This is a genomic window from Nocardia brasiliensis IFM 10847 (genome assembly GCF_000710915.1).
Lineage (GTDB): Bacteria > Actinomycetota > Actinomycetes > Mycobacteriales > Mycobacteriaceae > Nocardia > Nocardia brasiliensis_A.
In genome coordinates, this window is the sequence record NZ_BAUA01000040.1 from 1 (window position 1) to 45871 (window position 45871).

A 45871-nucleotide genomic window follows, 5' to 3' on the forward strand; every position below is an offset into this window, starting at 1 on the left:
TCTCGTGCGGGTGGTCGGTGACGGCCTCGCCGGCCGGCTGCACAATCGCGGCTTCGCCGTTCCCGCCGCGTCCGACCGGCGCTGGCAGGAGATAGCCGAGGCGCGGCGCACGATCGAGCCGGTCGTGCTCCGAATGTCCATCGCGCGTGGCGATCTCGACTGGGAGGCCCGGGTGCGCGCCGCCCATCACCGCTTGGCCCGCACGCCGCCGTACGCGCCGGACGATCCCGAGCACTACAGCGCGGAATGGGCCGAAGCCCATCGCATCTTTCACCGGACGCTGCTGGAAGGTTGTGCCAACGCGGTGCTGCTGGAGACCTTCGATCGGATGTGGACGGCGAGCGAGTTGACCCGCCGCTGGTCGGCGCAGCGCAACCCGGACCGGGACGGTGTGGAAGAACACCGCCGCCTGGAGGAGGCGGCGTTGGCCCGCGATGGCGATGCCGCGGCCGAGATTCTGATCCGGCACCTCACGCTGACCGCGACCGGTCTGAACAACCCGGTGTCAGGTAGCGCATTGGGATAGTGACTGTTTGAGTCCTTGGCAGACGAAATCCCCCGCAGCGCAGGGGATTTCTGTGAGCTTTCGGCTATCGATCCTGGCCCAGGCCCAGGTTGGGGAGCAGCGTGAAGACGCCGGGGGAACCCGGCTCGACCGGCTGCGGCGCCGGTGACGACTTACCGGATCCGATGACGGTCGTGGTGAAGATCGGTGCCGGGTCCGGATAACACGACACCGGAACGTTCACCGCGAAGGGGCCCGCCTGTGCGTTGACCACCATGGTCAGGCCGGGGTCGGCGTAACTGGTTCCGGCCAGCGTGGTGGTGATCGAGCCGGAGTTGCCTGCCGTGACATTCACGGTGAGCGCGGGCAAGGTGAACGTCGAGCCGCCGGGCAGCCGGTCGGTCACCTTGATCGCCGCCTTACCGCCGCTGGTGTCGATCGTCGCCTTGACGGTGCCGCCGGTCAGCGACGAGGACACGTAGGTGGAGTTGGTCGGGAAGGGGGCGACCAGTTTCAGGTCACGGACGTAATTGATTTTGTATCCGCCCTGCTCGGCGGGAATCTGCCCCTGCCCGGCGACCAGGTTGATGGCGACCGCTGAGCCGGGCGACGCGGTGGCCGGAGCCGTGCCGGTGACCTGCATGGGCATCGTCGATTCCTGCGGCGCGCCGATCGGCGGTTTGGCCTGGCACTTGAAATTGACCGTCACCGGGTCGGCCGCAGCGGGCCCGGCCAAGAGTGCCGCGGGCGCCAGCGCCAGCGATACGAGCGCCGAAATAGTGGATACGCGAACAAAATTCGCGGAATATCTGTTCATCGCCGTTCCTCACGAATCTTTCCGGGTACACGGCCGACCGAGACGCGCCGGCCGCGAGGTAACAGACCTTCATCCGAAATGTGGATGCTTCTGATTGGTACAACGATTATGTGCAGCATGCACAGCCCAGATGAAGCTGTCGGACTGGGGATTTGAGTGGGGAATCGCCGGCGCCGGGGGCGCGCACTGCCGCGACCTGCTCGTAATACACAGTGGCAGTTGATCTTCCAGTCGAATCCTGCGATGCCCGCTTGGGGATCGGACCCGACCGCGTTCAGCTCCGGAGTGTGCGAACGGCGGCGCGGAAGCCCTCGGTGCACAAACCCCTTGTGCAGGATGCTTGATTCGGCTTGAACGGCGCCGAGCGAAGAACTAGCGTGTGGTCGCGGTCGGCGCGGATGCGCCGCAAGACTAGGTAGCGGGGCGGGATGTTGGTTCTTCGGCAATTGGTGTTTCTTCTGGCGATGCTGGCGGGCTTGGTGGCGATACCGGTGGCGGTGATCTCGATCGGTATAGGTGTCCACCTGTCGTCGCAGGATCCGAACGCGACGCCGATGTGCGACGAACGGCCCATGACCCCGAATTCGATCTGCTACACGTACCGCAACGGCAGGCAGGCCGGCGGCACCAGCTACGACCAGGCTGTGCGGGCGCAACGCAACAGCCACGAGAGTGGTAAGGGCGCGTTGGGGGTGGGTGCGCTCGCTGTGCTCGTCGGCCTCGTCGCGTTGGCGGTATACCGCAACGGTCCGCCGGACCCGGCTCCCGCCCCGGCCGCCCCCGGGTTTGCTCCTGCGAAATCCGCTGTGCCGCAGCCGCAGAACGTGGAGGACCGGCTCCGTCGAGCCGCCGAGGGCGGCAATTCCGTCGCGATGAATGATCTCGCTCGACTGCTCCGAGGGCGGGTCGCCCGGCGGAGCGGGCCGCTGCGCTGGCTGCGCAGCATCCGCAGCCAGAACGAGCTGGACGAAGCCGAACTCTGGCTGCGCCGCGCCGCAGTCGCGGGGCACCCCGAGGCCATGGGCAGTCTCGCCGCCGTGCTGCAACGGGGTGATCAACTCGACGAGGCCGAAATCTGGTTTCGCCGGGCGATTCAGGCCGGTGAGACGAGCAGGATGCGCAGCCTGGCCGAGCTGCTGGAAAAGCGCGGTAACAGTGCCGAAGCTCAGGAATGGTACCGAAAAGCCGCGCAGACTCCTGAAAAGCCAAGGCCGACAACGGTGAACGCCCATGCTCGAACGGTCGGCAAGCCTGCGTCGAGTCCAGCGGGCGACTATGCGGTGCTGCTCACGATGGTGATGGGCAGCCGCGCAACCGCCGAACGCCTGATCGCCTTCGAACAACAGAAGTCCGGTCTGGTCGACAGGGCGTCTCTGATAACCAGGGCAATCGACCGCCTGCGCGAGGACCACCGCCGAGGCTGAGTGGACGGGCCGCGGCACCCCCTTTTCTTCCTTTGCCAATGGAAACCAGGGCTTGTTCGTGACCTCGGACGATGGTGTCGTGGACGCGGTCAGGTCCTGTGCGGCGCACCGTCTGGTTCGCGTCGAGAGAGCGAGTGTCGGTGGAACACGGTGAGCGGGTGGCGCAGCGCCGAGCAGAGTTGACGGGGGAGTTGCTGGCGTACTTCGGGTCGATGGCGGCCCGGGAGTTGGGCGCGGACGAGGACATCTTCGCACTCGGACTGGTCAACTCGCTGCGGTCGCTGGAGATCGTGGTCCACGTCGAACAGTCGTACGGGATCACTGTCGATGTCGAGGATCTCGAGCTCGACAATTTTCGCACGGCCGCACGTGCCGCGGCGTTCGTCGAACGCAAACTGTCCGGGAGCGGTCTCTAGTGATCGACGTCGCGCACCTGGTCGCGGCGGCCGAGACGGATGCGGCCCGCTGGGACCGCGACGGCCTGCCCGACGAGATCATCGCGCTCGCGGCCGGCAGCGGTGTGCTCGGCGCGGACCGGCCCGTACGCTTCAACGGCGGCGGTCTCGACGCGCACGAACTCGGCCTGCTCGCCGCCACTCTCGGCCGCGCCTGCACGAGTTTGCGCTCATTGCTCACGGTGCACGGTATGGTCAGCGCCGCGGTGGACCGGTGGGGGACCGTCGCGCAGCGCGAACTCTGGTTGCCCCGGCTCGCCACCGGTACGACGGTGGCCGCGTTGGCTGCTACCGAAGCCGGTGCGGGCACCGATCTATCCAACGTCGCAACGACTTTCGAAGAAGATGGCAGCGACAGGCTGGTGTCCGGAACGAAGATGTGGGTGACTTTCGGTCAGATCGCCGACGTCTTCCTGGTACTCGGCACCTCGGCGGGCGGTCTGTGCGCGGCCCTCGTCGACCGAGACCGCCCGGGCGTCTCCGTCCAGCCGGTCGAGGGCGGACTCGGCCTGCGTGGCGCGCGGCAGGCGCACATTCGGTTCGACAGGGTGGGTATCCCCGCCGAGCAACTGCTCGCGCCGCCGGGATTCGGTCTCTCCCATGTCATCGGCACCGCCCTGGACCATGGACGATTCACTGTCGGGTGGGGCTGTGTCGGATTGGCGCGGGCCTGTCTGGATGACGCGGCCGCACATGCCAATACCCGCAAACAGGGTGACACCGCGCTCGCCGAGCACCAGTTGATCCGCGCGACGCTGGGCCGATGCTCGGCGGAAGTCGAAGGGGCACAGGCGATGTGCGCCCGGGCGGCGGCGGCGCGGGCTGCCGGTTCGGCCGAAGCGCTCGTGGCCACCATCGCCGCCAAGTATGTGGCCGCCGGTGCCGCGGCATCGGTGAGCGAACGCGCCGTGCAGGTGCTCGGGGCGGCCGGGTGTGCCCCGGACAGTCGCGCCGGACGGTTCTATCGCGACGCCAAAGTCATGCAGATCATCGAGGGAGCACAGGAGGTCGCCGAAGTGGCGATGGGTGAGCACGTCTTGCGGGGCGCGCGATGAGGAACGGACCCGTACTACTCGGCCCGGTGGCGACCTGGTTTCCCGCCGCGACGGCGGCGGTATCCGGGCTGGCCGAGCTGGCTGCGCTGCCGGCCCCGCGCCGGGACCACGCCCTGGCATTGGGTATCGATACGGTGCGGACGGCAGCGGCAAGCACGGAGGTCGATCTCGCCGCCGAAGCGGCGCAGGCCGTGCTGGCCGAGGCCGGTCGCAGCGCCGACGAGATCGATGCGCTGCTGCTCGTGACGGGTCGTGCGCCGGAGTATCTGCTGGCGTCGGAGGCGACCCGATTGCAACACCGCCTCGGTGCGCGACGCGCATTCACCACGGGCGTCGGCGATCTCGGCTGCGTCTCGGTGTCGGCCGCGCTGTCCATGGCCGCGGCGCTGGTACGCGCGGACCCGCACTGTCGCTCTGTGTTGGTTGTCACCGCAGCGAAAACCCCTACACCCCAGCGCTATCGGCCACCGATGACCCTACTCGGGGACGGGGCGGCCGCCGTCCTGGTCACCACCGCGGGCCCCGGGCGCTGGGAGTTCGTCGATCAGATCGTCCGCAGCGACGGCAAATACGCGGACCTGTTCCGGATCGATTACCGCGACATCCCGGCGGATGCCTGGACCGAGCAGTGCACGGACGAACCCACCTATTCGTTCCGGCTCGCGGTGGAGAGCAAGAAGCGGCTCGAAGCGATCATCGCGGAACTGCTGGACCGCAACGGAATTCCTGCGGACGCGGTGGGACCGATCATCATGCAGAACCTGTCGGCGGGCGCCTTCGCCTTCTGGGAGGAGGCGCTGGACCGCCAGGTCGACAAGGCGTGCCGCAGCAACCTCGCGGCCTACGGCCACCTCGGTTCGATGGACATGCTGGTGAACTTGGAAACCGCCGCCGCGACACGGGCGATCGGCGAGTACGCGTTGCTGGTGAACAGCAGTCCGGTCGCGGCCTGGAGCGCCGGTCTGGTGCGGAGGGTGTGATGGATTCGACGGTGAAATGCCTGGTCTGGGATCTCGACGACACGGTGTGGCCGGGCGTGGTGCTCGAGTCCGACGGCGGCGCACCCAAACCGGAAGCACTGCAAGCGATCCGGGTGCTGGACGAACGCGGGATCCTGCATGCCGTCGCGAGTCGCGGCGAAACCGACGTCACCACGGCGCATCTGCGTCTGCACGGAATCGAGGAGATGTTCACCGCGGTCGAGATCGGCTGGGGCCCGAAATCGGCCGCGATCCGCCGGATCGCGGAGACGCTGAACATCGGCCGGGACACGATCGCGTTCGTCGACAACGACCCGGTCGAGCTGGCCGAAGTGGCGGCCGCCTATCCCGAGGTACGTTGCTATTCGGCAGACCTTATCGGCGACCTGCCCGGCCTGCCCGAGTTCACCCCGGGCGCAACGACTTCCGAAGCACGGGAGCGTCGTTCGTATTACCGCGCAGAGCGAGCCCGCGAAGAGTCCCGGTCCGAGTTCGAGGGCTCGGACGCGGCGTTTCTCGCCTCTCTGGACTTGGTGATGACGGTGCGGGAGGCCACGCAGGACGACCTGATCCGGGCCAACGAGCTGACTGTGCGCACGCATCAACTCAATACGACGGGCACCACGTTCGACATCGATGAGCTGCGCGCACTGTGCGCCTCGCCCCGGCACGAGGTACTGGTCGCCACCCTGACCGACCGATTCGGTGGCTACGGCACGATCGGGCTCGCGGTCACCGAGCACCGGGACGGCGACGCGGTGCTGCTGCTGTTGCTGATGTCGTGCCGGGTGATGTCGCGCGGCGTCGGGACGGCGCTGATCGGCGAACTGGTCCGGCGGGCCCGGTCGGCGGGGCGGCGGCCGGCGGCCGAGTTCGTCGCGACGCCGCGCAACCGGATCATGCTGGTGTCACTGCGTTTCGCCGGCTTCGAGGTGGTCGAGCACGGCGACCGCATGCTGTTGGCCTACCAATCGCCGTCGGACACCATCAGCGGCACAAGCCATGTCGAGGTGCGGCGATGAGTACCGTGGACAGCCGGGCGACCGACCTGCTGAGCGCAATCCTGTCCCAGGCCGAACGGGTGCCCGATCGCACCGCGCTCGTGGTGGGGTCGCGCGCGCTCACCTATCGTGAACTCGACACCGCCACAGCGTCGCTAGCGCGCCGGCTGGTGGCCGCCGGCGTGCGGCCGGGCCAGACCGTGATCGTGTACCAGCGGCAGAACCTGGACACCGTCGTCGGCATGATCGCCGCGCTGCGTGCCGCGGCCGCGTGGTGTGTGATCGAACCCGATCGCGGTGAGCAGTCGTTGCAGGCGGTGCTGGCCGCGACGGACTGCGCAGCGGTGCTCATCGACGGGCAAGACCCGCTCACCCCCGCGGGCGTCGCCGCCACGCTCGCGGCTGCGCCGCAGGCCGGGCTCGCGGTCCTCGATATCGCCGAGGCCGCAGCGACGCCCGAGCTGGAGCTGCCCGCTCAGCCGCCGATGCGGGCTCCCGCCTACGTGATCACGACCTCCGGTTCCACCGGTCTGCCGAAGGTTGTCGTCGTCTCACGCGCGAATCTCGCCACCCTGATCGGATCGCGCGACTATCCGCACACCGAGGGCGAACTCGTGACCTTCTCGGCGATGCGCCTGATCTGGGACGGGTCGCTGATGGGTTTGGCTTGGGCACTCGCCGTCGGCGGCACGAGCGTGCTGCCCGACGCCCGAATGCTGCCGGACGTCGAAGCGGTCGCCGAACTGGCGGTGCGGCAGCAGGTTTCGCACCTGGTCTCGACACCCTCGTTCTACCGGTTGCTGCTGCCCCGCCTGGCGGAGCGGATAGCGACGCTACGGATCGTGACGCTCGGCGGGGAGGCGGTGCCGGTCCGTCTCGCGCAAGAGCACTATGCGACCCTGCCCGACACTCGGCTGCACAACGAGTACGGCCCCACCGAGGCCACGGTTACCTGTATCTGCCACGTGGTTTCGGACGGCAAGCGCCATATCGTGCCGATCGGCACACCCACCGCGGGCACGGCGGCCTACCTCGTGGACGGCACGCTGCGACCGGTCCGTTCCGGTGCGCGGGGCGAGCTGTATCTCGGCGGCGGACAGGTCACCGACGGTTACGCGGCCCGTCCGGGCCTGACCGCGACCCGTTTCGTGGCCGATCCGTTCGCCGCAGAGCCCGGCGCCCGCATGTACCGCACCGGTGATCTCGCACGGGTGGATGCCAACGGCGACATCGAGTTCCACGGCCGCGCCGACAGCCAGGTGAAGGTGCGCGGCGTCCGGATCGAACGGGCCGCGGTCGAGACCGTGCTGGAGAATCATCCCGCTGTGCGCGAGGCCGTGGTGCTGGCCGAGAGCGACGCCGACGACGCGGTGTTCCTCGCCGCGTTCTGGGTGCCGGCCGACAGCGCGGCGATCCCGCCGAGCACCGGCGCGTTGACCGCCCACTGCGCCCAGTATCTGGCGCCCGAGTCGGTCCCGGAGCGGTTCGTCGCGATCGAGGTGCTGCCTATCGCGCCGGGCAGCAGCAAGCTCGACGAAGCAGCCCTGCGTGCGCTGCTACGCGCGCCGGCGCGACGACCGGCGCCGTCGCGTGCGACCTGGACCGAGCTCGAGCGGGCGGTGGGCGCGATCTGGTCCGAGGTGCTGGTGCACGACGAATTCGACCGCGACGAACGGTTTTTGGATGTGGGCGGCAACTCACACCGGGTGGTGGCGCTGCACGTGCGGCTGGAAGCCCGCTGGCCCGGTGCCATTTCGGTGGGGATGCTGTTCGATCTCGACACCGTGGCCGCGCAGGCGGGTGTGCTCGCAGCGGATCCGGTTCCGTCTACCGAGCCCGTGGACAGCGCGCCGATGACATTCGAGGTGTAGAGGAAATCGTGACCGCATTCTCCCTTCGTGACGACGACATCGCGATCGTCGGCATCGGCGCCCGGTTCCCGGACGCGCCGGATCTGGCGCGGTTCCGCGCCAACCTCGCGGCCGGGCGCGACTCGATCGGTCCCATGCCGGAGGCCAGGGCCGAGGCCACGGCGCTGGACCGCGGCGTCGACTACCTGCCGATGGGCCATCTCACCGACATCCACAGCTTCGACTACGCCTTCTTCGGTCTGTCCAAACGCGAAGCCGCCCTGATGGATCCGCAGCAGCGGATCGCATTGGAATTGGCACACCTGGCGATCGAGGACGCGGGCTACGCGCCCGATACCCTGCGCGAGGCGACATCCGCGGTGGTGTTCAGCGCGCCGATGCCGAGCTACCACGCGATGGCGGTGGACCCGGGCGCGCTGAGCATGCTCGGCAACCTGCCTTTCGCCACACCCGCCCGGATCGCGCACCTGCTCGGTTTGACCGGCCCGTGCTACGCCATCGAGAGCGGCTGCAATTCCTCACTCGTCGCCGTCCATCACGCCTGCCGCGAGTTGCGCTGCGGCGAAGCGGAATACGCGCTCGCGGGTGGAGTCAGCGTGCGCGCGGGCGGCACCCCCCGGTGGACCGCGCAGACGATGACCGAGATCGCCTCGCCCAGCGGTCAGGTGCGCGCGTTCGACGCCGACGCCGACGGTACGGTGCCGGGCGAGGGCGGTGCGGCCCTGCTGCTGACCACGTTGGCGCGGGCCCGCGCCGATCGCGCGCCGGTCTACGCCGTCATCCGGGGTAGCGCGGTGCTGCACAACGGCCACTCCGCGGTCACCATCAGCACGCCGAGCGCGGCCGCGCAGGCCCGGGTCATCCAGCGGGCCTGGCGCAATGCGGCGGCCGATCCCGCCGACGCCGGATACATCGAAGCGCACGGCTCCGCGACCCGCCTCGGCGATGCGGTGGAACTCGAAGGTCTGCGCGCCGCGTTCGCCGGACGGCCCGAATCGCTGCCGATCGGCTCGGTGAAAACCAATATCGGCCACCTCGACCACGCGGCCGGGGTCACGGGCTTGGTCAAGGCGGTGCTGTCCGTTGCGGACGGCGTGTTGTTCCCGTCCCTGCATTTCCACCGTCCTACCGGGGATCTCGACTTGGCGGCCGCCGGTATCGAGGTGCTCACCCGCGGGCGGGTGTGGGCCGGCGAGAAACCACGTCTGGCGGGGGTCAGTTCGTACAGTCTCGGCGGCGCCAACGCCCATTGCGTTGTCCAGCAGGCACCCGAACGGCCGGCGCTCGAAGCGGCACTACCGCGTCCTCGCCTCGTCGGGGTGTCCGCACGGACGCCGGAAACGCTCACCGAGCTGTGCCGCGAACTGGCAGCACACCTTCGGGCAAAGACGGTCGAATTGCCGGATGTAGCCTTCACCCTGGGCCACGGCCGTCGACACTTCGCGCAGCGCCTCGCTGTGATCGCCGGCAGCACAGCCGAAGTCGCCGAACAACTCGGTTCGCTCGGTCCCGCCGTCGCGGCGGATCGGGAGCCGTTGGCCGCGCCACGCGTCGCGCTCCTGCTCTCGCCCGGTGCGCGACCGGTAGGTCAGGAGACCGCGCCGCTGCCCGGACAGATCCCCGCCGTCGGGGCGGTCGCCGAGGTGCTCGGCGGTCAACTCGCCATGCACAACCGGCTGCGGGCGAGCGGTATTCGATTCGCGGCCGTACTGAGCGGGGGAGCGTCCAAGTTCTTGTCCCGCGCACTGCTCGGATCGACGGCACCGGTCGACCCAGTCGAATTGGCCGCGGCAGCGGACGACCCGGCGGTGGACCGCGCGCGACTGCTCGTCGCCGCAGAGACGCTGCTGCGCGAGGGACCGGTCGTCTTCGTCGATCCGAGCACCGACGGCATGCTCGGACGTTTCCTCGCCGAGGATCTGGCGGGCCGCTCCGACGCACGGATCGTCTTCGGCACTGCGGAATCGGACCTGCTCGGGTTGCTCGGTCGCCTCTACGAACACGGCCTCGACCTCGATTGGGCCGGGGTGAACGGCGACGACGGCCACCGCGTGCGCTTGCCCGGACATCCATTGCACGGCACCAGGTGCTGGGTCGAGCTGCCGTCGTCGGCGCGGTTCACCGCGCCGGAGGTGGCGGTCGTCGCGCCTACCGCTCCTACGGATCCGACGCTCTGGTTGCGCGAGGTACTGCGCGAACTGCTGCATACCGAGTCCGAAATCGGTTTGGACGACGACTATTTCGATCTCGGCGGCAACTCGATCATCGCCGTGCAATTGGTCGAACGTGTCGCCGAGAGCTACGGCTTCCGCCCCAAGCTGCTCGAAGTCTACGAAAAGCCCAGGGTGGCCGATTTCGCCGAGATGCTGCGTGGTCGCGCCGATCTCGCAGCAGCTGAGACCGGCGCGCCCGCCCGCGACGTACCGCCGATCACGCGCACCGACGAGCTGGTCATGTCGCCGGGGCAGGAACGCATGTGGTTCCACCACCAGCTCGTGCCGGACACCACCCTGTACAACTACCCGGTGGTCAACGTCCTGCGCGGCGCGTTCGACTTCGCCGCGATCAAGGGCACTTTCGAGGACTTCGCCGCGCGGCACGAACCGCTGCGCTACAACCTCGTGGAGGTCGACGGCTTGCCCGTGGTGCGGGTGCGCCCTTCGCTCGGCGAGTTCTTCCGGCTCGCCGACGTCTCCGCCGCGCCAGACCCGGTGGCGGCAGGACGCGCGCTGATCCGGGAGGCCGCGACCGCACCGTTCGACCTGGCGCGGGACCCTCTGGTCCGGGTGCTGGTGGTGACGCTGGCCCCGGAAACGCATGTGCTGCAGGTGACCTGCCATCACTGCGTCACCGATGGGGCCACGCCGGGCATTCTGGCCCGGGAGATCCCGCTGCTCTACGCAGCCCGTCAGGAGGGGCGGGCGGCCGAGCTGGAGCCGCTGCCGGTGCGCTATCGCGACTATGCGCGCTGGCACCGCGACCTCCTCGACTCCGGCGCTCTCGACCATGAACTGGCGTACTGGACGACCCTGCTGCGCGACGCTCCGAAACTGCAGCTGCCCACCGATTTCCCGCGCCCGAAGCGCAAGACCTTCGTCGGCGACCTGGAGCCGTTCACGGTCACGGCCCCACTGCTCGCGCAGGCCCGGGTGGTCGCCAAACGCGAATCGGTCTCGCTGTTCGTGGTCTTGCTGTCGGCGTTCTACCTGCTGCTGGCGCGGCGCAGCGGGCAGCGCGACCTCGTGGTCGGCACACCGACGACCGGACGCGCTCGGCGTGAGCTGGAAGGGCTGATCGGCTTTTTCAACAGCACCGTCGCGCTGCGGGCCAACCTGTCCGGACCCGCGACGCTGGCCGACCTGCTCGCCCGGGTGCGCGCGATCGTGCTCGGCGCCTTGGAGAATCAGGAGATCCCCTTCGAGCGGGTGGTCAACGCGCTCGACGATCAGCGGGATCTTTCGCGTACACCGCTTTTCGACGTGCTCTATGTGCATCAGGAACTCAGCGGCACCGCCAACCCGCTCGGCACCGGCGAGACGGAGTTCTTCGACCTGGATCACTCGATCCACAATGCGTTCGGCGGATTGCCCTCCGGGACAGCGAAATTCGATCTCAGCCTGATCACCTACGACCGCAGTGACGACCAGGACATGCTGGCCTGTTTCGAGTACAGCACCGAGTTGTTCACCCAGCGCACGGCGGCGGGTTTCGCGACCACCTACCTGGAGATCCTCACCGAGCTCGTCGAATCGGCGCCGGATCGGTCGATCGACGAACTCGCCGCCGCGCCGGTGCCTTCGGATGGTGCTGTCACCGACCATATTTCGCCACTGGATGTTCCGACTGATCGACCGAGAAGTCAGAGCCCCGTGCGATACACCACGGACACGGTGTACCAACCACTCGACGCCGAACACGGCGACGACGTGCTGCTCGCCGCGTGGGTGGCGCTGCTGAGCTGGTACGCGGGCGCCGACCAGGTGCCGGTGGGGCTGGCGGCGGGTGTGGTCCGGATCGAGCTGGCCGACGAGCCGGACGGGGCCGAGTTGATCGAGCGGTCCGCGGCGGCACTGGCAGAACCGCCAGGCCGGCCGGGTGACCCGGCGATCCGCTATCGGACTGCCCCCACGGCGGTGACGGAGCTGGCGCTGGACCGCGGCGCCGACGGCACCGCCCTGGAATTGACCTACGCGAAGGAACTTTTCGATGAATCGACGGTGCGGGAGATGGCCGCGGATCTCGTCCGGCTGGTGCGCGGACTGCTCGCGACTCCGGCGGAACCAGTGCCTGATATCGCCCTGCGCTGCGTCGCGGAAGCCGAGGTGACCCGATGAACGGAGTGGTCGCGGTGATCGGCGCGGGAACCATGGGAGCCGGTATCGCGCAGTGTCTGGCTCAGGTGGGCCGGGAGGTCGTGGTAGTCGAGCCCGACCCCGCCGCCGTCGAGCGCGCGCGGCGCGGCCTCGGCGAATCGGTGCGTTTGGCGCTGCTGCTCGGGCACGGTGACCGCGGGATCGCGCGCGAAGCCGTCCGCCGGGTGCGGTGGGTCGCGCGCATCGAGGAGTTGGGCGAGGTGGAGTTCGTCATCGAATGCGTCACCGAGCGCATCGAACTCAAGGAGCGGCTGTTCGGCGAGCTCGATCGCCGGTGCCCCGCGGAGGCCGTCCTCGCCTCCTGCACCTCCGCGATCCCGATCGCACGGCTGGCCGCCGCCACCGACCGCCCGGACCGGGTGCTCGGCCTGCACTTCATGAATCCCGCGCCGCTGACCGAGGCGGTGGAAGTCGTGCGCGGCGCGCAGACGTCGGCCTCGACGCTGGACCGGGCGCGGAGTCTGCTTGCCGAACTCGGTAAAACCGCCATCGTGGTCGGCGACCGCGCCGGCTTCGTGTTGAACCGTTTGCTCATGCTGAGCATCGCCGAGGCCGCCGACACGCTCGGCACCGGGACCGACGCCGAGACCGTGGACGCGCTCTTCGAGCAGTGCCTCGGGCATCGGATGGGTCCGCTGCGCACCGCCGACCTGATCGGCCTCGACAACGTGGCCGACACCATCGCCGTACTGCGGCAAGAGACCGGCGCGCAACACTATCGGGTGCCGCCCGCCCTCGCGGCGCTGGTCGCCGCCGGACACTTCGGTCGCAAGACCGGGCAGGGATTTCATGACTATCGCTGAGCAGCCCCGCGCCGAGACGACCGGACCGCGGGCGCCGAGTGACGCGCAGCGTGCCGCCTTCGCGGCGCGAGCACACCGGAACAGTTCCGAAACGGACTGCGTAGACCTGTATCTGGAACTGAGCGGGACCGTGACCGCTGCAGCCCTGTGCTGGGCCGCCGAGACCGCCGCGGCGGCATGCCCGGTGCTGCACAGCGTATTCCGGGATGACACGGGGACGGCCCAGGTGTTCGAGGCATCGCCCGTCCCGGCCCTCGTGCAGACCTGTGACGGAGCGGACGCCGCGCGGTTCGTCGCCGAATGGATCGGCGAAGAGCGTTCGCGCGCAATGGATATCAGCGGCGAGCGGTTGTATCGGCAGGTGATCTTCCCGCTCGGTGCGAACCGGGTCGGCTGGTATCAGCGTGGTCACCGGCTGGTCGTCGACGAGCCGGGCTTGCTCGCCCTGGCGGCCAGGGTGCGCGATCTGCTCGACGGTGCCGACTCGGTCGACGATTCCGGTGCACCGTTCGGGTCGGTCGAACAACGTTTGGAGCACGAACGCCGCTACCGCGAAGCGGGTGCGTGGGCCGCCGACCGCGAATACTGGACGGACAGCTTCGCCGTCGCGCTCCGGCCCGAACCGCTTCCGGTACCGGTGGATTCGCGCGACCCGGCGACTCCCGACGCGTTGTGGGCCGAGGTGGCGGCGTCGGCGGAGTTGACCAGGATCGCCCGATCGTGTGGCGGCGGCGCGCCCGCCGTCCTGCTGGCGGCGCTGGCCGTCTACGGCACCCGGCTGGCCATGACGCGCGAATTCGTGATCGCACTCACGGCCGGGGAAACCACGGTGCCACTGCGGATCACGGTGGCACCGCAGGACAGTTTCGGTGCGCTCGCCAAGCAGGTCGGACGCGAACTGCGTACAGCGCGCCGCCACCGCTACATTCCCGATATCGATGATCCGTGGACCGAAGCCCCGCTGTTCGGACAGTGGCCGCTCGAAGTACGGATGCTCCCGGGCGCGGCCTTGGATCGTCTCGGCACGGCGACCGTCACCGCGGTCGAAGGGGAGGGGGCGGTTCTCAGCCTGTGCCTCGACGACCGAGCCGCCGGCGGCTGGCGGCTCGCACTGCCCGGAGCGCACCGTACGCACCGGGACCGGATCATCCGACTGCTCGACGTACTCGCCCGCACGCCGAACACGCCGGTGGGCCTCGTGGGTCTCGCGGCTCCGAACGAGGCCGGTCCGCTCGTGGGGCAGCGCGCAGACACCGCCGCCGCGCCGCCCACCACGCTGGCCGCGTTGTTCGCCGCGCAGGCCGCCCGCGCACCGGAGGCGATCGCGCTCACCGGCCCGGAGCTCACCCTCTCCTACGCCGACCTGCACGCTGCATCGAACCGATTGGCCCGCAGGCTGGTTCGATCGGGAGTCGGCCCGGAGGGATTGGTGGCGCTCGCGTTCGAGCCCGCGGTGGAACAGATCGTCGCGCTGCACGCCGTGACGGCGACCGGCGGCGCATACCTGCCGCTGGACCCCGGCCAGCCACGCGAGCGGCACGCCCACCTGCTCGACCTCGCCCAGCCGGTCTGCGTGCTGACCACCCGGCGTGCCGGATTCGTTGCGCCGCCGCCCATTCCGGTGCTCTACCTCGATGAGATCGACCTCGCCGACGAATCACCCGCCCCGCTGACCGACGCCGAGCGCATCGCACCACTGCGGCCGGAGAATCTGGCGTACGTGCTGTTCACCTCCGGCTCGACCGGGCAGCCGAAGGGCGTCGGCGTCACCAACGCCGCCGTGTGCACGCACCTGGCCTGGATGCAGCACCTGCACGGGCTGGACAGCACCGACGCCGTGCTGCGCAAGACCGCGCTGTCGTTCGATGTCGCGGCGTGGGAGGTGCTGTGGCCCTTCGTCACCGGTGCTCGGCTGGTACTCGACGCGGCGGCGGCGCAGGGCGAGCCGAGCGCGCTGGCGCAGGCGATCGCCGAGAACGCCGTCACCACGGTGCAATTCACGCCCGCCACCCTCGCCGCTCATCGACTCGCGGTGAGTGCGCCGTTCGGCTCGAGCGTGCGCCGCGTCCTGCTCGCCGGTGAGGCGCTGACGCACACGCTGGCGGCCGAGCTGCCGGCCGTCGCGCCGGGCGCGCGCTACGACAACCTCTACGGTCCGACCGAGGCGACCGTCGCGGTCACCCGGCACGCCATCGGCGTGAACGCCGTCGGTCCGATCCCGATCGGCACCCCCTCGTGGGATTCTCTTGCCTACGTGCTGGACACGTGTTTGCAGCCGGTGCCGCCGGGCATACCCGGCGAGCTGTATCTCGGCGGCGCGGCACTGGCCCGCGGCTACGTGCGCCGGCCCGGCCAGACCGCGGCGCGTTTCGTCGCCGATCCGTTCGGTGGCGCCGGCGAGCGGCTCTATCGCACCGGCGATATCGTGCGCTCGACCGCGGCCGGCGAGCTGGAGTTCCTCGGCCGCAGCGACTTCCAGGTGAAGGTGCGCGGCATCCGGATCGAGCTCGGCGAAGTGGAAGCGGTGCTCGCCGCGCAGGATTCGGTGGCGCAGGCCGTGGCCGTGGTCCACGACGAGACCGCCTCGGGCAGTGGCCGATTGGTCGCCTACGTGACTCCGGCCGCCGGACATCGGATCGATCCCGACGCGGTGGACCAGCGGCTGCGCGAGAGCTTGCCGCAATACCTCGTGCCCGCCGCCATCGTGGTGCTCACCGAGCTGCCGCGGAATCGATCCGGCAAGCTGGACCGAAAGGCCCTGCCCGCTCCGGTCTTCGAGCCGGTGGCCTTCCGTGCCCCGGGCACCGATACCGAACACGCGCTCGCGGCAGTGTTCGCCGAGGTGCTCGGCCGCGACGGCATCGGTGTCGACGAATCCTTCTTCGCGCTCGGCGGCGACAGCATCATGTCGATCCTGCTCGTCTCCAGGGCGCGGGCGCGCGGCATCGCGGTGACCGCCCAGCAGGTGTACGAACATCGCACGGTGGCGGGCCTCGCCGCCGTCGCCGAGACCGCGGCCGACGCGGACCTGCGGCCCCTGCCGGAGCTGCCCGGCGGCGGTGTCGGCACGTTGCCGCTCACGCCGGTGATCCGTTTCCTGATCGAACGTGGTGGCGACTTCGACCGCTTCTGCCAGGCGATGACGCTGGAGCTGCCCGTCGGAATCGACAGGGCTGCAGTAGTTTCCACGGTAACGGCCGTGGTGGATCAGCACGACATGTTGCGCTCGCGGTTGTATCGGGACGATACGGGGGAATGGCAGCTGACGGTCGCGCCGCCCGGCAGCGTGGACGTCGATTCGCTGGTGCACCAGGTGGTGCACGAGGATTTGGCGCACGCGGACCTGGTGGCGCTGGCGACCGCCGAACTGAACGCCGCTGTCGATCGGATCGACCCGGCCACCGGCGACGTGGTGCGGTTCGTCTGGCTCAGGCCGCAGTCCCCGGCCACGCCGGGCCTGCTCGTCGTGGCCGCGCACCACATCGCCGTCGACGGCGTGTCCTGGCGCGTGCTGTTGCCCGATTTCGTCGCCGCGTGGGCTGCCGTCGCGGCGGGCGGCACGCCGCGGCTGCCCGAGGTCGGCACGTCGATGCGGGCCTGGTCGCATGCCCTCGTCGAGACCGCGCACGCCGCCGCGACGGTCGACGAGCTGCCGATCTGGCGCGAGATCGTCGAGGGCCCCGATCCCGCGTTCGGCGACCGCCCGTTCGACCCGCATCGCGATTTCGCGAATCAGGTGGCGCACACCACCGTCGAACTCGATGAGCGGGACACCGCGGCGCTCGTCACCGCCATCCCCGGTCGGTACCGCGCCCGGGTGGCAGACGCGCTGCTGACCGCGCTCGCGCTCGCGGTGACTCGCTGGCGGTCCCGGCGCGGGGAACCGGAACGGTCGGTGCTGCTGCGGCTGGAAGGTCACGGCCGCGAGCAGGACGCGGTGCCCGGCGCCGAATTGTCCCGCACCGTGGGCTGGTTCACCTCGATCGTGCCGGCCCGGCTCGACCTGTCCGGGGTGGATCTCGATGACGCGTTCGCGGGCGGCCCGGCCCTCGGCGTCGCGCTGAAGGCCGTGAAGGAACAGCTGCGGGCGGCCCCGCACAACGGCTTCGGTTACGGCCTGCTCCGTTTCCTCAACGCGGACACCGCCGCCCAACTGCCGCACCGGGAGCCGGGCGAGATCTCGTTCAACTACTTCGGCCACATCACCGGCGTGGACGTCCCGGCGGAGCTGGCAGGCATCGGCTGGTTGCCCGCGCCCGAATACGGCCGGTTGGTGATCCGGCCCGATGCCCGCCGTGGCGCGCTGGGCGCAGTCGAAGTGGATTCCATCGTCCTCGGCGAGCGGCTGGTGACCAGCTTCGGCTACGCGCGCACGTTGTTCACCGAGGACGCGGGCGAAGAACTGGTTGCGCTATGGCGTGCGGCCCTCGCCGCCCTGGCCCGGCACGCGCGCGACGTGCGCACGCAGGGCGGGCACACGCCGTCCGATTTCCCGCTGGTGCGGCCCGCGCAAAGCGATATCGAAACCTGGGAGCGCCGGTATCCAGCGTTGACCGATGTGTGGCCGGTCTCGCCACTACAGGCCGGAATGCTCTTCCACGCCATGTTCGATCCCGGCATGGTCGACGTGTACACGGTGCAGTTGGTGCTCAGCGTGCACGGCACGGTCGACGGGCCGCGGCTACGTGCGGCCGCGGCGGCTGTCCTCGCGCGACATGCGAACCTGCGCACCGCTTTCGGCTTCGACGCGGCGGGCTCGCCGGTGCAACTCGTCGTCGCAGAGGTGGCGTTGCCGTGGCGGGAGGTGCAGCTCGCGGACGCGCCGGACGAGGAAGCCGAGCGGGTGCTGGACGCCGAACGCGCGACACCGTTCGATCCGGCGCGGCCGCCGCTGTTGCGTTCGCTGCTGCTGCGCCGCGGCGCCGACCGGGCACAGTGGGTCGTCACCTACCATCATCTGCTGCTCGACGGTTGGTCCATTCCGCTGCTGGTCCGCGAGATAGTCGCCGAGTACGCCGGATTCGCGCTCGAACCACCGCGGGCATACCGCAACTACGTGGAATGGCTCGCCGAGCAGAATCTTTCGACCTCGAGGCAAGCGTGGGCGGCAGCGCTCGCCGGAGTGGCCGAGCCGACGTTGCTGGCCGGGGACACGGACCTGTCTGCGCCTTCGGTGCTGCCGCTCGAGCACGAGTTCACGCTGGACGAGTCACAGTCCCGAGCCGTCGTCCGGTTGGCGACCGAGCTGGAGGTGACGGTCAATACGGTGCTGCAAGCCGCATGGGCGATACTCCTGGCGCGGATGACCGACCGTTGCGATATCGTCTTCGGCACCACCGTATCGGGCCGCCCCGCTGATCTGGTGGGTGTGGAATCGATGGTCGGTCTGTTCATCAATACCGTGCCGATCCGGATCCGGTTGCGCCCGACGGAGACCGCGGCGGAATTGCTGCGCCGCGTGCAGCTCGAGCAGTTCGCGCTGAGCGCCCACCATCACCTCGGCCTGCCGGATATCGTCGCCCAGGCCGATGCCGGCGAGCGCGGCTTGTTCGACACGCTCTTGGTGGTCGAAACCTATCCCGTCGACGAAGCGGCGCTGCGCGCGCAGACCGCCACCCACGCGGGACTGACGATCACGGGACTGCGCTCGCGAGAGGCGACGCACTACCCCTTGACCCTGACGGTCCGGCAGACCGACCGGCTGCATCTGACCGCAGGATGGCGACCCGATCTGCTCGATCAGGCGAGCGTCGCGCGGCTGAGCGATCGGCTGGTACGGGTGCTGAGTGCGCTCGCGGCGAATCCCGCTGCTGCGGTGGCGGACGTAGATCTGATCGGTGCCATGGAACGCGCGCAGGTGCTTGCGCATTGGCAGCGGTCGGCCGAGCCGGTGCCGGAGCTCACCTTGGTGGATCTGTTCCGGGCACAGGTGGCCGCGCGTCCGGATGCCGTCGCGGTCCGCGACAGCTCCAGGGCACTGACCTATCGCGAGCTCGACCGCGCCGGCGATGTACTCGCGTGGACGTTGTCCGCCCGCGGCATCGGTGCTGATTCTTTGGTCGCTGTGGGCGTTTCGCGTTCGGTAGAGCTGATCGTCGCACTGCTCGGTGTGCTGAAGTCCGGAGCGGGCTATGTCCCGCTGGATCTCGGCAACCCGGCGCGCCGCCTCGCCTTCGTGCTCGCCGAGACGAATCCGGCCTGCGTGGTCACCACCGACGCCGACCGAGCCGATCTGCCCGCGACCGATGTCCCGTATCTCCTGCTCGGCGAGACGGATACGGCCGAGGCGAGCACGCGGCACCGACCCCCGCGTCCGGACGATCTCGCCTACGTGCTGTACACCTCCGGCTCCACCGGGCAGCCGAAGGGCGTCTGCGTGACGCATCGCAATGTCGTCGCGATGCTGCGCGCCACCGCGGCGGTGATCGACACCGGCCCCACCGATGTGTGGACCATGTTCCACTCGCCCGCCTTCGACTTCTCGGTATGGGAGATGTGGGGTGCCCTGGCGGGCGGCGCAACCTTGGTCGTCGTAGCCGCCGACGTGACGCGATCGCCGCGCGAGTTCGTCGAACTACTGGCGCGGGAACGTATTACGGTGCTGAGCCAGACACCGTCGGCGTTGTACTCGCTGCTCGACTCCGGCACGATCGCCTTGCCCGCGCTGCGGCACCTCGTGCTCGGTGGCGAGGCGCTGGACCCGCGTCGGCTGCGCCCGTGGTTCGCCGCGGATCCGGCGGCCCGGACCCGTGTTTCGAATCTGTACGGCATCACCGAGGCGACCGTGCACGCCACCCAGCTGACGCTGACGCACGCCGGTTCGAGCGGGGCCAGCGGAATCGGCCGGGGCCTGGCGGGACTGGCTGTGCGCGTGCTGGACTCGCGCCTGCGGCCCGCGCCGGTCGGCGCGGCGGGGGAGATCTACCTCGCCGGACCCCAGCTCGCTCGCGGCTACCGGTCCCGTCCCGCGGCGACCGCGGCCCGCTATGTGGCGGACCCGTTCGGCGCGTCCGGCACGCGCATGTACCGCACCGGTGACCGCGCCCGCTGGAATTCCGACGGCCGACTCGAATACCTGGGCCGCGCAGATGATCAGGTGAAGATTCGCGGCTACCGCATCGAACCCGTCGAACTCGAGGTCGCCCTGCTCGAGCACGAGGCGGTGGCGCGAGCGGCCGTCGTGGTCCGGACCGGAGCCACCGGTTCGCCGCAGCTGGTGGCCTACGTGGTGCCGGTGCACGGCACAGATCCGGCTATCGAATCTTTGGAACAACATGTCGCTGAACGTGTTCCGTTCTACATGCGACCCGCCGCCATTGTGCGGATGGCGACGCTTCCGCTGACCGCGCACGGCAAGCTGGACCGCGCCGCGCTGCCGGACCCCGTCGCCGTGCCTCGATCCGCTCAGGCGCCACGCACCGAGGCCGAACGAGTCGTGGCCGAGATCTTCACCGAGGTACTCGGCGTCGACCGGCCCGGCGTACACGACTCCTTCTTCGCGCTCGGCGGGGACAGCATCATCTCGATCCAGCTCGCGTCGCGGGCCAGGGCCAAGGGCTGGCATTTCACGCCCCGCGACGTCTTCGACCAGCGCACGGTGGCCGGAATCGCCGCGGCGGCAACGGCCATCGGCTCTGACACCGTCGTGCCACAGCTGTCCGAGCTGCCCGGCGGCGGCGTCGGCGAATTGCCGCTCCCGCCGGTTGCGCGCTGGCTTACCGAACGCGGCGGTTTCCGCCGAGTGCATCAGACCCTCACGGTCGACCTGCCCGCGAACACCACCCTCGAGGCGCTAATCGGCGCGGTCGCGGCTGTGCTCGACCGGCACGACATGCTGCGCAGCCGCCTATTCCGCGACGACACCGGAGAGTGGCGGTTCGAGACCACGGCACCGGGAACGGTCGAGGCCGCGAAGGTCCTGCGTCGCAGCCATTTCGATGAAGAACCCGACGACGCCGCGACGGCGGTCCAGCTCGATGCCGCCCTGGGCCGTCTCGATCCGGCCGCCGGGGTCATGGTCCAGTTCGTCTGGCTGGACCGTACCGATCCGGCTCTGCCCGGTCGGTTGCTGATCTGCGCCCATCACCTGGTGGTCGACGGCGTGTCCTGGCGCATCCTGCTTCCGGATCTGCTCACCGCTCTCGCTGCCGTATCGAACGGGCAAGCGCCGCAGCTGGATCCGCCGGGCACCTCCATGCGCCGGTGGTCGCACGCGCTGGTCGACGCCGCCTACGCACCCGATCGGATCGCCGAAGTCGGCCTGTGGCAGCGCATCTGTGCCACCCCGGATCCGTTGCTCGGTGCCCGGTCGCTCGATCCCGCCATTGATCTGGCCACCCGGGTCGAGACGGTAGCGGTCACGGTGGACGAGGCGGTCACCGAGGCCCTGGTGCGAACTGTTCCCGGCCTGTTCCACGCGGGCGTGGACGAGATCTTGCTCGCCGCGTTCGCTGCGGCGCTCGTGCGGTGGCGGCGCCGTCGCGGCCAGGACGCACCGGTGTCGTTGCTGCGCTTGGAGGGTCACGGCCGCGAAGAACAGCTCGCCGCGGGGGCGGATCTGTCCCGCACGGTCGGGTGGTTCACCTCCCTCTACCCGGTGCGCCTCGACCTCGGCGACATCGATGTCGATGCGGCGCTGGCCGGTACGGACGAGACCGGCGCAATGATCAAGTCGGTCAAGGAGCAACTGCGCGCCCTGCCCGACCACGGGATCGGCTACGGCTTGCTGCGCTACCTGAATCCCGATACCGCACAGCTGTTGCCGGAATCGATGCCGGGGCAGATCGCGTTCAACTATCTGGGTCGCGTCGGCGAGCGGAGCGCCGAGCTGTTCGCGGCACCGGCCGCCGAACCTGATCCCGACCTGGCCGCGGCGGCCTCGATCGAGGTGAACGCGATCGTCGCCGGAGCGCGGCTGCATGCCGGATTCGCCTATCCCGATACTCTTCTCGACGCGGGTGCGGTGACCGAGCTGGCCGAGCTGTGGGTGGCGGCGCTCGGCGCGATCGCCGCCTACGCGCGTACCGGCCCCGCGGGCGGGCACACCCCCTCGGACTTCCCGCTCGTCCGGGTCAGCGGCGCGGACATCGCACGGTGGGAACGCGATTATGGGCAGCTCACCGACGTGTGGCCGCTCGCGCCGCTACAGCCGGGCCTGTACTTCCACGCGATGCTCGCCGGACGTGCGGATGCGGCCGCAGTCGACGTCTACAACGTGCAGACGGTGCTGCGGCTGCGGGGGCCGGTCGATCGCGCGCGGCTGCGCGACGCGGTCGGTCACCTCATGCGGCGCCATCCGAACCTGCGCGCGGCGTTCGTCACCGACACCACCGCCGCAGCACGTCAGGTGATCCCGGCAGCGGTCGAAGTGCCGTGGCGCGAAGTCGAGCTCGCGTCCGAAGCCGAGCTGACCGAGCTGGCGGAGCTGGACCGCGCGGCGCGTTTCGACCCGGCCCGCCCGCCGTTGCTGCGATTCACCCTGGCGCGGATCGGGCAATCCGGGTACGCGTTGCTCGCGACCTATCACCACATCCTGCTCGACGGCTGGTCACTGCCGCTGGTGCTGCGTGACCTGTTGGCGGCGTACGCCACCGGCGAACCACTGCCCGCTCCCGGTGGGTCCTTTCGCGAGTACCTCGCCTGGCACCACGGCCGCGACACGGCCGCGTCCGCGCGAGCATGGCGGCGGGAGCTCGACGGAATTCGCACGCCGACCCTGATCGCCGCCGGCGCGCGCACTCACGAGATCGCGGTGGTGCCGGGCACACACCGGTTGACGATCGACGCGGACACGACAGCGGCACTCGGGGCCGTCGCGGCGAGCGCCGGGACGACCCTCAACACTGTCTTGCAGGTGGCCTGGGCAATCCAGTTGGGCCGCAGGCTCGGTCGCGACGACGTGGTGTTCGGCGCGACCGTATCGGGCCGCCCGGCCGCGTTGCCCGGCGTCGAATCCATTGTCGGACTGTGCATCAACACCGTGCCGGTACGGGTGCGACTCATCGCCGAACAGTCGGTCTCGGAGCTGTTGCGCGCGGTACAGGCCGCGCAGGCCGCGCTGATCGAACACCACCACCTGGGCCTGGCCGAAATCCACGCCGCGGCAGGCGCGCGGGACACGTTGTTCGACACCGTGCTCGCCTACGAGTCCTATCCGATCGACACCGATCAGCTCGCGGCCGCGGGTGACGGACTGTTCGAGGCCGACGTCGAACTGCGCGATGCCGCGCACTACCCCCTGACGCTCACGGTCGATCCGAAAGCGGAGCTGACGATCGTGTTCGGTTATCAGCGCGCGGTATTCGAGGAAGCGCAGGTGGTCGAGATCGCCGCGCAGACGCAGCGGCTGCTCGCCGCCGTCGCTAGGGATCCGCACGTGCTCGCCGAGGAACTACGGTGACCGCCAGGCTGCCGCTCACCGGGGCACAGCAGCACGTCTGGGTCGCGCAGCGACTCGACGAGTCCGGACTCCGGTTCGTTGTCGGCGGCTATGTGCGCCTCCGCAGCGCGCTCGACGAGACGGCGTTCGAGCGAGCGCTGCGCATCGTGGTCGCCGGAGCGGAGTCGATCAGGGTGTACTTCGACGAGCAGCCCGGCGGTGCGGTCACCCAGGTGCTCGCGGAGCTTGTGGACTGGCCGTTGCGCCGCTGCAGTTTTCGCGACGCATCGGATCCGCACGCCGAGGCGCGTGCGTACATGGAGGCCGCACTGGAACGGCCTTTCGATCTCGCCCGGGCACCGCTGTTCGAACATCACCTGATCGATCTCGGCGCCGAAGGCACCGTCTGGTTCCTCCGCGGCCATCACCTGGTGCTCGACGGTGCCGCGTCGGTCGCGATGATCCGGCGGGTGGCCGATGTCTATACCGCGCTGATCGACCGAAAGCCGGTCGCGGAAAACATCTTCGACCGGGTGACCGACCTGGTCGAAGCGGACGAACGGTACCGCGGGTCGCCGAGGTTCGCCGCGGACCGGCAGTTCTGGGCGCGGCGACTGGCTGTGGCCGGGCCGGACGACGCGCCACTGTTCGCCGGGGCGCCGTCGACCGTCGTGTCCGCCCGGTACATCAGGCAGCCCGGCGTCCTCGGCGCCGCGGCGTGGCAGGCGCTGCGGGCGCGCGCCGACGCGTCGGGAATCGCTTGGCCCGCTTGGGTGCTCGCGGCGATCGCGATACTGTTGCACGCCGATTCCGGGGCGCGTACGGTCACCCTTCGTCTCGCCGTGCCCGCGAAGCGTTCCCGTACCGCGCTCGGTGTGACCTCGAATCTCCTGCCACTGCGTATCCCGGTGGACCCGTCGGCGACCGTCGGCGAGCTGATCCGTGCACTGCGTGCCGAAATGCTGATCGTGCTGCGCCATCAGCATTTCCAGTACGCAGACATGCGGGCCGACCTCGTCGCGGCCGGCGTGGATCCCGGTGTCCTCGGCCCCGCCGTCAACGTGCTGCCGTTCCAGAAAGGCATCCGGTTCGGTGCGGAAACGGCCACGCTGCACCATATCTCGGGCGGTGGCTCCGACGAGCTGGTCATCGGGATACAGGACGACGGCGGACCGGAGCCGGGTGTGACGCTGGAATCGAGCACAGCGCGCTACACCGAGGCCGATCTCGCCGCCCATCAGCACCGTCTGGTCGTGGCGATCGAGGCGCTGAGCACGGCACCGGACGAACTCCCGCTGGGGCGACTGCGGTTCGCGCCGGACCCCGTGGGCGCGGCAGTCGTCACCGCGGTGCCCGAAACGCTGCTCGACCGGTTCGAAAGAACCGTGGCCGCCCATCCCGGCAAGACGGCGGTCGTGCACGGCGGCGAGTCGCTCACCTACGCCGAACTCGACGCACGGGCACGGCGGCTGGCCCGTGCCTTGGCCGGATATGGCGCGGGCCCAGGGGAGTTCGTCGTTCTCGCGCTGCCGCGCTCGGTGGATTTGATCGTCGCGGTGGTCGCGGTGCTGTATTCGGGCGCGGCCTACGTTCCGCTGGACCCCGGCTATCCGGAGCAGCGGCTGCGGGGGATCATCGATGACGTGGCTCCCGTGGTGGTCCTCACCGGAGACGGTGTCGCGCTGCCGGAAGGCCTCATCACCGTGCCGGTGCTGCGACTGGCCGACGCGGCCGAGGCACCCGTCGCGACCGCGATCCGGCCCACCGCGCGGCAGCCCGCCTACGTCATCTACACCTCCGGTACCACGGGCCCGCCGAAGGGCGTGGTCGTGACGCACGCGAATGTCGTCGCGCTCCTCACGGCGACCGAGTCCTGGTTCGAGTTCGACCCCAACGACGTCTGGACCCTCTTCCACGCCGCCGTTTTCGACTTCTCGGTATGGGAGATGTGGGGAGCGCTGTGCCAGGGCGGCACCCTCGTGGTCGTCGACACCGACGTGGCGCGCGACCCGGACGCGTTTCTCGAGCTGCTGGTGGCACAGCGCGTTACGGTGCTGAGCCAGACGCCGACCGCGTTCGGCACGCTGGTCGACGCCACCGCAGCCCGTCCCGCACTCGGCGAGCGGCTCGCGCTGCGCTACATCGTCTTCGGTGGTGAACCGGTGGAGCCGTGGCGAGTGACGGAATGGTGGTCGAGGCCGGCCATGCGGCTGCCGCGCCTGGTCAACATGTACGGCATCACCGAAACGACGATCATCAGTACCTGGACCCCCTTGACCGAGCCGGTCTCCGCCCGCGATATCGGCACTCCCATACCGGGCACCGCGACGTACGTCCTCGATGCGGCGTTGCGGCCCTGTGCGCCGGGAGTGCCCGGCGAGCTGTACGTGGCCGGCGCGGGCGTCGCGGCGGGATACCTGCGCAGTCCGGGACGCACCGCGACACGGTACCTCGCCGACCCCTTCGGGAATTCCGGCGGACTGATGTATCGCAGCGGCGACGTGGTGCGCTGGAACGCCGCCGGGACGCTGGACTATCTCGGCCGGGCGGATCGGCAGCTGAAGGTCCGCGGGTTCCGGCTCGAGCCCGGCGAAATCGAGGCCGCCCTGTGCGCCCAGCCGGGGGTGCGCGCCGCGGCGGTGCCCGCCATGCCGGACCGGCGGTTCGTCGCTTTCGTCACGGGTGCACACCTCGATGCCGCCGCTCTGCGGGGCGGGATCGCGAAACTACTGCCCGCGCACGCGCTTCCGTCCGCGATCGTCATCGTGGATGCGATACCGACCACGGTGAACGGCAAAGTCGATGAGCCGAGACTGCGTGCTCTGGCCGCGCGCGGCAACGGAGGGGGTACGCCGCCGCGTACCGACGTCGAGGCCCGGCTGCACGCGCTGTTCGTGGCGGTACTCGGGCACGAGGGCGTCGGCGTCGACGACGGATTCTTCGCATCCGGCGGTGACAGCATCCTCGCCATTCGTCTGGCGGACCGGGCGCGGGCCGCGGGTCTGTCCGTGTCGTCACGAGATGTGGTCGAGCATCAGACAATCCGTGCGCTGGCCGAGGTGGTCGCGGCGAACGGACCCGTCGTCCCGGTCGCGACGAGCCCCGCGACCGACGGACGGCTTCCGGTGACGCCCTTGCAATCCGGCATGCTGTTCCACTCCCTGTACGAAGGTGGTGACGGCGACGACCCCTACCTCGTCCAAGTGGAGCTGAGCCTGCGTGGCACTCTCGACGCGGAGCGGCTGCACGCCTGCGTGCGCCGACTGTGCGTGCGGCATCCCCATCTCCTGGGACATTTCGTGCTCGACGAGAGCACCCGACCGCGGTACGAGATCCGCGACGATCTCGAACCACGCTGGCGGGTGGTCGATCTTCTCGATGCGGCGCACGTGGAGCAGGACATCGCCGTGGTGCGGGCCGAGGGACGCCCGCATCGATCCGCTCGCCGGGCCGCTGTTCGCGGTGAGCCTGGTGCGCACCGCGCCGAGCCGCTCGACCTTGCTGGTGAGCCACCATCACGCGCTGCTCGACGGTTGGTCGCTGGGCATTTTGCTGCGCGAGTTGTTGCTCGGCTACGCGGGCGTGGAATTGCCGCCCGCCGTGCGTATCCGCCGCTTTCTGGACTGGTCGGCGGCGCAGGATCAGGACAGTGCCCGGCGGGCCTGGGCGGTCGCGCTGGACGGCGTGGAACCGAGCAAGGTGGCGCGGCCCGGCCTGGAGCGCTGGCACCGGCCTGTCGAACGCAGCTTCGAGATGCCCGCCACCATGGTCACCGCGCTGCGCGAACGGGCTGCCGAGCACGGCCTCACCGTCAACTCTCTGACGCAGACTCTGTGGGCGTTGACGCTGGCCACCCTCACCGGCGGCGACGATATCGTCTTCGGCATCACCGTGTCCGGCCGCGACGGCGGCGACCTGGGCGAGGCCATCGGTCTCCTGATGAACACCGTGCCGCTGCGGGCGCGCGTGAAACCCGGTGAGACGCCACTGGATCTGGCCGTGCGGATGCACCGTGAGCGGGTGGCGCTGCTGGCGCACGATCATCTAGGCCTGCCCGAGGTGCTCGCGGCGGCCGGCGCCACCGACCTGTTCGACACCTCGCTGGTCTTCGAGAATTTCCCCCTCGACACCGCCCTGTTCGACCAGCCGGACGCGGATTTCGCGGTCGATGCCGTCGAAGTCCGTGGCGGCACGCACTTTCCGCTCACCGTGGTCGTCGTCCCCGGTGCCGAGCGACTGACCTTTCGGATCGCCGCGCAGCTCGAGCGGATCGACGGTCTCACCGATCTCGACGAGCTGTGGTCGTGGATGCTCGCCGCCGCGCGTGCGTTGACGGCGGTGCCGCAACCACGGTGGGGGCGGGTCGGTTTGCTCCCGCCCGCCCGGCACGCCGAGTTGCTCGCCGCCGGGCGGGGCCGTGCGACCGCGCTCGTCGACGCCGGTATCGCAGCGTGTTTCGAGTCCCACGTACGGGCCACGCCGGACGCTGTCGCGGTCTGGTGGGACGAAAAGGAGTTCAGCTACACCCAGATCAACGCTCGTGCCAATCAGGTCGCGCGATCGCTGCGCGAGCGGGGCGTGGGACCCGGCGTTCCGGTCGCCATCGCCCTGCCGCGCTCGATCGACCTGGTGGTGGCCTTTCTCGCGCTCGCCAAACTGGGCGCGGTCTGCGTGCCGCTCAGCGAGCGCTATCCCCCCGACCATGTGGCGCGGCTGTTGCGCTTCACCGGAACCGAATTGGTGCTGCGCGAACTCGATGCCGGGTACTGCGGCGACGACAGCGATCTCGATATCGCCGTCGCCCCGGACGCGATCGCTTCACTCATGTTCACGTCCGGCTCGACCGGGGTGTCCAAGGGCGTGGAAGTGACGCACCGGAATATCGTGACGCGGGCGCGCGATCGGGTCGGTGACCACGCGGGGCATGCGCGTGTGCTGCTGCACCTGCCCTACACCTGGGACATGGTGGTGTACGAGCTGTGGCTGCCCCTGCTGACCGGCCGTACCGTGGTGATCGCGAAACCCGGCGTGCTCGATGTGCACGATTACGCCGAGGTACTCCGCGCCGGCCGGGTCACCTCGATGTTGTTGTCCACCGGGCTGTTTCATCTCCTGGCCGAACGGATTCCGGCGGAACTGTCCCGGCTGCCGCAGCTCGCGGTCGCGGGTGACGTGCTGTCCCCGCAGGCCGTCGCGGCGGTGCGGCGTGGTGCGCGCCCGTCGATAGTGACCAATCTGTACGGGCCGGTCGAGGCGACCTGTTTCGCGCTGAGTTACCCGATTGCGGCGGACGCGTCGCCGGAGCGCCCGGTCCCGATCGGTCGTCCGGCCGACAATACGCGGGTGGCGCTGCTCGATTCGGCCCTGCGGCCGGTGCCGACCGGAGTGACCGGCGAGATCTACCTGTCCGGCGCGGGTATGGCCAACGGCTACCACCGGGCGCCTGCCCAGACCGCCGCACGGTTCGTCGCCGATCCCCACGGCCGACCCGGTGAGCGCATGTACCGCACCGGCGATCTCGGTCGCTGGGATGCCGACGGCCTGCTGCACTTCCTCGGCCGGGCCGACCGCCAGGTGAAGGTCAACGGCTTTCGCGTCGAGCCGGGGGAAGTGGAGGCGGTGCTGCGGCGCGAACCCGGCGTCACCGCGGCGGTGGTCACGACGCGACGGACCGGACTGGGCCAGTCGCTGATCGCGCACGTCGTCGGTCCTGATGCGGTCGACGTCGCCGGGCTGCGCACCCGATTGGGCGCGACACTGCCGTCCTACCTGGTGCCCTCGGCGATCGTGCCGATGCGTGCCCTGCCGTTGACCCCCACCGGCAAGGTCGACGTCGGTGCGCTGCCGCTGCCCCGCGCGGCGGACCCGCTGCCCGCGTCCACGCCTCGGCAGCAGGTCATCGCGGCATCGTTCGCGGAGGCGCTCGGCATGGCCGAGGTCGGCGTCACCGACGACTTCTTCATGCTCGGCGGGAACTCGCTGTCCGCGCTGCGGGTGGTCGCGGTCCTGCGGTCGGCACTGGGTGTCGCGGTGTCGCTGCGCGATCTGTTCGAGGCGCCCACGGTCGCCGCCTTGGAGCGCGCGCTGGCGAGTCGCGGGCCCGCAGACCAAGGCCCGGCCATCGCGAGTGTGCCACGCCCGGAACCGATCCCGCTCTCGCCCGCACAGCAACGCCTGTGGACCGTGGACTATCTTTCGGGCCACCGCCCCGACTACTTGATCGCCACCGGCCTCGAACTGCTCGGATCGGTGAACGAGGCGGCGCTCGCGGCGGCGGTCACCGATGTCGTTGTGCGGCACGAAATCTTGCGTACCGTCCTGCCGTACACGGCGGACGGTCCGGTGCAGCGAATCCTGCCGCTCGAGTCGATGCCGCCGGACTTCCGTCTCGTTGTGCTCGGTGACGGCGAAAGCCTCGAACAGGCAATGGATTACGAGCTGTCGCGAGGTTTCGATCCGACCGTGCGGTCACCGCTGCGGATCCGGTTGTATCGGCTGAACCAGAGACATCACGTCCTGCTCGGTGTACTGCATCACATCGCCGGGGACGGTGAATCGCTGGGCATCCTTCAGCACGATCTGCTGCTGGCCTACCGAGCGCGCACCGCCGATCTCGAGCCTCGATGGCCCAGTGCGGCAACACAGTTCGCCGACTACGCGATATGGCGGCGGTTGCTGCCCGACAGCCTACTCGAGCGCCAGGCCCGGTACTGGCGCGCCGCGCTCGACGGACTGCCCGAGCAGCCGGTGCTGCCCGCGGACCGTCCGCGCGCCGCGCGCCGTGAGAACATCGCGGGCACGGTACCGGTCGTCCTCGACGCGAACACCCATCGCGCGGTGGCCCGCACCGCCCGGGATCACGGGGCCAGCAGCTACATGCTGGTGCACACCGCATTGGCCCTCGCGCTGCACCGGCACGGCGCAGGCGTCGATCTGCCGATCGGAGTCGCGTTGAGCGGCAGGGACGCTCAGGAACTGCACGACGTGGTGGGGTGCGTGATCGACACGGCCGTGGTTCGGGTCGACCTGTCCGACGAGCCCGGCCACCGGGACCTCATAGCGCAGGTCCGGGAGCGCGTGCTCGGGGCGTACGAGCACAAAGAGTTTCCCTTCGACCGTCTGGTGGAGCTGCTCAATCCACCGCGATCGCGCACCCACCATCCGCTGTTCCAGGTGATGGTGACCTACCTGCGCGGCGTCGACAGCGATGGCGAGCAGGACGGTTTGGTGGTCCGGCACCGCCCGGTCGCGCCGCGGCACACGGTCTTCGACCTCCTGCTGAACCTCCGGGAGGAGTACGGGCCGAATCGGGAGTGCGCGGGCATCCGAGGAGAGATGATCTACGCCGCAGAGCTGTTCGACCATGCGACGATCGAATCGCTGGTCGCGACGATGACCACCGTGCTGGCGCAGCTGTGCGCGACGGCGGGTGCGGCGGTCGCCGAGGCTGGAATTCAACCTGGCAGGGGCGTTTTCGAAGAGTAGTGAGGTCGGATATGAAGGTCTTCGTCGCCGGTGGGACGGGCGCTGTCGGACGGTATGCGGTGGCGGCGCTGGTGGATTCGGGACACGAGGTGACAGCGCTCGCACGGACACCGGAGAAGGCGGCACTGCTCGCCGGTCGCGGCGCGTCGCCTCGGCAGGTCTCGCTGTTCGACCGCGCCGGTTTGACCGCGGCGCTGAACGGCCACGACGCCGTGGTGAATCTGGCCACCGCGCTCCCCGCCACCGCCGGGTATCTTTCCGACAAAGCCTGGGCGAGAAACGAATACGTGCGTGTCGAAGGCTCCGCGGCGCTGCGGGACGCGGCGCTCGGCGCGGGCGTCGGACGGTTCGTGCAGGAATCCGTCGCGATGCTCTATCACGACCACGGCGCCGAGTGGGTCGACGAGCAAGCGCCAGCCGAACGGTATCCCCGCGCGCTGTGCAACCTCGCCGCCGAGGACAACGCATACGCGCTGACCACCGCGGGCCACACCGGAATCGTCCTGCGGTTCGGTGTGTTCTGCGGCGTCGGGGCGAGTCACAGCGAGCTGATGCTCACCGCTGCCCGCAGGCATATCGCGACTGTTCTCGGCCCGCCGGACGGCTACCTCCCGTCGATCCACCTCGCCGACGCCGCCTCGGCCGTGGTCGCCGCCCTTACCGCGCCGCCGGGCCGCTACAACATCGTCGACGACGAACCGCTCACCAAACGCGACTATGCCGCCGCCGCCGCCGCGGCGGTACACACCCGTCCGTGGCTGTGGCTACCCGGTCGCGCCGCCCTGCTCGGCGGCTATCGCCTGAGCTCGCTGACTCGCTCATTGCGAGTGTCCAACAAGCTTTTTCGCGATACCACCGGATGGTCGCCGCGGTATCCGAGCGCGCGTGCTGCCTGGCGTGCGATGGCCGGCGAACAGGCGTCCTAGCGTCCGTCTCGCCGCGCACTAGACTCGTCCTGCCGCCACTTCGCTCGTGAAGCGGGCCACCAGCGTGGCGCATTCGTCGTGATGGGTTTCCAGGAGCTGGTGCCCGCTTTCGAAGACGTGGATCTCCAGCGATCGCAGGTCGCGGTGATAGGCCATGATCTCGTCGATCTCGAAGAACGGATCGTGTCTGCCCCACAGCAGCAGGCACGGCGGCTGGTGCTCGCGGTGGTAGGCGCGTAGGGCGGGGAACCGGGCGATGTGCGCGCCGTAGTCGGAGAAGATCTCGAACTGGATGTCCATGATGCCGGGCCGGGACAGGCGATCCCAGTCGAATTGCCAGCTTTCGGGAGGATAGAGCCGCGCCAGGCGCTCGGGTTGTGCACCGATGTACTGGTGCCGGGTGGTCTCGAGATTCATCCACTCCGGTAGTGCGGCCTTGTTCGCCGCGGTGGGGTCGGCGAAGTAGGCCTGCGGAGCGTCCCAGTCCGGCCCCAGTCCCTCGTCGTGGGCGTTGCCGTTCTGCACGATCAAGCCGAGTATCCGATCGGGGTGGTGGGTGGCGAGATGGTAGCCGACCGGTGTGCCGAAATCGGTGACGTACAAGTAGAACTGGTCTACCTTCAGCTCGGCGAGGAACGCCTCTACCGTGTCGGCGAGGTGCTCGAAGGTGTAGTCGTAGTCCCCGGTGGCCGGCGCGGCGGAGAACCCGGAACCGGGCAGGTCCGGCGCGAGGACGTACGCGGTGTCCGCCAACGGTTCGATGATGTCGCGATACGCGTGCGACGAATTCGGGTAGCCGTGCAGCAGCAGGATCGCCGGATCTGCCGGGTCGCCCGCATGCCGATAGAAGATGTCCAGACCTTGGACCTCGATCGTCTCGTGCCGGGTTTTGTGCCGACGGTTCTGCATCTCGCAGCACTCCCTTCTCCGGCCTGAGGAGAGCCCTTGTACCGGATACTATGCTTATAGAGGTTACCGATCCAGGTAACTGCTAAACATGCAAAACGAGGTTACGAACCTTGGAGTACGCGGTGACGCAATGGGTGCCGGAGCATTTCATCGGCGGGCACCCCGCCCTCGACCTCGCGAACGCGGTGTTCGATCGCCGGGTGCCCGTGTCCGGCAACGAGCTGCTCGGGTCCGCCGGCGATATCGGGAACTGGCTGCTGGCGGCGGGGCTCGCCAGCGCTCGCGGAGCGAGGGCGGTCGCCGCGATCGAAGCCGAGCCGTTCGTCGCGCGGGTGCACGCGGTGCGGGAGGCCGCCGCTCAGCTCTTCGGGTCGATCGTCGCGGGCAGGACCCCGGACGCCCAGGCGCTCGGCGTGCTCATGGCGACTGCGGGGAGTGGATTGTGCACCAGCGCAATAAGATTGGACGACACGAGGCCCCGCCTCACCCTGGCCCGATGGCAGGATCCCGACGCTGTCACCGCTTTGCTCGCCCTGCTCGCCGTCGAAGCCTTCTACACCCTCCCGCGCGACCGCCTGCGGTCCTGCCCGCGCTGTGCCTGGCTCTTCCTCGACACCTCACGCGGCGGGAAACGCCGCTGGTGCAGCATGCAGGTGTGCGGGAACCGGGAGAAGGTTTCGCGCCATCGGGAGCAGCTCCGCTGAACATCGGCCGCGCCTATCTCAGCATGCGGCGGATCACGGCGGCCGCGGCGTCGATATCGTCGGGTTCGCCGGTGATCAGCTCGCGGAAGTAGAAGGATTCGCCGATCCGGATGACGGCGTAGGCGAGCGAGTGTGTGTCGATATCGTCGAACTCGCCGACGTCGTCGCGGATGAGCTGGGCGAAGGTGGCGACGAACCGTCGCTGGATCACCCCGTCGCGTGAGGTGAGCACCCGCAGCGCGGTGTCGGTGTGCTGTGCGACGAACGTGCGCATGGCAGGGTGCGCGGCGGCGAAATGCAGGCTGCGCCGGATCATTTCGGCGATTCCGTCCGCGCCCTGGCCGCCGCATTCGCGGCGGATGTCCTCGAACCCGGCGGTGGCGATCGCCCAGATGGCCTCACCGATGATCCGGTTGCGATCACCGTAGCGCCGATACAGCGTCGAGCGGCCGATACCGGCCGCGGTGGCCAGTGCCCTGGCGTCGATCCAGCCGTCGCGGCGGAACATTTCCACCGCGGCACGCAGGACGGCATCCGACTCGGCCAACTGGGGATCTGGGGAATCTAGCGGTAGCGACATCATCAATTCTAGTGTGGCATGGGACACCATTAGTTATGTGTCCCAGCCTGGTGGATCGCACGCCATGGTCGATTCACTCTGGATCGCACGGGAGAATTCGATGTTCAAGCAACCAGCACTCCTATCCCTTTTGCTCGCCCTCGGCGCGGGTACCGTTGCCGCTCCGGCGGTTTCGGCCGCCCCGGACGCGGCTGCGCCCGCTTACTCGTCTTACGTTTCGCTCGGTGATTCCTATACCGCGGGATCGTTCTTGCCCGTGGCCGACGCGCGCTGCGTCCGGTCCAGCCGGAACTATCCGAATCTTGTTGCGGCAGCACTGAAACCCAAGTCCTTCACCGATGTCAGCTGCGCCGGCGCGGCCACCGACGACATGACCGGCACACAGCTCCCGGCCGGGAATCCACCACAGTTCGCCGCGTTGCGGCCGGATACGACGCTGGTGACGCTCGGCCTCGGCGGTAACGATGTGCCCGGCTTCGAGATCATGTTCAACTGTGCGGTGCGCGGTGCGTCGGTACCGCACGGTTCGCCCTGCAAGGACTACTACACACAGGACGGTACGAACCGGATGGCCGAACAGATCCGCGCCATCGGTCCCGAACTCGGTGCGGTGCTCGACGGTATCCGCACCCGGTCGCCGAAGGCGAAGGTGCTGCTGGTCGGCTATCCGGCGCTGTTGCCCGAAACCGGTCCCGGTTGCTGGCCGATCGTGCCGATCTCCGATGGCGACGTGCCGTTCCTACGGGACGGCGCCAAGCTGCTGAACCGGGTACTCGCCGAGCAGGCGGCGAAACACGGCGCGACCTACGTGGATACCTACACCAGCAGCATCGGCCATGACATGTGCCAAGCGCCCGGCACGAAATGGATCGAAGGTCCCGTCCCCACCGACCTGGCCGCCCCGGTGCACCCGAATGCACTCGGCGCGCAAAACCAAGCGCGCCAGGTGATCGCCACGCTGCGCGGTTAACCCCGGCTCCGAAATAAACGGCGAAAATGGGTGCAGCCGAATTGCGCTTTGTCAAGGCCCCTGGGCGAATGTGCAGGTCAACGCAGATGTGTTGGCCTGCTTAGGGTTTCGGCAAGGTGTGCGTTCGCGTGCGGAATTCGCGAGAGGTGACAGAGTCCGCCGCAGCTGCATTCACCACCGCTGCGTTCTGGATATGGTTCGAGTGTTGAATTCGTAACTAGGTGAAGGGGTGGTCGTCGTGACCGAAGGTAACGCAAAACTGGCTATGGATCCGACAAAGGTCGATTTCGAGGAGGCTTACTCCACCGGGGTTCTCGGCCCGGGTGTCGTCATGGAGAAGCTGCCGTGGGAGATCGACAAACCGCAACCGATTCTGGTCGAGCTCGAGCGTGCCGGGCACGTGCAGGGTGACGTGCTCGACGTCGGGTGCGGCCGTGGTGACACCGCGGTCTATCTGGCCGAACTCGGCTATCGGGTGACGGGCGTGGACATCTCGCCGACGGTGATCGGCAAGGCCCGCGACCTGGCGGCCGAGCGCAACGTGACGGCCACGTTCGACGTCGCTGACGTGACTGTGCTCAGCGGTTACGAGGGATCGTTCGACACGGTCGTGAGCAGCGCGCTCGTGCACTGTCTCGACGAACAGCAGCGCAAGGCGCACTGGGACGCGCTGGTACGCGTGCTGCGCCCGGGTGGCCGGTTGATCCAGTTCTGCTTCGCCAAGTCGCCCGGTAGTGATACCTACGCTCCGTACACGCTCGGCGAGGAAGAATATCGGGCGGTCTTCTGCGCCCCGGCGTGGGAGATCCTCGAACTGCGGCGGGACAAGATCTCCGCACTCAAGCCGCCGCAAGCCTTTTGGGATCTGCTCGGCGAAGAACTCTTCCCGGAGTTCGAGGGCGAGGACGGGATGTTGCTGCCGGTCTGGCTGCTGGAGGTCAAGCGGGTGTAGTCCCGCGCTGAAGCGGGTTGTCACGCAGCTTGCGTGCCAACCCGTTTCGCATGGCAGCGGCGGCGGTGCTGCGGGGTTTGCGTGCGGCTTGACGGTCGAAGCAATCGGTGAACTCTTCGGCCAGCGCCAGTCGAGGCCAGAGCGTCGAAACCTGTGCACGCACCGGCAGCGGGATCAGGTCGGCCTCCCGCCCGGAGATATCGAGCCCGGTCGAGCGGGCGAGCAGGTGCCCTTCGGGATCCTGGTCGACCTCGACGTGGTCCCACATGTGCCGCACGATGATCTCGTGCAGCCGTCGTCTGCGTCGCTCGGACCAACCCGCGCCGGCGGCGAACACGGCGGCGACATGTCCGCCCGCGTCCTCGAAATCGACGGCGTAGCTGTCGAATTCGTCCACCAGACCGATGTCGTGGAACATCGACGCCACGTAGAGCAGTTCCATGTCGACCGTGATCGATTCCGCCCGCGCGAGCAACGCCGCCCAGATGAACGCTCGCGCGGAATGATGGAACAACGACGGCGAGCAGTACTGTCGTGCCACCTCGCGCGCGGCGCGCGCCGTCGCCGTCTCGACGTTCGGCAACTCGATCGCGCTCATTGCTTTCCTCCTCGTATCGTCCTCACCTCACGATGCCGCGGCGCGCTACACTGCCGCCATGTCATCCGAGACACCTGAACCACAGATTCGGACATGACGCATCGGGTCGGCGTCCTGGTCTTCGACCGGGTCACCCTCCTCGACGTCACCGGGCCGGTCGAGGTCCTGCACACCGCCGGTGTAGATCGCCGGTATGAATCGGTTCTGCTCTCCGCCCGCGGTGGATTGATCACCACCGCCGCGAACATCGCTCTGGCCACCACCGCGGTCGCCGACGTGGACACGATCGATACCCTCATCGTGCCCGGCAGCGGCTCGCTCGCCTACGAGCCCATCGATGATGAAATACTGCGCACCACAAGCCTTCTCGCTGATATGGCGAACCGTGTCGCCGCGGTGTGCACGGGCGCCTTCGTTTTGGCCGAGCTCGGTCTTCTCGACGACCGCCGGGCTACCACGCACTGGCGCCAAGCGCCCATCCTCGCGCGCCGCTATCCGCGAATCGAGGTCGTGCCCGACGCGCTGCACATCCGCGACGGCCGCTACCTCACCTCCGCGGGCGTCAGCGCGGGGATCGACATGGCGCTCGCGCTGGTAGAGCACGATCACGGCCCCGAGGTCGCGCGCGCGATCGCGCGTGAGCTGGTCGTGTTCATGCAGCGGCCGGGCGGGCAGTCCCAATTCTCCGCGGCCTTGGACACCCCGCGACCCCGCACCGCGACCTTGCGCGCCGCGCTCGACGCCGTCCTGGCCGACCCCGCCGCGCCCCACTCCCTCGACACCCTCGCCGCGGTAGCCGCGCTGAGCACCCGTCAGCTCACCCGGCTGTTCCATGCCGAACTCGGCACCACCCCCGCCCGCTGGATCGAACGGACCCGCCTCGACCGCGCCCAGCAACTGCTCCTCGAAGGGCACACCATCACCGCCGCCGCCCGCCGCAGCGGTCTCGGCAGCGACGAAACCCTGCGCCGCGCCTTCGCCCGCCACCTGGGCATCACACCCACCGAGTTCAAACGCCGCTTCGCCACCACCTGCGCCGAAGCGCGTTAGGCGCGCGGTGAGGTTGCCTCACGCCTTCCCGGTACCGTGCAGCGTGATCTTCAGGCGTGGGTTCCCGTTCTTCTGGTTGATCTTTATCGTGGCGTCGAACTGGCCGACGTCGGGCGGATGGAACACAACCCGTAGATAGCAGTCCGTTTTCCCCTGCGGCGGCGGGCATTGGCCGTCGAGGATGGTGAAGGCTTTGCCGTTCATCCCGTCATCGAGCTGCACCACAGCCAGGTTGTCGCATTCCATGTACGCGAAGGGGATGTACTTCTTGACCGCTTTTCCGACCTGGGTGATGTCGTAGAAGACGGTCGTGTTGTACGGGGTGCACAGCGGCTTCGGCGTCGTGCTGGCCGGAACGATCGGAATCGGGACGACTGTCGTTGTGACGGTGGTTGTTTCGGCCGGTTCGTCGGTGGGGGCCGTGGTGGGCGGCGGTGCGCTCGGGGCGACCGACCGCGGCTGTCCGGTGCGGGTCGGTACGGGCTCCGGAGGTTGTTCGGGCTCTGCTGCCGGGGCCTGCGGCGTAGCGGTGGTGGGTACTACTTTGTCGGTGGCGGCGATCTCGGTGGGCGGGGGCATGATTCGCGTGCAGGTGCCCCAGAGGCCGAGCACGATGGCGACGATCACCGCGCCGATCAGGGTCCGGGGGACACGCGGGCGGCCGCGACCGGAGGGCCGGTCGGGTGGGGTCCGCCACTTCGAGATGGTGTCGCGCACCCGACGGGTCTCGGGATGGTCGGCGCCGAGGCGCGCGGTGAAGTTGGGCAGCCACGCCTCCCACAACTCGATCCGCTCCGCCCGCGAGGCGGTGGGTAGCGCGTACAGCGCGCCGAAGGCGCCGACCGGATCGCCCGCACCGAGGTAGTGCCGGACGGCGGCGACTTCCCGATACGCGGCTGCTTCGGCGGTGCCGCTCTGCACGAGCGCGGCGATGATCGCCCGGTGCGCGCGGACGCTCGACACGTCCTTACGCGGATTCGCCTTGCGCAGTGGGTCTTTCAACGCTGTATGCGCCACACCGAGGTGCTCGCCCGCGGTGCCCGGACGGCGCCGGGCGATCAACGCGCCGAGGCCGACGGACAGGTCGCGTACCTGCGATTCCTCGACGGTGCGAGCGCCGAGATCGTGCAACGCCCGCCGGACCACATCGATCGGCAGTACCGGTCCGGTTTCCGCGGCGACCACCACGGCGATCAGCAGCCCGACCGCCTCGGCGTGCGGTCCGGTCAGCGACCACTGCAGATGCCCGAGTCGATGCCGGACGAGGACGCCGATCGGGAGGCCCGCGGTGAAGTCGGCGTCCACGAGATACCGGTCTACCTGCAGGATCAAGCGGGCGTGCAGCCAGCCGCCCACCGCGCGCCACGGACGGTCCGGCCACGGCGCGTCGGTCACGATTCCGGGATCGACGGCGGCGAGCGCGCGCGAGACCCGGGACCTCGGCCACGGTGCACCCTGCTCGTCCCGCGCGTGCCGCAGGAGGAAGGCGCCGATATCGCTCGCACCCGGCATCGGGAGTTCGAAACGCCACATACGAAGGGCCTGCGGCAAAGCCGGGGCGTCGGTGTCGCTGCGGGTGGTGCCGATCACCCGGACGTGCGCGAAATCGGCATGGCTGGTCAGTGTTTCGATCGCGGTCCACAGTTCGTCGCGGTGACCGTGCTCGGTCGGTAGATCGAGGCCGTCGAGGAGAAGTGTGGTGGTACGGCCAGTGTCGCCCAGTGTCCGCAGTGCGCGCGCCAATCGCGCTGCCACCTTGCGGTATTCGTCGGCGACGGGCGCGCAGGCAGCGGCTGGGTCGAGCTCGCCGGCGGCGACGAGCAGCGCCACCCGGCGCTCGAGCTGGGCGGCCAGTTCGTCGGTCGTCGCACGCAGTGTGCTGGTGCCGGTCAGGAAGACCGCGGCGCCGATATGCGCTGCGCTGATCGCGGTTTCGAGGCCGAGCAGGTCGGGGCGCACCAGCAGGGCGACGGCGGTGGACTTGCCGCTGCCGCCCGGCCCGACCAGCATCCGCAGCCGCTCGTGGCCGTGCTCGGCCACGGTGTTCACCTGACCCCGCAGTGCCTTGGTGATCTGCAGGCCACGGACGAGTTCGTCGACAGTGCCGGCGTCCGGACGGTCGCGCACCGCGTCGCGGGACCGAGTCACGTTGGGCACCAGCCACAATCCATGATCGGCGACGGCAACCGGCGATCCCGCGGCGAACGAGAAGTGCTGAGGCTGCTGATGCGCGCAGGCCTGTGCGACAGGTGTCAGGAGGTCTGCGGACAGTAAGTTCTCGCCACTGGCGGGTACGCCGGTACGAAAGGTGGCGAGCACGGTCTCGGTGAAACATCCGTTGTAGGCGTTGCTTTCGTCGCTGGCAACCAGTAGGTCCACGCGGCCGGACGCCTGCCGGATGAGGCTCGGCCAGCTACGTGCCCCCGCGTCCGCCACCGCCGCGGCCTCGCAGGTGTCCACCACGACCACCAGGCCGTCCAGCCCGGACGAGCCGCTGATCCGTTCCTTGAGGGTCTGCGCGAGGTGCACGGCGTATTGCGAGTCCAGAATCGGCTTACCGGCGGCGTCGGATTCGAGCGAGTCGTGGGCGAGAAAATAATAGTCGCCATTGGTGCTGAGCCCGTGCCCGATGAGCCACAGCAGCAACGTTGCCCGGTGCTGTGCAGCGGACTCGAATGCCGCTCGCAAGGCGGCGTGTAGATTCCGGACGGTCGGATTCACAATTGTCATACCGCCCGATATCGCCGACTGCCACTGACCGTAATCGGTAAGTGCGGCAGCGACTTCCGGGGCGAGGCGTGCGGGGAATCCGAGGTGGGGGAGCGCGGCGCATTTGGAGCCGATAATCAGCGCCAGCCTTCTCCCCACCGTTCCGATAATAATGCCGAGAACTCTGGAACGTCCGATTACGAACACAACTCCGTCGGGACGATGTTGACCACATTCGGGGCGCGCACGATCACATCGGCGATGTCCGCGCCGCGCAAGGCGGCGGTGGCCTTTGCCGAAGCGAGCGCCAGTGCGCGCAGCGCGTCGGCAGTTATGTCGACCGGCACCTCGAGCCGGTCGCGTACCTTACCGGCCACCTGCACCACGCAGGTCACCTTGTCCGCGACGATCAGCGCGGGATCACACTGCGGCCAACCGTGTTCGGTCACCGAGGCCGCTCGTCCCAGTCGCTCCCAGGCCTCCTCCGCGGTGTACGGCGCGACGCACGACAGCATCCGAGCCAGGGCTTCGGCTCCTTCGCGGACCACCGGGTCCGCCGCGCCGGGCCCACCGTCGATCGCCCTGCGCAGCGTGGCGGTCAGGGTCATCATCCTGGCGATGGCCACATTGAATCGCCGGCCGTCCATCGCGGTGGTGGTCGCGTCGATCAGCCGGTGTACTCGTCTGCGCAGATCGGGATCGCCTGCCGCAGAGGATGTTTCGCGCAGTTCGGCGATATCGCCACTCAGGCGCCGGACTCGGGTCAGCCACTTCGCCGCCGCGGCGGGCGCGACATCGGCCCAGTCGATATCGTCCTCCGGCGGCCCCGCGAACAGCATGGTCACCCGCACCGCATCCGGTCCGTGTGCCGCGATCTGATCCTGCAAACCCACCAGGTTGCCCAAGCTCTTGCTCATCGCCTTGCCCGCCATGAGCACCTGCCCCTGATTGGTCAGCCGGGTGAACGGCTCGACGAAGGGCACCAGTCCCATGTCGTACAGCACCTTGGTGATGAACCGCGCATAGATCAGATGGCCGGTGGCATGTTCACGGCCGCCGATGTACTCGTCCACCGGCAGCCAGCGCCGTATCTCCTCGGGGTCGAACGGGCCCGCGGTGTATCGAGGATTCGGATAGCGCAGGAAATACCAGGACGAGTCGACGAAGGTGTCCATCGTGTCGGTGTCGCGTTCGGCCGGACCGCCGCACGCCGGACAGCGCACGGTGACCCACTCGCGGGCCGTGGCCAGCGGTGGCGACCCGTCGGCAGGGCGCAGCTGGTAACCGTTGTCCGGCAATCGGACCGGCAGCTCGTCTTCGGGTACCGGCACCACGCCGCAGTCGGCGCAGTGGATGACGGGGATCGGCGTGCCCCAATAGCGTTGCCGCGATATCAGCCAGTCCCGCAGCCGATAGGTCACCGCGCCGGAGCCCCGCTCGGTCGCCCCCGGCGCCGTCTGGTCGTCGACGGGCGCGTCTGCCGAGCGCCCGATCCAGTTGCGCTGCATGGTCAATACCTCGGCGGGCCACTTACCGTGCAGTTCGGCCATGTCGTCGAGCAGGCGTTCGGCGTACGCGGTGATGCGGAAGAACCACTGGGTCAGCTCGCGCACCGTCACCGCGGTGCCGCAGCGCTCGCACCGTCCGCGCACCACCTGCTCGTTGGCCAGTACGGTCCGGTCGTTCGGGCACCAGTTCACCGAGGCGGCCTTCCGATAGGCCAGGCCGCGTTCGAACAGCCGCAGGAACAGCCACTGGTTCCACCGGTAGTAGTCCGCATCCGAGGTATGCAGGCGGGTCCGCCAGTCGAACGAAATGCCCAGCCGGGTAAAGGATTCGGCTTGGACGTCGATATTGTCGTAGGTCCAGCGTCGCGGATCCCGGTCCCGTTTCACGGCGGCGTTCTCCGCGGGGAGCCCGAACGAATCCCAGCCCACCGGATGCAGCACGTCATCGCCCCGCAGGCGTCGATAGCGGGCGATGGCATCACCGATCGCGTACACCTCGGCGTGGCCCATGTGCAGGTCGCCCGACGGGTACGAGTACATGCTCACCACATAGGAGCGCGGACGATCGTCACCCCGGGTACGCCCGTCGGCGTCGAAGACATGGCGCTGCCGCCATATCCGCGTCCACTTGTCGATGATCGCGGCGGGGTCGGAGACGTCAGGGGCACTGTGATCGTTCATGGTCACCTCACGGCGGAAGTCCGAATCGACCCGCGAGTCGTCGCCGGTCGAACGCGGGCACCACCTCCCACAGGAGGTCCGCCGTGCTGACTGTGCCCTCTCAGAACCGGGTCAGCACGGCCCGGTAAGCGCTGTCCCCGGGAACGTCATGCGCGCATCGTAACGCGCACCGCCGCGGTGGTGCGAATGCTTTTCCCGCCGGTCGCCACGCCGATATCGGCACCCGGTGCGGGATCGTCACCGATGTTTCGGGCGACACGATCGGATAACAACAATCGCGACACGTGCTGAGCGCCGGGATATTTTCCTCGGCATGTGCATCGAGACCTCCTGTGTCCCGGCGTAATCGCCCGCAACCTCCTACCCATCCGCGACAGGGGCCGTAACGAACTAGGAGGAACACTCGACCGCTGCCGTTGCGCCTCGCCCTGGAAGGAGAACAGTGATACGCGTCAGTTCGATACGTCCTACCGTCCCACTGACGAAATGTTCCCGGAACTTTCCGCTGACCGGAGTCGAGTGCGCGAGGCGCGTGTAACGAGCGGTGGTGTAGTAACTTTCGCTGTCGGTATCGGCGGCATTCGCCGGGCCGATCGGCCCGGTTCGATACGTGATGCCGGGGGTGGCTTCGGCAGGCCTGAATATCGTTCGTCCAGTGTGGCTGTAGCTGACTCGGGAGGTCGAAGGTCGATGAGTTACGAACAGATATCGGAACGTCCGTCGACTCTGGCGGACATCTTGGTGCGTCGTGGTGTCGAAGATCCCCACCGAGTCGGCTACACGTTTCTCGACGCAGACGGGCACCGCGAAACAGAGGATTACGGGCGGCTCTTGGAACGTGTGCTCGGCTTGGCGACGCGGTTGCGGGAAATCAGTGCGCCGGGCGACCGCGTCCTGTTGCTCTGCCCGTCCGGTCTGGACATGGTGCACGCCTACTTCGCCTGTCTGCTGATCCGCCGTGTCGCTGTACCGCTGTACGTGCCGACCGGGCAACGCCATTCCGAGACCGTGGCGGCGATCGCCCGCGACAGTGGCGCGGCGGCCGTCATCGCGCCGCAACAGGCCGCGGCGGTGGCGCGTGAGCTGCTCGACTGGCCCGATGAGCGGATCCTCGACAGCACGGCGATCGGCGGCGGCGCCCAAGAGCTGCTCGACATGCCGCTGCCCACCGAAAACGATGTGGCACATCTGCAATACACCTCCGGCTCCACCGGCAGCCCGAAGGGCGTGGTGGTGCGCCATCGCAATCTGATGCACAACCTGGAATGCCAGCGGCGCGCCTTCGGGCACACCGAGCGTAGTTCGGCGGTCCACTGGCTGCCGCCGTCGCACGATATGGGCCTGGTGCTGGGCATTCTTTCACCGCTTTTCGCCGGATACCCGGCGACGCTCATGGCGCCGATGACCTTCCTGCGTAAACCGCTGACCTGGCTGCGCGCGGTGGCCGAGCAGGCGAATACCACTGCGGGCGGGCCGAATCTGGCATTCGGCATCTGTGCCGAGCGGGTGTCGGCGGCCGAGGCCGAGGAATTGGATCTGTCGCGGTGGGATGTCGCGTTCGTCGGCGCGGAGCCGGTCAATCCGACCATTCTGCGCCGATTCGCCGACAAATTCGCCGTGAGCGGTTTTCGCCCGGAGAGTTTCTTCCCCGGATATGGACTGGCCGAGGCGACTTTGTATGTGAGCGGTGGGCCGGTCGGCTCGGGTCTGCGCACGCGCTCGTTCGCGAACGACGAACTGGAAAAGGGTTTCGTCGTCGCGACGCCGAACGGGCGCGAATTGGTCGATCTGGGCCCGGTCGGGGCCGCGACGGCGGCGGTGATCGATCCGGTGACGTCGCGGCGATCGGATTCCGGCCGGGTCGGCGAAATCTGGCTGGCCGGGGAAAGCGTCACCACCGGCTACTGGAACAAACCCGAAGAGAGCGAGCGGGCTTTTGCCGCGGAAATCGCGGGTGAGGCCGGTACGCCATATCTGCGCACCGGCGATCTCGGTTTCCTGGCCGACGGGCATCTTTTTGTCTGCGGCCGGCTCAAGGAAGTGATGATCATCAACGGGCGGAATCTGTTCCCGCAGGACATCGAGTGGAGCATCGAGTCCACCCATCCGCGATTGCGTCGCGGGGGCTGCGCCGCGTTGTCGACCGAGGTGAACGGTGAAGAGCGTTTGATCGTCGTGCAGGAGCTCGACGAGGAAATCGCCGACGACACTGTGGCCGCGCTCGAACAATCGATCCGATCCGCGGTGAGCCGGGATCACGCCGTGGCGCTGTACCGAGTGATATTCGTCGACAAGGGCAAGGTGCTGAAAACGACCAGCGGGAAGATCCGGCGAGCGCAGCTACGTCACCTGTACGCCAACGAGATCGGATCGAGGGCCATATGAGCGAGCCGCAGGGCCGCGCCGACACCACGACGTTCTTCCTCGGCTGGGCACAGCAGCGCCTGGGACTCGAGCAGATAGATCCGCGGACACCGCTCACCGCGCTGGGCCTCGACTCGGTCAAGGCGGCCGAGCTGTTGACGATTCTCGAGGACCGATTCGGCATCGAGGTATCCGCCGAAGACATCTACGGTGACATGTGCGTCGCCGATCTGGTCGACGAGGTGGTCAACCATCGCGACGCCGGTGCCGTCGCCACGACCGTGGCCTCGTGCGCACCGGATCGCCAGGTTGGTGCTGCCGTCGAGTTCGGCCTGTTCTTCTTCGCCAGCGACGCGCAGCAGCGTAGTTCGCAGCGGTACCAGCTGTTGTTCGACAGCGCGCGCTTCGCCGACGCACACGGCTTTTCCTCGATCTGGTTGCCGGAAAGGCACTTTCACAAGTTCGGCGGCCTCTACCCGAATCCGGCCGTGCTGGCGGCGGCGCTGGCGCCGGTGACCGAGCGGGTGCGGATCAGGGCGGGCAGCGTGGTGCTGCCGCTGCATGATCCGGTACGGGTCGCCGAGGACTGGTCGGTAGTCGACAACCTGTCCGACGGCCGGGTCGATGTCGCGTTCGCCACGGGCTGGAACCCCGACGACTTCGTGCTGGCGCCCGACCGCTACCGCAGCCGGGTCGAGGTGATGCGCGACGGCATGCAGACGGTCCGGCAGCTGTGGCGCGGCGAACCGATCTCGCTGCCGAACGGCGCGGGT

The 45871-nt window shown here is 68.9% G+C and carries 24 protein-coding genes and 1 pseudogene; 19 read left to right on the forward strand and 6 right to left on the reverse strand.

Going from position 1 to position 45871, the window contains the following annotated elements:
- A partial coding sequence (locus NBRGI_RS07630) for a GntR family transcriptional regulator (protein ID WP_036557898.1) occupies positions 1-526 on the forward strand: 526 nt, incomplete at its 5' end.
- A gap of 64 nt (positions 527-590) precedes the next feature.
- Here the strand turns inward: NBRGI_RS07630 and NBRGI_RS07635 are convergent.
- Positions 591-1322, reverse strand: coding sequence for a hypothetical protein (locus tag NBRGI_RS07635; protein WP_051727562.1), 732 nt, complete (start codon positions 1320-1322; stop codon positions 591-593).
- A gap of 491 nt (positions 1323-1813) precedes the next feature.
- Between NBRGI_RS07635 and NBRGI_RS07640 the strand changes: the two genes are divergently transcribed.
- The 12 genes and pseudogenes from NBRGI_RS07640 (at position 1814) to NBRGI_RS07695 (ending at position 32073) form a co-directional block, all read left to right on the forward strand.
- Positions 1814-2746, forward strand: coding sequence for a tetratricopeptide repeat protein (locus NBRGI_RS07640; protein WP_158439799.1), 933 nt, complete (start codon positions 1814-1816; stop codon positions 2744-2746).
- A gap of 140 nt (positions 2747-2886) precedes the next feature.
- Entirely contained in the window at positions 2887-3162 is a 276-nt protein-coding gene (locus tag NBRGI_RS48650; protein WP_226887313.1) for an acyl carrier protein, read from the forward strand.
- A complete protein-coding gene (locus NBRGI_RS07650) occupies positions 3162-4256 on the forward strand; it encodes an acyl-CoA dehydrogenase family protein (protein ID WP_029893952.1) in 1095 nt (364 codons plus the stop codon). The genes NBRGI_RS48650 and NBRGI_RS07650 overlap by 1 nt, the downstream gene beginning before the upstream one ends.
- Complete coding sequence (locus tag NBRGI_RS07655; RefSeq protein WP_029893954.1) at positions 4253-5236, forward strand: 3-oxoacyl-ACP synthase; 984 nt, start codon at positions 4253-4255, stop codon at positions 5234-5236. Before NBRGI_RS07650 ends, NBRGI_RS07655 begins: the two co-directional genes overlap by 4 nt.
- Positions 5236-6258 (forward strand): HAD-IIIC family phosphatase, encoded by a 1023-nt coding sequence (locus tag NBRGI_RS07660; RefSeq protein ID WP_029893956.1) that lies wholly within the window; start codon positions 5236-5238, stop codon positions 6256-6258. The genes NBRGI_RS07655 and NBRGI_RS07660 overlap by 1 nt, the downstream gene beginning before the upstream one ends.
- A complete protein-coding gene (locus NBRGI_RS07665; protein ID WP_036557905.1) occupies positions 6255-8108 on the forward strand; it encodes a non-ribosomal peptide synthetase in 1854 nt (617 codons plus the stop codon). The genes NBRGI_RS07660 and NBRGI_RS07665 overlap by 4 nt, the downstream gene beginning before the upstream one ends.
- 8 nt (positions 8109-8116) lie before the next feature.
- On the forward strand, positions 8117-12442 hold the full coding sequence (locus tag NBRGI_RS07670; protein WP_029893960.1) for a condensation domain-containing protein: 4326 nt from the start codon (positions 8117-8119) through the stop codon (positions 12440-12442).
- Complete coding sequence (locus NBRGI_RS07675; RefSeq protein WP_029893962.1) at positions 12439-13284, forward strand: 3-hydroxyacyl-CoA dehydrogenase family protein; 846 nt, start codon at positions 12439-12441, stop codon at positions 13282-13284. The genes NBRGI_RS07670 and NBRGI_RS07675 overlap by 4 nt, the downstream gene beginning before the upstream one ends.
- On the forward strand, positions 13271-23683 hold the full coding sequence (locus NBRGI_RS43530; RefSeq protein WP_036557910.1) for a non-ribosomal peptide synthetase: 10413 nt from the start codon (positions 13271-13273) through the stop codon (positions 23681-23683). Before NBRGI_RS07675 ends, NBRGI_RS43530 begins: the two co-directional genes overlap by 14 nt.
- A pseudogene (locus tag NBRGI_RS07685) lies at positions 23680-26712 on the forward strand (non-ribosomal peptide synthetase); the annotation flags it as partial. The gene NBRGI_RS43530 and the pseudogene NBRGI_RS07685, both read left to right, overlap by 4 nt.
- A gap of 421 nt (positions 26713-27133) precedes the next feature.
- Positions 27134-31147, forward strand: coding sequence for a non-ribosomal peptide synthetase (locus NBRGI_RS48970; RefSeq protein ID WP_158439802.1), 4014 nt, complete (start codon positions 27134-27136; stop codon positions 31145-31147).
- An 11-nt stretch (positions 31148-31158) separates the two neighbouring features.
- Entirely contained in the window at positions 31159-32073 is a 915-nt protein-coding gene (locus NBRGI_RS07695) for an NAD-dependent epimerase/dehydratase family protein (protein WP_029893969.1), read from the forward strand.
- An 18-nt stretch (positions 32074-32091) separates the two neighbouring features.
- On the opposite strand, the gene NBRGI_RS07700 is transcribed toward NBRGI_RS07695, so the two are convergent.
- Complete coding sequence (locus NBRGI_RS07700) at positions 32092-32982, reverse strand: alpha/beta fold hydrolase (RefSeq protein WP_029893971.1); 891 nt, start codon at positions 32980-32982, stop codon at positions 32092-32094.
- A 122-nt stretch (positions 32983-33104) separates the two neighbouring features.
- On the opposite strand from NBRGI_RS07700, the gene NBRGI_RS07705 reads away from it, so the two are divergent.
- The gene (locus NBRGI_RS07705; protein ID WP_235210879.1) at positions 33105-33686 is read left to right on the forward strand and encodes a CGNR zinc finger domain-containing protein; all 582 of its coding nucleotides are present in this window, start codon (positions 33105-33107) and stop codon (positions 33684-33686) included.
- A gap of 13 nt (positions 33687-33699) precedes the next feature.
- Here the strand turns inward: NBRGI_RS07705 and NBRGI_RS07710 are convergent, their stop codons facing one another.
- The gene (locus tag NBRGI_RS07710) at positions 33700-34269 is read right to left on the reverse strand and encodes a QsdR family transcriptional regulator (RefSeq protein ID WP_228831874.1); all 570 of its coding nucleotides are present in this window, start codon (positions 34267-34269) and stop codon (positions 33700-33702) included.
- A gap of 10 nt (positions 34270-34279) precedes the next feature.
- Between NBRGI_RS07710 and NBRGI_RS07715 the strand changes: the two genes are divergently transcribed.
- Together NBRGI_RS07715 and NBRGI_RS07720 are read left to right on the forward strand one after the other, a co-directional pair.
- Positions 34280-35236 carry an SGNH/GDSL hydrolase family protein gene (locus tag NBRGI_RS07715; RefSeq protein WP_235210880.1) on the forward strand — a complete coding sequence of 319 codons (957 nt, stop codon included), beginning with the start codon at positions 34280-34282 and terminating at the stop codon, positions 35234-35236.
- A 238-nt stretch (positions 35237-35474) separates the two neighbouring features.
- On the forward strand, positions 35475-36188 hold the full coding sequence (locus NBRGI_RS07720) for a class I SAM-dependent methyltransferase (RefSeq protein ID WP_235210881.1): 714 nt from the start codon (positions 35475-35477) through the stop codon (positions 36186-36188).
- Here the strand turns inward: NBRGI_RS07720 and NBRGI_RS07725 are convergent.
- On the reverse strand, positions 36175-36786 hold the full coding sequence (locus NBRGI_RS07725) for an HD domain-containing protein (protein WP_029893980.1): 612 nt from the start codon (positions 36784-36786) through the stop codon (positions 36175-36177). The genes NBRGI_RS07720 and NBRGI_RS07725 overlap by 14 nt on opposite strands.
- 93 nt (positions 36787-36879) lie before the next feature.
- Here NBRGI_RS07725 and NBRGI_RS07730 point away from each other — a divergent pair, with 93 nt between their 5' ends.
- A complete protein-coding gene (locus NBRGI_RS07730; RefSeq protein ID WP_029893982.1) occupies positions 36880-37836 on the forward strand; it encodes a GlxA family transcriptional regulator in 957 nt (318 codons plus the stop codon).
- 18 nt (positions 37837-37854) lie between these two features.
- Here the strand turns inward: NBRGI_RS07730 and NBRGI_RS07735 are convergent, their stop codons facing one another.
- Both NBRGI_RS07735 and NBRGI_RS07740 read right to left on the reverse strand, forming a co-directional pair.
- The gene (locus NBRGI_RS07735; RefSeq protein ID WP_148310726.1) at positions 37855-40752 is read right to left on the reverse strand and encodes a hypothetical protein; all 2898 of its coding nucleotides are present in this window, start codon (positions 40750-40752) and stop codon (positions 37855-37857) included.
- Positions 40743-42734, reverse strand: a complete 1992-nt coding sequence (locus NBRGI_RS07740; RefSeq protein WP_029893986.1) for a leucine--tRNA ligase — start codon at positions 42732-42734, stop codon at positions 40743-40745. Before NBRGI_RS07740 ends, NBRGI_RS07735 begins: the two co-directional genes overlap by 10 nt.
- A gap of 690 nt (positions 42735-43424) precedes the next feature.
- Between NBRGI_RS07740 and NBRGI_RS07750 the strand changes: the two genes are divergently transcribed.
- Together NBRGI_RS07750 and NBRGI_RS45000 are read left to right on the forward strand one after the other, a co-directional pair.
- Entirely contained in the window at positions 43425-45119 is a 1695-nt protein-coding gene (locus NBRGI_RS07750) for a fatty acyl-AMP ligase (protein WP_036557919.1), read from the forward strand.
- The coding region (locus NBRGI_RS45000) for a MupA/Atu3671 family FMN-dependent luciferase-like monooxygenase (RefSeq protein ID WP_148310727.1) at positions 45116-45871 on the forward strand (756 nt) is incomplete at its 3' end. The genes NBRGI_RS07750 and NBRGI_RS45000, both read left to right, overlap by 4 nt.

Bases quoted from the DNA above. Each gene is read 5' to 3' on its own strand.
- NBRGI_RS07655 (WP_029893954.1), top strand. From the start codon at position 4,253: ATGAGGAACGGACCCGTACTACTCGGCCCGGTGGCGACCTGGTTTCCC.
- NBRGI_RS07725 (WP_029893980.1), bottom strand. From the start codon at position 36,786: ATGAGCGCGATCGAGTTGCCGAACGTCGAGACGGCGACGGCGCGCGCC.
- NBRGI_RS07665 (WP_036557905.1), top strand. From the start codon at position 6,255: ATGAGTACCGTGGACAGCCGGGCGACCGACCTGCTGAGCGCAATCCTG.
- NBRGI_RS07740 (WP_029893986.1), bottom strand. From the start codon at position 42,734: ATGAACGATCACAGTGCCCCTGACGTCTCCGACCCCGCCGCGATCATC.
- NBRGI_RS07730 (WP_029893982.1), top strand. From the start codon at position 36,880: ATGACGCATCGGGTCGGCGTCCTGGTCTTCGACCGGGTCACCCTCCTC.
- NBRGI_RS07635 (WP_051727562.1), bottom strand. From the start codon at position 1,322: ATGAACAGATATTCCGCGAATTTTGTTCGCGTATCCACTATTTCGGCG.
- NBRGI_RS07710 (WP_228831874.1), bottom strand. From the start codon at position 34,269: ATGATGTCGCTACCGCTAGATTCCCCAGATCCCCAGTTGGCCGAGTCG.
- NBRGI_RS07660 (WP_029893956.1), top strand. From the start codon at position 5,236: ATGGATTCGACGGTGAAATGCCTGGTCTGGGATCTCGACGACACGGTG.
- NBRGI_RS43530 (WP_036557910.1), top strand. From the start codon at position 13,271: ATGACTATCGCTGAGCAGCCCCGCGCCGAGACGACCGGACCGCGGGCG.
- NBRGI_RS07700 (WP_029893971.1), bottom strand. From the start codon at position 32,982: ATGCAGAACCGTCGGCACAAAACCCGGCACGAGACGATCGAGGTCCAA.
- NBRGI_RS07695 (WP_029893969.1), top strand. From the start codon at position 31,159: ATGAAGGTCTTCGTCGCCGGTGGGACGGGCGCTGTCGGACGGTATGCG.
- NBRGI_RS07750 (WP_036557919.1), top strand. From the start codon at position 43,425: ATGAGTTACGAACAGATATCGGAACGTCCGTCGACTCTGGCGGACATC.
- NBRGI_RS07675 (WP_029893962.1), top strand. From the start codon at position 12,439: ATGAACGGAGTGGTCGCGGTGATCGGCGCGGGAACCATGGGAGCCGGT.